Source organism: Curtobacterium subtropicum, assembly GCF_030362975.1.
Taxonomy (GTDB): domain Bacteria; phylum Actinomycetota; class Actinomycetes; order Actinomycetales; family Microbacteriaceae; genus Curtobacterium; species Curtobacterium subtropicum.
Map to the genome: position 1 here is coordinate 515,268 of NZ_JAUCMM010000001.1, position 56,449 is coordinate 571,716.

Annotated in this window: 57 protein-coding genes and 1 tRNA gene (2 of these 58 only partly in view); 22 read left to right on the plus strand and 36 right to left on the minus strand. The window is 71.6% G+C overall.

What is annotated here, in order from left to right; genetic code table 11:
• From QUG98_RS02315 to QUG98_RS02325, 3 genes are all read left to right on the plus strand, one after another.
• Positions 1-598, plus strand: partial view of an MDR family MFS transporter gene (locus QUG98_RS02315; RefSeq protein ID WP_434533407.1) — the 3' end only. The gene continues 1,610 nt to the left of window position 1, outside the view; only the last 598 of its 2,208 coding nucleotides appear in the window; its start codon lies beyond the left edge, outside the window; its stop codon occupies positions 596-598.
• A gap of 119 nt (positions 599-717) precedes the next feature.
• On the plus strand, positions 718-1,308 hold the full coding sequence (locus tag QUG98_RS02320; protein ID WP_289469012.1) for a TetR/AcrR family transcriptional regulator: 591 nt from the start codon (positions 718-720) through the stop codon (positions 1,306-1,308).
• A gap of 130 nt (positions 1,309-1,438) precedes the next feature.
• Positions 1,439-1,861 (plus strand): VOC family protein, encoded by a 423-nt coding sequence (locus tag QUG98_RS02325; protein ID WP_289469013.1) that lies wholly within the window; start codon positions 1,439-1,441, stop codon positions 1,859-1,861.
• A gap of 6 nt (positions 1,862-1,867) precedes the next feature.
• Here the strand turns inward: QUG98_RS02325 and QUG98_RS02330 are convergent, their stop codons facing one another.
• The gene (locus tag QUG98_RS02330; protein ID WP_289469014.1) at positions 1,868-2,152 is read right to left on the minus strand and encodes a hypothetical protein; all 285 of its coding nucleotides are present in this window, start codon (positions 2,150-2,152) and stop codon (positions 1,868-1,870) included.
• 65 nt (positions 2,153-2,217) lie between these two features.
• Here QUG98_RS02330 and QUG98_RS02335 point away from each other — a divergent pair, with 65 nt between their 5' ends.
• Positions 2,218-2,526 (plus strand): hypothetical protein, encoded by a 309-nt coding sequence (locus QUG98_RS02335; protein ID WP_289469015.1) that lies wholly within the window; start codon positions 2,218-2,220, stop codon positions 2,524-2,526.
• A gap of 54 nt (positions 2,527-2,580) precedes the next feature.
• On the opposite strand, the gene QUG98_RS02340 is transcribed toward QUG98_RS02335, so the two are convergent.
• Positions 2,581-3,393 carry a glycoside hydrolase family 16 protein gene (locus QUG98_RS02340; RefSeq protein ID WP_289469016.1) on the minus strand — a complete coding sequence of 271 codons (813 nt, stop codon included), beginning with the start codon at positions 3,391-3,393 and terminating at the stop codon, positions 2,581-2,583.
• Between the two features lie 218 nt (positions 3,394-3,611).
• On the opposite strand from QUG98_RS02340, the gene QUG98_RS02345 reads away from it, so the two are divergent.
• On the plus strand, positions 3,612-4,490 hold the full coding sequence (locus QUG98_RS02345) for a DUF808 domain-containing protein (protein ID WP_289469017.1): 879 nt from the start codon (positions 3,612-3,614) through the stop codon (positions 4,488-4,490).
• 41 nt (positions 4,491-4,531) lie between these two features.
• Here the strand turns inward: QUG98_RS02345 and QUG98_RS02350 are convergent, their stop codons facing one another.
• The 5 genes from QUG98_RS02350 to QUG98_RS02370 all read right to left on the minus strand — a co-directional run bounded on the left by QUG98_RS02350 (position 4,532) and on the right by QUG98_RS02370 (position 13,433).
• Complete coding sequence (locus tag QUG98_RS02350; RefSeq protein ID WP_289469018.1) at positions 4,532-4,750, minus strand: hypothetical protein; 219 nt, start codon at positions 4,748-4,750, stop codon at positions 4,532-4,534.
• Between the two features lie 131 nt (positions 4,751-4,881).
• Positions 4,882-6,831, minus strand: coding sequence for a potassium transporter Kup (locus QUG98_RS02355; protein ID WP_289469019.1), 1,950 nt, complete (start codon positions 6,829-6,831; stop codon positions 4,882-4,884).
• 433 nt (positions 6,832-7,264) lie between these two features.
• Positions 7,265-7,969 carry a 5'-methylthioadenosine/S-adenosylhomocysteine nucleosidase gene (gene mtnN, locus QUG98_RS02360; RefSeq protein WP_289469020.1) on the minus strand — a complete coding sequence of 235 codons (705 nt, stop codon included), beginning with the start codon at positions 7,967-7,969 and terminating at the stop codon, positions 7,265-7,267.
• Positions 7,970-8,003: 34 nt separating this feature from the next.
• The gene (locus tag QUG98_RS02365) at positions 8,004-9,527 is read right to left on the minus strand and encodes a discoidin domain-containing protein (RefSeq protein ID WP_289469021.1); all 1,524 of its coding nucleotides are present in this window, start codon (positions 9,525-9,527) and stop codon (positions 8,004-8,006) included.
• A 111-nt stretch (positions 9,528-9,638) separates the two neighbouring features.
• Positions 9,639-13,433: a glycosyl hydrolase gene (locus tag QUG98_RS02370; RefSeq protein ID WP_289469022.1), complete on the minus strand. Its 3,795-nt coding sequence runs from the start codon at positions 13,431-13,433 to the stop codon at positions 9,639-9,641.
• A 203-nt stretch (positions 13,434-13,636) separates the two neighbouring features.
• On the opposite strand from QUG98_RS02370, the gene QUG98_RS02375 reads away from it, so the two are divergent.
• Positions 13,637-14,494 carry a formate/nitrite transporter family protein gene (locus tag QUG98_RS02375; protein WP_289469023.1) on the plus strand — a complete coding sequence of 286 codons (858 nt, stop codon included), beginning with the start codon at positions 13,637-13,639 and terminating at the stop codon, positions 14,492-14,494.
• Positions 14,495-14,564: 70 nt separating this feature from the next.
• Here QUG98_RS02375 and QUG98_RS02380 read toward each other — a convergent pair whose 3' ends face one another.
• From QUG98_RS02380 to QUG98_RS02405, 6 genes are all read right to left on the minus strand, one after another.
• Positions 14,565-16,124: a glycoside hydrolase family 32 protein gene (locus tag QUG98_RS02380; RefSeq protein WP_289469024.1), complete on the minus strand. Its 1,560-nt coding sequence runs from the start codon at positions 16,122-16,124 to the stop codon at positions 14,565-14,567.
• Positions 16,121-17,065: a carbohydrate ABC transporter permease gene (locus tag QUG98_RS02385; RefSeq protein WP_289469025.1), complete on the minus strand. Its 945-nt coding sequence runs from the start codon at positions 17,063-17,065 to the stop codon at positions 16,121-16,123. Before QUG98_RS02385 ends, QUG98_RS02380 begins: the two co-directional genes overlap by 4 nt.
• A complete protein-coding gene (locus tag QUG98_RS02390; RefSeq protein WP_058748928.1) occupies positions 17,062-18,054 on the minus strand; it encodes a carbohydrate ABC transporter permease in 993 nt (330 codons plus the stop codon). The genes QUG98_RS02385 and QUG98_RS02390 overlap by 4 nt, the downstream gene beginning before the upstream one ends.
• A 109-nt stretch (positions 18,055-18,163) precedes the next feature.
• Positions 18,164-19,486, minus strand: coding sequence for an ABC transporter substrate-binding protein (locus tag QUG98_RS02395; protein WP_289469026.1), 1,323 nt, complete (start codon positions 19,484-19,486; stop codon positions 18,164-18,166).
• Between the two features lie 89 nt (positions 19,487-19,575).
• Positions 19,576-20,640, minus strand: a complete 1,065-nt coding sequence (locus tag QUG98_RS02400) for a LacI family DNA-binding transcriptional regulator (RefSeq protein WP_289469027.1) — start codon at positions 20,638-20,640, stop codon at positions 19,576-19,578.
• Positions 20,641-20,750: 110 nt separating this feature from the next.
• Positions 20,751-21,053 carry a hypothetical protein gene (locus QUG98_RS02405; RefSeq protein ID WP_289469028.1) on the minus strand — a complete coding sequence of 101 codons (303 nt, stop codon included), beginning with the start codon at positions 21,051-21,053 and terminating at the stop codon, positions 20,751-20,753.
• Positions 21,054-21,156: 103 nt separating this feature from the next.
• Between QUG98_RS02405 and QUG98_RS02410 the strand changes: the two genes are divergently transcribed.
• The gene (locus QUG98_RS02410) at positions 21,157-21,666 is read left to right on the plus strand and encodes a BLUF domain-containing protein (RefSeq protein WP_289469029.1); all 510 of its coding nucleotides are present in this window, start codon (positions 21,157-21,159) and stop codon (positions 21,664-21,666) included.
• A 199-nt stretch (positions 21,667-21,865) separates the two neighbouring features.
• On the opposite strand, the gene QUG98_RS02415 is transcribed toward QUG98_RS02410, so the two are convergent.
• Positions 21,866-22,546, minus strand: coding sequence for a response regulator (locus tag QUG98_RS02415; protein WP_289469030.1), 681 nt, complete (start codon positions 22,544-22,546; stop codon positions 21,866-21,868).
• Entirely contained in the window at positions 22,543-24,204 is a 1,662-nt protein-coding gene (locus QUG98_RS02420; RefSeq protein WP_289469031.1) for a sensor histidine kinase, read from the minus strand. The genes QUG98_RS02415 and QUG98_RS02420 overlap by 4 nt, the downstream gene beginning before the upstream one ends.
• Before the next feature lie 188 nt (positions 24,205-24,392).
• On the opposite strand from QUG98_RS02420, the gene QUG98_RS02425 reads away from it, so the two are divergent.
• The 3 genes from QUG98_RS02425 (at position 24,393) to QUG98_RS02435 (ending at position 29,300) form a co-directional block, all read left to right on the plus strand.
• Positions 24,393-25,811 (plus strand): cation:dicarboxylate symporter family transporter, encoded by a 1,419-nt coding sequence (locus QUG98_RS02425; protein WP_289469032.1) that lies wholly within the window; start codon positions 24,393-24,395, stop codon positions 25,809-25,811.
• A 70-nt stretch (positions 25,812-25,881) separates the two neighbouring features.
• Positions 25,882-27,771: a phosphoenolpyruvate carboxykinase (GTP) gene (locus QUG98_RS02430; RefSeq protein ID WP_289469033.1), complete on the plus strand. Its 1,890-nt coding sequence runs from the start codon at positions 25,882-25,884 to the stop codon at positions 27,769-27,771.
• On the plus strand, positions 27,771-29,300 hold the full coding sequence (locus tag QUG98_RS02435; protein WP_289469034.1) for a glyceraldehyde-3-phosphate dehydrogenase: 1,530 nt from the start codon (positions 27,771-27,773) through the stop codon (positions 29,298-29,300). The genes QUG98_RS02430 and QUG98_RS02435 overlap by 1 nt, the downstream gene beginning before the upstream one ends.
• Here QUG98_RS02435 and QUG98_RS02440 read toward each other — a convergent pair.
• Positions 29,275-29,556 (minus strand): winged helix-turn-helix transcriptional regulator, encoded by a 282-nt coding sequence (locus QUG98_RS02440; RefSeq protein WP_289469035.1) that lies wholly within the window; start codon positions 29,554-29,556, stop codon positions 29,275-29,277. The two genes, QUG98_RS02435 and QUG98_RS02440, sit on opposite strands and share 26 nt — an antisense overlap.
• A 33-nt stretch (positions 29,557-29,589) precedes the next feature.
• Here QUG98_RS02440 and QUG98_RS02445 point away from each other — a divergent pair, with 33 nt between their 5' ends.
• On the plus strand, positions 29,590-30,618 hold the full coding sequence (locus tag QUG98_RS02445; protein ID WP_289469036.1) for a zinc-binding alcohol dehydrogenase family protein: 1,029 nt from the start codon (positions 29,590-29,592) through the stop codon (positions 30,616-30,618).
• 157 nt (positions 30,619-30,775) lie between these two features.
• Here the strand turns inward: QUG98_RS02445 and QUG98_RS02450 are convergent, their stop codons facing one another.
• Positions 30,776-31,639: a helix-turn-helix transcriptional regulator gene (locus QUG98_RS02450; protein WP_289469037.1), complete on the minus strand. Its 864-nt coding sequence runs from the start codon at positions 31,637-31,639 to the stop codon at positions 30,776-30,778.
• A gap of 133 nt (positions 31,640-31,772) precedes the next feature.
• Here QUG98_RS02450 and QUG98_RS02455 point away from each other — a divergent pair, with 133 nt between their 5' ends.
• Positions 31,773-32,549 (plus strand): SDR family oxidoreductase, encoded by a 777-nt coding sequence (locus tag QUG98_RS02455; RefSeq protein WP_289469038.1) that lies wholly within the window; start codon positions 31,773-31,775, stop codon positions 32,547-32,549.
• Positions 32,550-32,614: 65 nt separating this feature from the next.
• On the opposite strand, the gene QUG98_RS02460 is transcribed toward QUG98_RS02455, so the two are convergent.
• Genes QUG98_RS02460 through QUG98_RS02470 form a run of 3 tightly spaced genes read right to left on the minus strand, consistent with a single transcriptional unit; the run spans position 32,615 to position 35,749 of the window.
• Entirely contained in the window at positions 32,615-33,379 is a 765-nt protein-coding gene (locus tag QUG98_RS02460; RefSeq protein ID WP_289469039.1) for a DeoR/GlpR family DNA-binding transcription regulator, read from the minus strand.
• Positions 33,380-33,413: 34 nt separating this feature from the next.
• Positions 33,414-34,436 carry a 4-hydroxythreonine-4-phosphate dehydrogenase PdxA gene (gene pdxA / locus QUG98_RS02465; protein WP_289469040.1) on the minus strand — a complete coding sequence of 341 codons (1,023 nt, stop codon included), beginning with the start codon at positions 34,434-34,436 and terminating at the stop codon, positions 33,414-33,416.
• Positions 34,433-35,749, minus strand: coding sequence for a four-carbon acid sugar kinase family protein (locus QUG98_RS02470; RefSeq protein WP_289469041.1), 1,317 nt, complete (start codon positions 35,747-35,749; stop codon positions 34,433-34,435). Before QUG98_RS02470 ends, pdxA begins: the two co-directional genes overlap by 4 nt.
• Positions 35,750-35,914: 165 nt before the next feature.
• Here QUG98_RS02470 and QUG98_RS02475 point away from each other — a divergent pair, with 165 nt between their 5' ends.
• Positions 35,915-36,886, plus strand: a complete 972-nt coding sequence (locus QUG98_RS02475; protein WP_289469042.1) for an aldo/keto reductase — start codon at positions 35,915-35,917, stop codon at positions 36,884-36,886.
• An 82-nt stretch (positions 36,887-36,968) separates the two neighbouring features.
• Here QUG98_RS02475 and dapA read toward each other — a convergent pair whose 3' ends face one another.
• The 5 genes from dapA to QUG98_RS02500 form a co-directional block, all read right to left on the minus strand.
• Entirely contained in the window at positions 36,969-37,865 is an 897-nt protein-coding gene (dapA, locus tag QUG98_RS02480) for a 4-hydroxy-tetrahydrodipicolinate synthase (protein WP_289469043.1), read from the minus strand.
• A 46-nt stretch (positions 37,866-37,911) separates the two neighbouring features.
• Entirely contained in the window at positions 37,912-38,268 is a 357-nt protein-coding gene (locus QUG98_RS02485; protein WP_289469044.1) for a VOC family protein, read from the minus strand.
• Between the two features lie 47 nt (positions 38,269-38,315).
• A complete protein-coding gene (locus QUG98_RS02490) occupies positions 38,316-39,752 on the minus strand; it encodes an SLC13 family permease (protein ID WP_289469045.1) in 1,437 nt (478 codons plus the stop codon).
• A complete protein-coding gene (locus QUG98_RS02495) occupies positions 39,749-40,987 on the minus strand; it encodes a sialidase family protein (RefSeq protein ID WP_289469046.1) in 1,239 nt (412 codons plus the stop codon). Before QUG98_RS02495 ends, QUG98_RS02490 begins: the two co-directional genes overlap by 4 nt.
• A gap of 327 nt (positions 40,988-41,314) precedes the next feature.
• Positions 41,315-41,386, minus strand: a tRNA-Gln gene (locus tag QUG98_RS02500).
• A 94-nt stretch (positions 41,387-41,480) separates the two neighbouring features.
• Here QUG98_RS02500 and QUG98_RS02505 point away from each other — a divergent pair.
• Entirely contained in the window at positions 41,481-41,975 is a 495-nt protein-coding gene (locus QUG98_RS02505; RefSeq protein WP_289469047.1) for a MarR family winged helix-turn-helix transcriptional regulator, read from the plus strand.
• Positions 41,976-42,003: 28 nt separating this feature from the next.
• Here QUG98_RS02505 and QUG98_RS02510 read toward each other — a convergent pair whose 3' ends face one another.
• The 5 genes from QUG98_RS02510 to QUG98_RS02530 all read right to left on the minus strand — a co-directional run bounded on the left by QUG98_RS02510 (position 42,004) and on the right by QUG98_RS02530 (position 46,937).
• Entirely contained in the window at positions 42,004-43,851 is a 1,848-nt protein-coding gene (locus QUG98_RS02510) for an ABC-F family ATP-binding cassette domain-containing protein (RefSeq protein ID WP_289469048.1), read from the minus strand.
• Between the two features lie 341 nt (positions 43,852-44,192).
• The gene (locus QUG98_RS02515; protein ID WP_289469049.1) at positions 44,193-44,636 is read right to left on the minus strand and encodes a molybdenum cofactor biosynthesis protein MoaE; all 444 of its coding nucleotides are present in this window, start codon (positions 44,634-44,636) and stop codon (positions 44,193-44,195) included.
• On the minus strand, positions 44,633-45,145 hold the full coding sequence (locus tag QUG98_RS02520; protein WP_289469050.1) for a MogA/MoaB family molybdenum cofactor biosynthesis protein: 513 nt from the start codon (positions 45,143-45,145) through the stop codon (positions 44,633-44,635). Before QUG98_RS02520 ends, QUG98_RS02515 begins: the two co-directional genes overlap by 4 nt.
• Complete coding sequence (gene moaC, locus QUG98_RS02525) at positions 45,142-45,642, minus strand: cyclic pyranopterin monophosphate synthase MoaC (RefSeq protein ID WP_289469051.1); 501 nt, start codon at positions 45,640-45,642, stop codon at positions 45,142-45,144. The genes QUG98_RS02520 and moaC overlap by 4 nt, the downstream gene beginning before the upstream one ends.
• A complete protein-coding gene (locus QUG98_RS02530; RefSeq protein ID WP_289469052.1) occupies positions 45,639-46,937 on the minus strand; it encodes a molybdopterin molybdotransferase MoeA in 1,299 nt (432 codons plus the stop codon). Before QUG98_RS02530 ends, moaC begins: the two co-directional genes overlap by 4 nt.
• A 117-nt stretch (positions 46,938-47,054) precedes the next feature.
• On the opposite strand from QUG98_RS02530, the gene QUG98_RS02535 reads away from it, so the two are divergent.
• The 6 genes from QUG98_RS02535 (at position 47,055) to QUG98_RS02560 (ending at position 51,823) form a co-directional block, all read left to right on the plus strand.
• Positions 47,055-47,930, plus strand: coding sequence for an MTAP family purine nucleoside phosphorylase (locus QUG98_RS02535; protein ID WP_289469053.1), 876 nt, complete (start codon positions 47,055-47,057; stop codon positions 47,928-47,930).
• The gene (locus QUG98_RS02540; RefSeq protein ID WP_289469054.1) at positions 47,927-49,000 is read left to right on the plus strand and encodes an NAD-dependent epimerase/dehydratase family protein; all 1,074 of its coding nucleotides are present in this window, start codon (positions 47,927-47,929) and stop codon (positions 48,998-49,000) included. The genes QUG98_RS02535 and QUG98_RS02540 overlap by 4 nt, the downstream gene beginning before the upstream one ends.
• 409 nt (positions 49,001-49,409) lie before the next feature.
• Positions 49,410-50,153, plus strand: a complete 744-nt coding sequence (locus QUG98_RS02545) for a glycosyltransferase family 2 protein (RefSeq protein WP_289469055.1) — start codon at positions 49,410-49,412, stop codon at positions 50,151-50,153.
• Entirely contained in the window at positions 50,150-50,800 is a 651-nt protein-coding gene (locus QUG98_RS02550) for a TIGR04282 family arsenosugar biosynthesis glycosyltransferase (protein WP_289469056.1), read from the plus strand. Before QUG98_RS02545 ends, QUG98_RS02550 begins: the two co-directional genes overlap by 4 nt.
• A complete protein-coding gene (locus tag QUG98_RS02555; RefSeq protein ID WP_289469057.1) occupies positions 50,797-51,459 on the plus strand; it encodes a methyltransferase domain-containing protein in 663 nt (220 codons plus the stop codon). The genes QUG98_RS02550 and QUG98_RS02555 overlap by 4 nt, the downstream gene beginning before the upstream one ends.
• A gap of 118 nt (positions 51,460-51,577) precedes the next feature.
• Positions 51,578-51,823, plus strand: a complete 246-nt coding sequence (locus QUG98_RS02560; RefSeq protein WP_289469058.1) for a hypothetical protein — start codon at positions 51,578-51,580, stop codon at positions 51,821-51,823.
• A gap of 612 nt (positions 51,824-52,435) precedes the next feature.
• On the opposite strand, the gene QUG98_RS02565 is transcribed toward QUG98_RS02560, so the two are convergent.
• Both QUG98_RS02565 and QUG98_RS02570 read right to left on the minus strand, forming a co-directional pair.
• Entirely contained in the window at positions 52,436-53,038 is a 603-nt protein-coding gene (locus QUG98_RS02565) for a contact-dependent growth inhibition system immunity protein (RefSeq protein ID WP_289469059.1), read from the minus strand.
• Positions 53,038-53,409, minus strand: a complete 372-nt coding sequence (locus tag QUG98_RS02570) for a hypothetical protein (protein ID WP_289469060.1) — start codon at positions 53,407-53,409, stop codon at positions 53,038-53,040. Before QUG98_RS02570 ends, QUG98_RS02565 begins: the two co-directional genes overlap by 1 nt.
• Positions 53,410-53,510: 101 nt before the next feature.
• On the opposite strand from QUG98_RS02570, the gene QUG98_RS02575 reads away from it, so the two are divergent.
• Both QUG98_RS02575 and QUG98_RS02580 read left to right on the plus strand, forming a co-directional pair.
• Positions 53,511-53,741 carry a methyltransferase domain-containing protein gene (locus QUG98_RS02575; RefSeq protein WP_289469061.1) on the plus strand — a complete coding sequence of 77 codons (231 nt, stop codon included), beginning with the start codon at positions 53,511-53,513 and terminating at the stop codon, positions 53,739-53,741.
• A 12-nt stretch (positions 53,742-53,753) separates the two neighbouring features.
• Positions 53,754-54,041 (plus strand): hypothetical protein, encoded by a 288-nt coding sequence (locus QUG98_RS02580; protein ID WP_289469062.1) that lies wholly within the window; start codon positions 53,754-53,756, stop codon positions 54,039-54,041.
• A 505-nt stretch (positions 54,042-54,546) separates the two neighbouring features.
• Here the strand turns inward: QUG98_RS02580 and QUG98_RS02585 are convergent.
• From QUG98_RS02585 to QUG98_RS02600, 4 genes are all read right to left on the minus strand, one after another.
• Positions 54,547-54,864, minus strand: coding sequence for a contact-dependent growth inhibition system immunity protein (locus tag QUG98_RS02585; RefSeq protein ID WP_289469063.1), 318 nt, complete (start codon positions 54,862-54,864; stop codon positions 54,547-54,549).
• Positions 54,865-54,939: 75 nt separating this feature from the next.
• On the minus strand, positions 54,940-55,218 hold the full coding sequence (locus QUG98_RS02590; RefSeq protein ID WP_289469064.1) for a hypothetical protein: 279 nt from the start codon (positions 55,216-55,218) through the stop codon (positions 54,940-54,942).
• A gap of 259 nt (positions 55,219-55,477) precedes the next feature.
• Entirely contained in the window at positions 55,478-55,789 is a 312-nt protein-coding gene (locus QUG98_RS02595) for a contact-dependent growth inhibition system immunity protein (protein WP_289469065.1), read from the minus strand.
• A 5-nt stretch (positions 55,790-55,794) separates the two neighbouring features.
• Positions 55,795-56,449, minus strand: partial view of an RNase A-like domain-containing protein gene (locus QUG98_RS02600; protein ID WP_289469066.1) — the 3' end only. It continues 1,112 nt past the right edge of the window; the window shows 655 of its 1,767 coding nt (coding positions 1,113-1,767); its start codon lies off the right edge, out of view; it ends in the stop codon at positions 55,795-55,797.

Genomic DNA, 56,449 nt, shown 5'->3' on the forward strand with positions numbered 1-56,449 from the left:
GCAGCAGCAGGTCGCCGCGGGCACCATGCCCGCAGCAGCCGCCCAGGGCGTCATCGACCAGCAGGTCGCTGCGGCCACCCCGGCCGCCGAGTCCACTGCCCTCGAAGCAGTGGCGGAGCAGGCCCACGCCAGCGTGCAGGACGGCACCGTGACCGTCGACTGGTCGAACGCCTCGCAGCGCGCGTACTGGGTCGACGAGCTCACGCCGGCGCTCGCGGAGAAGATCGACGACGGCGCCAGCTCGGACTCCGCGGCGACGAGCACGAACGACACGTCGTTCCTCACGGGTGCCGACAGCCGTCTGACCCGGCCGTTCATGGCGGGCTTCAACGCCTCGTCCGTGACGATCTACTGGGTCGGACTCGGGGTGATCCTGCTCGCCTTCGTGCTCACGTGGTTCTTCCGGGTGCCGCCGCTCCGCCAGCGCTCGGCGCTGCAGGAGCAGCACGACGCCGCCAACGGGTCGTCGTCGGACGACGAGGACGGTTCCGCGCCCTCGGCCGAGGCCGACCTCGAGGCCCGCGCCGGACTCGCCGCAGCCGAGGCCGGATCGTTCACCGGGCCGATGACCGGCTCCACGCCGACCCAGCGTCGGTGACCCCCGGCCGCCTGCACCCCACGCCGGGGTGCGGGCGGCCTCCCCGCGTCGGGCACGTCCGACGCAGACGACCCGGCCCCCGGTGGACACGGTGGCCGCCCAGCACCACAGGAGTGCACGTGAGCACCACAGCAGCCCCGGAGCCGGCCACCGCGCCGTGCACGCTGCGCGAGCGGAAGAAGCAGCAGACCCGGCAGGCGCTCCACGACGCCGCCCTCACGCTCGTGTCCGAGCACGGCCTCGACGGCGTCACCGTCGAGCAGATCTGCAGCGACGCCGACGTCTCCCCGCGGACGTTCTTCAACTACTTCACGTCGAAGGCGCACGCCGCGCTCGGCCTCGACACCGTCGAGGTGCCGGAGTGGGCAGCGACGCGCTTCGCCGAGGCGGACGGTCGGCTCGTCGACGACCTGTGCGTCCTGATCGCCGCGACCGTCCCGCTCTCCCAGGACCGCCGCCGGATGAAGGAGCTCCTCGTGCTCCGCCCGGAGATGGCGCCGATGGTGATGCAGTGGATGGCCGAGTCGCGGCAGTCACTCCTGGCGACGGTGTCGTCGCGCACCGACGAGCAGACCGCGCGCACGGCCGTCGGCCTCGTGCTGTCGGCGCTGTCCGAGGTCGCGCACCGGGACACGGTCGGCGACAGCGACGAGCTCGCGGCGAAGCTCCGGACCGTCGTCGCCGAGATGGGCGCGATCGCCGCGGGCTGACTCCAGCCCTCCTCGACTCAAGACACCGCCGGGCGCTCGAGACGCCGCCGCTCTCGACGGCGTCTCCCCGATCCGGAGGCGTCTCGGCGTTCGAAGGACATCCCGGCTGGTCCGGCGGTAGCGTCGACGCATGGACGGCACCGCCCTGACCCCGTACCTCCTGCTCGCCGGCACCGCTCGCACGGCGCTCGCCCGCTGGCAGCAGGTCTTCGGTGGCGAGGTCCGGATCGCCTCGTACGAGGACGCCGGGCGCGAGGACGGTCCGCCGGCGGCCGTGGCGCACGGCGAACTCGTCGGTCCCGTCCGGCTCTTCGCCGCCGACGCCGGGCCCGACGACGCCCCGTTCGCGGCCTCCGGCCTGCTGCTCGCGCTGCTCGGGACCGCCGCCCCCAGGGTGCTCCGCCGCTGGTTCACCGACCTGGCGACGGACGGGACGGTCGTCGACGACCTGCAGGAACGGCCGTGGGGCGACTGGGACGGCTCCGTGCGCGACGCGTTCGGCGTCACCTGGCTGATCGGCTTCGAACGCTCCGCACTCGACCCCCAGGGTTGAGCCGGCTCAGCCCGCCGCGGGCCGGTCGGAGCCGAGCGGCAGCAGCGGCGCCCAGAAGGCGTCTCCCCCGTCGGCGACCACGGCGTCGGACTCGAAGCGGAACCCGTACTCCCGCACGAAGTCGAGTGCTGCGGCCTGCTCGTCCTCGGCGTCGTCGGACGCCGCGTCGACCAGGTACACGCCGTGCCCCATGCGCACGCCGGAGTCGCTGATCACGGTCAGGTCCCACCGGCCCTCCTCCGCACGCTCGATGCGGACGACGGCAGCCTGTGCAGCGGTGAAGTCAGCCATGCAGCGGAGCCTACGGACCACCACCGGGGCGCGTTCAGGGTGGGGCGCGCCGTTAGCCTGACCGCATGGACACCCCGCAGCCGTCCGGTACGACGAAGCGCCGGATCACCCTCGACCTCGACCGACCGCTGCTGACGTGGGGCGCCCGACCGACGGTGACGATCGACGGCGTCGGTCACCCCGCCCAGTGGGGCACCGGCACCTGGGCGGTCGCCGACGACGGCTCCACCCGGATCGGGGTCTCCTGCTTCAACCGCCTGTGGCGCTTCGGCGCCGCCAGCAGCACGGTCGGCGACGCCGACCGGTTCGCCTACCGCAGTGGGCTGCTGCCGCTCGGTGCGGGTCGGCTGACCGCCCGACACACCACGGAGTGAGCCGGGAGGCCCGGTGCCGGTGCGCGGGTCAGCTCACCGGCACCGCGCCTCCCGTCAGTCGTAGATCGCGATCCAGTCGACGCTCACGTGCCCGGAGGCGGTCGCCGGCACCCGTGCGCCCGTGTCGGTCTCGGCCTGCAACGTGACCCGCATCGGCTGCGTCGGCACGGCCTTCGTCGTCGACGCGACGAGCACGTCGTCCCAGTAGAAGCGGACGACGCCGGCGTCCCACTCCGTCGTGGCGACGTGCCAGCTGCTCGTGTCGGTCGGCGCGAAGGTCTCGCGCTCCGGCTGGAACGTCATGGCGCCGTTCCGCAGGCTGCCCGGGATCGCCGACGCCGGACGGGGAGGCGCACCGAGGGTGGCCTCCGGCCAGTCGATCTCCCCCTGGTTCCAGTCGTCACTCGACGGCCAGAGGATCACGCTGAACTTGTAGCCCGGGGTCGTCGTGGTCTTGTAGCGGATCGACACCCGGCCCGTACGGTGCGGTGCGTACCCGTCGGGCATCACCGCCGCCGAGAGCGGCTGCCCGCGGTCGGACCGGAGCCAGAAGTCGAGCACGCCGCCGTGCACGCTCAACACCTTCGACGGCGTGTAACGACCCTGCCCGCTCGTGTCGGAGAACCCGTCGTACAGGCCGATGCGCGGGTACTTCATGCGGAAGGTGCCGGCGGGCGCGGACCGGAAGAAGTCCTGCACGGCGGTCTGCTTCCAGGTCCGTCCGTTCGACACGACGTTGCCCGACGGCGCGATGGTCGTGCCGCTCGACGTGTCGGCGGCGGATGCGGGGTCGGGGGTCGAGACGCCGGCGACCGCGCCGGCGGCGAGGACGGCGACGGTGAGGGCCGCGACGATCGAGGACTGCATGGGGCGCTCCTGCCTGGGGGCGACGACGTGGGTGGCGTCGATGCACCATGGTGGTGGTGCTCGGTGTGCCCAGCTGTGTCGGCTCGGGAAGGGCTGCCGTCAGTGAACCCACCCCGGGCTGTCAGGGAACCCGCGGTGATGTCCCCCGATCACGCGGGCAGAACGGTCTGCCCCTGACCGGTCCGGCCGCCGGGAACCGCTCCAGTAGGGTGAGCGGCATGTCAGTCGGGTTGCTCGCCGTGGTGGACGACATCCTCTCCGCGGCCCTCAAGGCCAGCGCGAAGACCGCAGGGGTCGTGATCGACGACGCGGCGGTCACGCCGCAGTACGTCCAGGGGCTGCAACCGGCCCGCGAGCTCCCGGTCGTCGGACGCATCGCGCTCGGCAGCCTGTTCAACAAGTTCGTCATCATCATCCCGCTGGCGCTGCTGCTGTCGGCGTTCGCCCCGTGGGTGCTCCCGTGGCTGCTCGTCATCGGTGGGACGTACCTCTGCTTCGAAGGGGCCGAGAAGGTCACCGAGTGGTTCGGCGTGCACCACGAGACCACGGGCGACGCGCAGCCCACCACGGAGCCCAAGCTCGTCTTCGGCGCGGTCCGCACCGACCTCATCCTGAGCACCGAGATCATGCTCATCGCCCTGTCGAGCCTGGACACGGGGCTCGCCTTCTGGCCGAAGGTCGGCGCCCTCGCACTCATCGGGCTCGGGATGACGGCCCTGGTCTACGGCGCCGTCGCACTGCTGGTGAAGGTCGACGACATCGGTCTGCAGATGATGAAGAACGACTCGCGACGGACCCGTCGAGCGGGAGCGCGGATCGTGCGCGCGATGCCGACGGTCTTCCGCGTCATCAGCATCGTGGGGACGGTCGCGATGCTCTGGGTCGGTGGGCACCTGGTGATCGCGAACCTGGCGGAGACGCTCTGGGCCGGACCGGAGCACCTGCTGCAGGCGATCGAGCACGCGGTCGAGGCCGCGGGTCCGGTCGTCACGTGGATCGTCGACACCGCCGTGTCGGCAGTGTTCGGGCTCGTGCTCGGCATGGTCGTGGTCGGCGTCGTCCTCGGCATCGGCCGGCTGCGCGGTCGCACCCACTGATCGCGAGACCGACGCGCGTCCGTCCCGCGACGCCGGCGGACTCAGGCGTCCGGGTCGGTGGTCGCCGTCCAGAGGTACCAGGCCTCGAGCTGCGCCTGAGCACTGCCCAGTGCGCTGTGGGAGCCGCGGACCGTGCCGTCCTGCGAGACAAGTTCGTACTGTCGGTCGTGCGTGATCCGCGCGATCGGGCGACCGTCCGCCCAGGCCGACCAGGAGTCATCGCGGTCCTGATGCCAGGTGAGGTCGTTCCGGTGTGCCATGATGGGCGGCTTCCGCTCGGTGCCGCAGGAGCCCGGTTGGCGGAACGACCCGTCGGACGCTACGCCGTCCACCTGGACGGTGTGCAGCGCCGATGGCGCTCGGAGCTCGACGGCCCTGGGCGCGACCGCGGTCAGAGCTCGACGTCGCTGCCCATCGTCACGGTGCGCTGGGCCGGCAGGCCGAACCGGGCGGCGGGATCGGCTGCGTTGTGCGCCAGGCCGACGAAGAGCTTCTTGCGCCACCGCGCCATGCCCCGGTTGCCCGGCTGCGGCCGGAGGGCGCCGCGCGAGATGAAGTACGACGCCTTCGCGATCTCGTCCGGGTCGATGTCGAGCACCTCGGCCAGACAGGCGGCATGGAGGGCGCGCGGCAGGTCCTGGTCGTCGGAGAACCCGAACTTCACGGTGATGTGGTCGATGCCGTCGTCCTCGTAGCCGAGGTCGTCACGGAAGAACGCCTTCGCGTGCGGCACGTGCGGCACGTTCGCGGTGAGCACCGAGACGATGAGCACGGTCCGGTGCACCACGTGGTTGTGCTCGACGTTCGCCCGGAGGGCCAGCGGGGTCGTCTCCTTGTTCGGGTGCGGGAAGATCGCGATCCCCTCGACCCGCGGGATGTGCTTCGTGTTGATGCGCTCGATGAAGCCGGCGAGCGACCCCTCGCGTTCCTTGCGTTCCTCCTGCACGAGCTGCCGTCCACGGCGCCACGTGGTCATCAGCGTGATCACCGCGAGGGCGATGAGCAGCGGGACCCAACCGCCGTGCACGATCTTCGACAGGTTGCCGGCGAGGAAGGTCAGCTCGAGACCGCCGAAGACCACGGCGGCCAACACGAGCTTCCACGTCGCCCAGTGCCAGAGCGGCTTGACGACCAGGAGCAGCAGCAGCGTGTCCACGACCAGCGCGCCGGTGACCGACACCCCGTACGCCGTCGCCAGGCTCGCCGACGACCGGAAGGCGAGCATGATCGCCAGCACACCGATGAAGAGCAGCAGGTTGACCGCCGGCAGGTAGATCTGGCCGCCCTCTTCACGCGAGGTCTGCCGGATCGTGAGCGGTGGCAGCAACCCGAGCTGGATCGCCTGGCGCGTGAGCGAGAAGGCACCGGAGATGACGGCCTGGCTCGCGATCACCGTGGCCATCGTCGCGAGCACCACGACCGGGATCTGCAGGGCATCGGGGAAGAGCAGGAAGAACGGGTCCTTCGCCGCCGAGGGGTCCTCGAGCACGAGCGACGCCTGCCCCAGGTAGTTGAGCACGAGCGCCGGGAACACGACGAAGAACCAGGCGCGCAGGATCGCCGGCCGACCGAAGTGGCCCATGTCCGCGTACAGCGCCTCGGCCCCGGTGATGACGAGCACGACAGCGCCCATCGCCACGAAGGTGATGTACGGGTGGGCGACGAGGAAGGCGATCGCCCACGTCGGCGACAGCCCCTGCAGGACACCGGGGTGCGCCACGATGTGCGGCACGCCGGCGACCGCGATGACGACGAACCAGAGCAGCATCACCGGCCCGAACAGGTTGCCGACCTTGCCGGTGCCGAACCGCTGCACCAGGAACAGCAGCACCAGGATGACCGCCGCGATCGGCACGATGAGGTGGTCGAGCGACGGTGCCGCGGTCGACAGCCCCTCGACCGCGGAGAGGACGGACACGGCCGGCGTGATCACGGAGTCGCCGTAGAACAGCGAGACGCCGATGATGCCGATGACCAGGAAGACCGTCGCTCCCCCGCGACGCTTCGCGTACAGGCGCCGGGCCAGGGCCGCGAGCGCCATCACCCCGCCCTCGCCGTCGTTGTCGGCACGCATGAGCACGAGCACGTACTTGATCGACACGACGATCGTGACGCTCCAGAACATGATCGAGATGACGCCGTACACGTCCTCCTGGTTCGCCTTGACGATGCCGCCGTCGATGGTGAACACCGTGCGGAGGGCGTAGAGGGGGCTCGTGCCGATGTCCCCGAACACGACGCCCAGCGCGGCGAGCGCCAGGGCGGCGACGCCCTTGGCGGGGCCGTGGGCGCCGTCGTCGACCGCGTCGGTCGTCGGCGACTGGGAGCGGGTCTCGGTCACGCTCGTCTCTTCCGTCGGGGTCGTCCGGGCGACGACCGCGGATCATCCTTGCACCGCTCGCACTCCGGCGTTCACGGCGGACACCCATCCGTGCACGACTGTGCGGAGACCGGCTGGTGTGGAGGACACGTACCCCGCCCCCTCGACGTGTACAGGAACCGCGTCCTACCGTTCGGGGCGACGCGAGCGCGGACGTCCCGCGCACGGAAGGAGTGCACCATGAACCTCGACGGGTTCGAGCCGGCCCAGCTGATCGTCTTCGTGATCGCGGTCGTCCTGGTGTTCGGCGGCCTGATCGCCAGCCGACGGCGTCGCTGAGCCGCGCCGGTCTGCGGGACCGGCGCGACAGAACGAGACCGGCGACCAGCGGACGGGAGGCGCGGGACCGACGGGTGCCGCGCCTCCCGTCCGCCGGTCGGTACCGGCCGTCGCCTCAGGCCGCCAGGTCGAGCAGCACGTCGTGTGCCACGCGCGCAGCACGCGCCGACGCATCGTCGAGGTGCTCGCGGAACTCGTCGCCGTCGGGCGCACACAGGTCGCTGATCCCCCGGATCGACAGGAACGGCATGGCGTGCACGTGTGCGAACTGGGCGATCGCGGCCGACTCCATGTCCACTGCAGCGACCGCCGGGAAGACCTCGCGCAGGGTCCGGGCGCGGCCCTCGGTCACGAAGACCTCGCTCGACCCGATGGTCGCCGACCGGATGCGGTACGGGGTCTGCGCGGCCGCCGCGCGGGCGAGCATCCGCGAGTCGGGTGCGTACTGCGGCGGCATCCCCGGGACCTGCCCGAGCGCGTAGCCGAAGGCCGTCGCGTCCGCGTTGATGTTGACGTAGTGCTCACCGACGACGACGTCGCCGATCTGGACGCCGCGCATCAGGCCCCCGGCGGTGCCGACGCTGAGCACGGGGACGGCACCGAAGTCGTGGTAGCAGTGCGCGACGGCCGCCGTGGCGTTCGTGAACCCGATGCCGCTGCGTCGCAGGGCGACCACCGAGCCGTCCACGTCGAGCAGGTGGTGTTCGTCGTGTCCGCCGACCGGGCCGTCGTCGATGACCACGCCCCCGAGCAGGGCGGCGACGGCGGACAGTTCCTCGGTCATCGCGGCGATGACGACGGCGACGGGCGTTGCTTGCACCGACCGATCCTCGCACGGCGCGGTCCCACCGCCGTCACCGGACCTCGAACGTCCAGAGCGAGTAGCCGTACGGCGTCGCCCGGTCGACACCCTGCAGACGGAGCTGTCGCCAGCTGCCGGACAGCGGGACCCGGTCGGTGCCGCCGTCGCCGTCCGTGACCGTCGCGATCGTCGTCCACTCGCCGGTCGTCCCGTCCCGTCCCTCGATGCGGTAGGCGCGGCCGTACGCGGCCTCCCACCGGATCGTCGCCTCGTGCACCTCGTGCCGCGCGCCGAGGTCGACGTCGAGCCGGGCGTCGTCCCGGTGCTCGCTCGCCCATCGCGTGCCCGGGTCCCCGTCGACGGCGTTGCGCGCCGGGACCCCCGCCGACTCGTCGCCGGATGACGACACCACGGCGCGGCGGGCGAGGTCCGGCGTCGGTGCGCCCTCGGTGGAGAACACCCGGAACGACCACACGGAGACGCCGTACTGCGTGGTGCGCGTGTCGGCGACCAGGCGCACGAAGCGGGCGCGGACGCCGTCGAGGGCGTGCGTCTCGGTCCCACCCCTGCCATCGGTCGTCGTCGCGACCGTACGCCACGGGTCCGATGCCCGGTCGCGCACCTCGACGTGGTCGGACGCGGCCGCTGCCGCCTCCCAGGCGACCTCGACGCGGTCGAGCGGCAGCACCGAACCGAGGTCGACGGCGAGCCACTCCCCGTCGCGGGCGGTGCTCGACCACCGGGTCGTGTCGTCGTCGTCGACCGCCGCGTCGCCGGACAGGTCGCCGCGCTCGTCCGACGAGGTCGTCACCGGCTTGCCGACGGCGACGTCGCGGGACACGACCGGTGCGACACCCTGGTCGAGCGTCCTGAGGACGGCCTGCCCGGTCGCGCCTCCACGGGTGGCGTGCACCGTCGTCGTCACGCCGCCCCGGTCAGGGACCGTCGCCGTGCCCGAGGCGCTCACCGTCGTGCCCTCGTCGGCGGTCCAGGTGGGCCGGGCACCACCGGTCAGCAGTCCGCCGTACCCGTCGGCGTCGAAGCCGTACGCCGCGAGCCGGACGGACGAGCCGGGCAGCACCGTGGCACTGCGCGGGGCGACCAGCAGGTCACGGACGTCCACGTCGGACGCGGTCGGTGTTCCGGTCACCTGCACGTCCCACACCGAGTAGCCGTACTGGGTGAGCCGGTCGGTCAGGTGCAGCCGCACGAAGCGGCCGGTCGCTCCGACCGGCACGGTGTCGACCGAGGCGTCCGTGTTCGTCACGGTGCGGACGTCCCGCCAGGGGCCGTCGTCCGTGTCGGACACCTGCACGACGTACCGTGCCGCGGCAGCGTTCTCCCACGTGACCCGGACCTCCTCGACGTCCCGCACGGAACCGAGGTCGAGCGTCAGGTCCACCGTGTCGACGCCGTGCGCACTCTCCCACCGGGTGGCGGGGTCCCCGTCGACGGCCTTCGCCGCGGTGTTGCCCCCGTCCGTCGAGCTCGCCACGGCGGAGGTCCCGCTGACGACGGGCACCGACGCGATCGACGACACGACGGCAGCACCCTCGACGTCACCGACGGTCGCCACGACCCAGCCCGCGCCTGGGGCCGAGGTGGTGAGCGTCCCGTCGCCGGTGACCGTGCCGGGTGCAGTGGTGCTCCAGGTGACGACGGTGGGCAGCGGCGCGGGGTCGCCGTACTAGTCGTGCCCGGTCGCCGAGAAGATCGTCTGCTCGCCGACCACGACGCGCGTGACGTCGGGCGTCACCGTGATGCCGGTGAGCAGCGGCGCCGGTGCGACGCGGAGCTCGTACGAGTCGGAGACCGTGCCGACGGTCGCGGTGACGGACACCTCGTCCGCTGCCGCTCCCGCGTGCAGGGTGCCGTCCTGGTCGATCGTCCCCGCACTGGTCGACCACCGCACGTCGTCGAGCGGCATCGTCGCGCCGTACTGGTCGTGGCCGGTCGCGGTGAACACGGTCGTGCTGCCCGGGGTGACCGTCCGCGGGTCGCCCTCGGTCCCGACGACGACCTCCGCCAGCCGGGCGTCGAGGTGCGACGTGATCTGCGTCCGGGCGGGTACCGCGATCTGCCCGATGACCCGCTGGCCCTCGAAGACGTCGTACGTGCGCTGGACGTCGTCGATGTTGTCGATCACGTAGGAGTACGTGCCGTCGGCAGCGCGGAACACCTGGCTCAGCGGGTCGGACGTGTGGCGGTCGGTGACCTCGTGCCCGACGGTGCGGTTCGACATCGCCTGGTGGTAGACCATCCCGGCCATCGAGCGGCCGGTCACGGCCGGGTCCTGGTCGGCCCAGAGGGCGGCGTGCACGTCGGCGTACGTGTCCGGGTCGTACTGCGCGAGGAACCCGAGGACGACGTTGCCGAGCGCGTCGCCCATCTCGCTGAACACCGCGGCTGCGTGGGCCGTGTCGGCACCCGGACGGTGGTCGGTCAGGTCGACGCCGTACAGCCGGTCGATCGTGGCGGGGTCCGCCCGGTAGTCGGTGACGAGGAACGGCAGGAGCGGTGACTGCGTCGGCCAGTCCCCCGGCTGCCGGTCCGCCGTCGGGCCGTCGAGCTGCGCGGGCACGAGTGCCGCCGGCAGGGTCTCGGGCGTCCAGTACCGAGCCGGGAACACGACGGAGCCGTCCTCGTCGACCGAGACGTACAGCGAGTCCGTCGACCGGTCGTACAGCGGGTTGGACGCGGTCCTCGCCGTCACGTAGCCCGGGTGGTTCCGCTCGACGGCGCGGATCGCGTCCTGCAGCTCGCCGATGGCGGCGACCCGGTCCTGCGTGATCACGACGTCCCCGTAGGTCCCGACGCCCCACCACTTCTTCGTGAGCATCTGCACGTGCCCGGCGTTGCCGCTCACGACGCCGTCCTGCCCGACGACCTCGCCCCGTGCGGCCATCATCTGCCGCATGAGGGCCCTCGAGAAGTCCGGGTCCCACCCGAAGTACGTGAACCACGGCGCGGTCGGCATCCACTGGATCCCGTAGATCCACGCGGGGTCGCCGGAGAAGTACGTCGCCTCGGCCTGGCCGGAGTCGAACAGGATGCCCGCCTGGCCCGCGTCGTAGGCCTCGGGGAACGCACCGTTCCCGTCGTACGAAGCCGACGCCGGGTTGCCGTGGGCGTTCTGGTAGTAGTCGCGCACGGCTGCACGCTCGGTGACGTACTGCACCGCACCCGCTGCCTGCATGTCGCGGTCGCCCAGCACGGTGCCGAGCAGGAACAGCCCGGCCTCGGACTGGATCGCCTCGGACGACGACTCCTGGTTGTTGCCGCCCGGCGAGGAGACACCGCCGGCGTTCGAGTGCCCGCTCCACACCCCGAAGGTGCGGAAGTGCGGGAAGCGCTCGTCGTCCCGGTCCCAGTTCGCGTACTGCTTCGCGACCAGGGTCGCCATCTCGCCGTACCGCTGGGCCCACTCCGGATCGGCCCGACCGAGCAGTGCGGTCGCGAGCGTGAAGTAGCCGTAGTGGAAGTGGTTGTCGTTGAACTGTGCGGACCCGTACGAGTCGCCGAAGCCGATCAGGGCCTTCCACGTCGGGTACATCGCGAAGAAGTGCTCCCGCTCGCCCTGGCTGTACGTGTACCAGTCCGTGAGCGCACGCTCGAGGGTCGCCCGCATCCGGTCGGCGTCCTCGGTGTCGCCGATCTGGTCCGCGACGCTCATGTACGCGCCGAGCTGCTGCAGGTCCTTACCACCCCAGTAGGTGTCGCCGCCGTAGGTCGTCTTCTCGGCGTACTCCGACAGGTACTGCCGCATGACGTCCTCGCGGTACGGGTCGTCGCCCGTGCTCGTCGGCTCGGCGCCGATCGGGGTCAGCCCGCTGAAGGCGTACCGCAGCGTCCAGCCGTCGTGCCCCACGGTCGTCTTCATCGTGCCCCGCGGTGTGGCGTAGGTCGCACCGGTGAAGTCGAGGTCGTGCGTCGCTTCCGCGTACTGGTGCTGCAACCACCCCTGGACGGTGTCGTGGTCCGTGCCCTGCAGCACGTCGGTCTGCAGCGACCACCGCTGCTCGACCTGTCCCGCCGCGGGGTCGTACGAGTAGTCCATCCGGGTGTCCCGCGGCACGGCGAAGGCAGTCCGGTGCAGGTCGTCGAGCGTCAGTCCCTGCTCGGGCACGGCGCTGAGCACGAGGAAGGGGGTGCCCGCGGACGCCTCGAGCGTGGTGCCGGAGCGGGTGAACGTCGTGCCTGCGGGTGCGTGCACGCCGAACACGTGCCCGTCCTGCCGGACCTCGAACCGGTCCGTCGTGATCACGCCGGTGAGTTCGGCACCGGCACCGTCGGTGAGCACGGCACCGTCCTGCAGCGTGATCCGTGGGGTCATGCCGTGGAACTCGAACCACTCGTACGGCGACCCCTGCACGCTCGTCACGTCCATGTACTGGCCACCCGGGCCCGCCTGCGGCATCCGCCAGCTGACGTTCCAGTCGCCCCAACGCAGGGCGTCGGCCCGGTCGGCGGAGAACGCCGTGGTGAACCGCTGCGCGACGCCGTCCGGGGCGTCGGTGAGCAGCACCTGGTCGACCAGGACGTGCGCCCACCCGGCGCGGAGCGAGTCGACGACCCGGAGCTGCGCCGTCTCGCCGCGGTACGGGCTCACGTCCCACGACGCCCACCGCAGCTCCTCGCTGTCCGCGCCGATGGCCTCTGCGACGACCTCGCCGTCGACGAGCAGCTGCACCGCCTCGGCACCGGGGTGCCGACCGCCGCCGACCAGGAAGGCCAGGGTCGACCGGTCGACGGTGAACTCCGGCGAGGTGAGCGTGCCGGTCGCGCCGTCGCCGTCACGGCCGGTGAACGAGTCGAGGAACCCGCGGCCGAGCCAGCCCGACACCGCGCTCTGTCCGGGAGCGGTGCCGGAGGCGGTCCCAGCGAAGGCGTCCCCGGTCGTGGTCCACCCGTCGGGCAGGCCGTCCTCGAAGTCGGCGAGCACCCGGTCCGTCGCGTCGGGCGTCGGGTCGACCGTGCCGCCGACGGTGACCGGGGCGTCGAGGCGCATCGCGGTGCCGTCGGCGTTCCAGGACCTCGGGTAGGTCACCTTCGTCCCCTGCGCACTGTTCGACGAGACGAACGGGTACGCCCACATGTCGCCGGAGTACCTGCTGACGAGCAGGTCGGTCCACCACTGGTTCGTGGGGACGGGCTTCCCCTGCTGCGACGGGTCGATGTACAGGTGCTGATCGACGGTCTTCCGCACGTCGGCGATGGACGCGATCTCGGCCGGCGGCGTCGGCGCGTAGGACCCGTCGCCGACGCGCACGCCGTCGACGCTCGCCACGGCCGGGTCGGCAGCGGTCGCCGCGGGCCGCTCCGCCGGCGGGTGTGCCGGATCGGCGGTACCCGACCCGGCGGCCGAGGTGGCCGCGGTGTCCGGCGGCGGGGTGGCCGCGGCAGCGGGATCCGCGGTGACGACGGGCGCGAGCGAGAGCGCGCCGAGCAGGAGCGTGACGACGACGGTGCGGACCAGGTGCACGGAGGGGTCCCTTCCGGGGCGGAGGTTCGGCGGCGGTGCGTGCGTCGGGTCGCACGGACCCCTGTCGGCCGCCTCGACCTCGACGTCAGCAGAAGTGAGGATCCGTCCCGGAAGCGTGGTGGTGCGTGGCCTCCGTCCGCGGGCGCCGAGCCCGGATGCGCACCCTGCCGCCGCCCGGGTCCGGCGGGGCTACGGTCGGACCGGTGACGGACGAACGACGCCGCGAGGTCGGCGACAGCGACGCCCCGGTCGAGGACGAGATCGAGGAGTCCTTCGACGCGGTGGTCGACGAGGGCGCCGAACGGCTGCAGCGCACGACCCGGGTCGTCCTGGCGACGGGCTTCGCCGGCGGCCTGGAGATCGGTCTCGGCGTGATGGGCTACCTCGCCGTGCTGCACGAGACCGACAGCCACCTGCTCGCGGGCATCGCCTTCAGCATCGGGCTCGTGGCGCTGTACCTGGCGCACAGCGAGCTCTTCACGGAGAACTTCCTGATGCCGATCGTGGCGCTCGTCGCCCGCGAGGGCACGGTCCGGCAGCTCGTCCGGCTCTGGCTCGGCACGCTGGTCAGCAACCTCGCCGGCGGCTGGGTCGTGATGTGGCTCGTCGTACAGGCGTTCCCGCAGTGGCACACGGTGCTCGAGGAGTCCGCCCGGCACTACGTCGACGCGCCCTTCGGGCTGCAGACCGCGGTGCTCGCCGTGCTCGGTGGCAGCACCATCACCCTGGTGACGCGGATGCAGCAGGGCACCAGCTCGGACCCGGCGAAGCTCGTCGCGGCAGTCGCCGGCGGGTTCCTGCTGGCCGGTCTGCAACTCTTCCACTCGATCCTGGACTCGCTGCTGGTCTTCGGCGCGATCCAGGCCGGTGCGGCGATCACCTACGGCCAGTGGGCCGCCTGGTTCGGCTACGTGCTCCTGTTCAACGTCCTCGGCGGGGTCGTGCTCGTGACCTCGCTGCGGATCATCCGGTCGGCGGACCTGCTGCGCGGGCGGCGGCGCGAGGCGCCGGACGCACCGGACCGAGGGGCCGACGAGCAGGAGCGGGGCACCACGCGCTGACCGGCACGGACGACGGACGGGAGGCCCGTGGCGGCGCCGCCACGGGCCTCCCGTCCGTCGTCGGGTCGCCTCAGTCGGCCGTCGACCCGGCCGCTGGATGCTCCACCGGCGCCGTGTCGTCGGGTCCGACCGACGCCGTCACGGCGACCGCGTGCGGGCCGGGGTCCACCAGCAGGCGGCGCCTGCCGTCGGTCGCCGACCCGGCGAGCAGCGCCGTCATCGAGCCGGTCCCGCCGCCGGACGAGACCTCGACCGAGGACTCGTCGAACCAGAGGGTGAGCGCCACGCGGTCGCCGTCGGGTCGGACCGTCGCGGCGACGTGCCGCTCGAACGCCGCGGGGAGCCCGTCAGCGGCGGGCCGGTCGAGTCGGAGCGAGGCGCCCGCGGCGTCGTACCGGAGCCCGAGCCGTCGGCGGCCGTCGGCGTCGTCGACGTCGAGCCGCACCGTCCCCTCCGCCGCGCGCAGCGTGATCGCGACCTCGACACGGACCACGCCGGGCAGGTCGTGCTCGCTGGCCGCGTCGCTCGCTCGTCGGAGCACCGTCTCCGCAGCGCCGTCCGGCCCGACGATCCGCTGCACCAGCTCGAGCCGCCCGCCCCGCTCGGTGAGCCCGAGGACCCGCGCGGCCGTCATCGCGCCGCGCCACGGCCGGGTCGGCAGCTCCTTCGCGTAGTCCCAGTTGCCCATCCAGGCGACGAGGATCCGGTCCGGGCCCTCGGTGCCCGAGAAGGTGACGCCGGCGTACGCGTCCGGACCGTGGTCGAGCCACCGGTACGTCGCGAGCTCCTCGGTGGTCTGCTGCCGCCACGAGCCGTCCGACAGCCGGGTCTCGGCCGGCAGCGGCTCCTCGGGGACGAACCGCTCGCCGTCGAACTGCCCGAGCACGACGTGCGTGCCGGAACCACCCGCGACCCCGCCGGGGTTGAGGCTGATCAGCAGCACCCAGACCACGCGGTCCGGGTCGCCGTCGACGGTCAGCGGGAACAGGTCCGGGCACTCCCACACCCCACCGACCGGGCCGGCCGGGCCGTAGGTCGACACGAGCGTCCACGAGCGCAGGTCGGTCGAGCGGTGCACGAGCACCTGGCGGTCCTGCGCCTCGACCGCGACCATGATCCAGCAGGGACCGTCGGCGCCCTCGTACCGGAACACCTTCGGGTCGCGGAAGTCGGCGGACCCGCGACGCAGCACCGGGTTGCCCGGGTGCTTCCGCCACCGGTACCCGCCGTCCGTGCTGGACGCCAGGGCCTGTGACTGCTCGGTCTCGGCCGCCTGGGTCCAGATCGCGACCAGGGGCGGGTGCCCGGCCGACCCGAGTCCGCTCGTGTCCTCCGCATCGAGGACGACGGAGCCCGAGAACACCTGGCCGTCGTCGTCGGCCTCGAGCGCGACCTCGTGCTCGGTCCAGGTCAGCAGGTCGGTGCTCGACGCGTGCCCCCAGCCGACCGTGCCGTGGTCGATGCCGTTCGGGTTGTGCTGGAAGTACAGGTGCCACCGGCCGTCGTGACGGACGAGCCCGTTCGGGTCGTTCATCCAGTTCCGGGCGGGTGTGAAGTGCCACCGGGGACGGCGGATCGTGGCGCCGTCCGCTGCCGACTCCGTGTGCTCGGCCTCCGCCACCGTGCTCACTTGACGGACCCGGCGGTCAGGCCGCGGACGAAGAAGCGCTGGAGCGACAGGAACACCACGAGGGGCACGATCAGCACGATGAACGACCCGGCCGCGACCAGGTTCCAGCCCGATCCGTACTGTCCCAGCAGGCCGAGCAGCCCCTGCTGCAGCACGGGGTTCGTGTTGCCGATGAAGATGTACGCCACGAGGTAGTCGTTCCACACCCAGAGGAACTGGAAGATCGCGAACGACGCCAGGGCCGGCACGGACATCGGGACCGCGAGCCGCCAGAAGATCTGGAAGTGCGACGCCCCGTCGACGCGGGCTGCCTCGATCAGCGCGACCGGCAGCGTCGACATGTAGTTCCGCAGGATGTAGATGCACAGCGGCAGCGCGAACGCCGAGTGCACGATCCAGGCCGCGGGGAAGGTCCCGGTGATCTGCAGTCCGGTCGCCTCCGTGATCGACTTGTAGAGCTGCAGGACCGGGATGAGCGAGATCTGCACCGGCACCACGAGCAGGCCGACGATGACCGCGAAGTAGAACTCCTTGAACCGGAACTGCAGGAACGTGAACGCGTAGGCCGCGAACGCCGAGATCATCAGCGGCAGGATCGTGGCCGGCACCGCGACCGCGACGCTGTTCAGGAACTCGGCCGCCAGGCTCTGCCCGGTGCCGGAGGTCGCCCCCGTCAGGGCGTTCGAGTAGTTGTCGAGGGTCCACTCGGTGCCGAACAGGTTGCCGAAGACGGTCCACCACCCGGTGCTCTGGGCGGCGGTCGTGGTGCGGAAGCTCGTGACGAGCAGGCCGATCGCGGGCACCATCCAGAGCACCGCGATGATGCCCATCACGATGCTGAGCAGGACACGGGGACGCTGCTCGGCGCTGGTCTTCGTGACCCGCTCGCGCTTCGTCGCGACGAGCTTCGGTGCGCCGGCAACCGGGACGATCTCGGTCATCGGAGGGCCTCCTGTTCACGGTAGGTCCGCACCTGGTACACGATGACCGGCACCACGGCGAGGATGAGGATGACGACCACGGCGGACGCCTTCCCGGGGTTGTTGAACGCGAAGAACTGGGAGTAGAACTCGACACCGAGCACGTTCGTGTCGAACTGCCCGTTGGTCATCGCGAAGACGATGTCGAAGATCTTCATCACCGTGATGAGCACCGTGATGCCGACGGCGATGATCGTCGTGCGGATCTGGGGCGCGATCACCCGGAAGAACGCCTGGCGCTCGCTCGCGCCGTCGATGCGTGCCGCCTCGATCGTCTCCTCGGGCACGGCCTTGATCGCCGCGGACAGCAGGACCATCGCGTAGCCGGCGTTGAGCCAGATCACGACCGCCATGAGCAGGAAGCTGTTCATGCGCAGGAAGTCGTTCTGCAGCCACGGGATCGGGTTCTGGTGCGTGATCGCGGTCCAGATGCCGTTGAGCAGGCCGACCTGCGGCTGGCCCGGGGCGTTGTACGCGTACACGAACGACCACATCGACGCGGCGGCGATGAAGCTCACCGACATCGGCAGGAAGATCAGGGACTTGAAGGTCTTCTCGCGCTTCGGGCCGAGGCGGTCCGCCAGGGTGGCCACGAGCAGGCCGATCACGACCACCACCGCGGGGACGACGATGATCCACAGCAGGTTGTTGAGCAGGGTCGACAGGAACGACGGCGTCGAGAAGAGCGACACGTAGTTGTCGAGCCCACCGAAGGACGTCAGGCCGTACTGGTCGGTCTTCTGCAGGCTCTGGATGACGGTCTGCACCGTCGGGACGACCAGGAAGACGAGCAGGAGGAGCAGGACCGGGCCGATGAACACGTAGGGCAGCAGGCGACCGTGCCACTTGCCGTGCGTCTTCGAGACCAGGAAGTTGAGCCCGAGGTAGATCAGGAACGAGACGGCCAGTCCGCCGATGACGGAGACGAGGACGCTGAGGACTTGCTGCACGAGGGGTCACCTCACTTCGTTGTCGGGGTGTGCTGTCGCGGCGTGCAGGCGCCGAGGGCCGTGGGGGGGGCCCGGGGGCCCCCCCCCCCCCCCCCACGGCGAGGGGGTGTTACTGGGACGGCCAGGAGTCGTCGATGGCCTTGAGGGTCTGGTCGAGGGACTGCTGTCCCGCCGTCCAGGCCGTCAGGTTCGTCCACTCGGTCCCGGCACCCACGGCACCGGGCATCTGGTCGGAGGCGTCGAAGCCGAAGACCTTCGAGTCCTTCACGGCCTGCTGGGCGACCTTCTGGAACGGGCTGGTGTACTCCGAGGCCGGGAAGTCGTTGTGCGGCGAGAGCGCGGCGGACCAGTTCTTGGCGTAGCCGTTCGTGCCGAACTCCTTGCCGACCAGGTAGTCCACGACCTTCTTGGTGTCGTCGTCCTTCTTGAACGCGGCGACCAGGTCACCACCGCCGAGCGTGCCGGACGTCGCTGCGCCCTCCGGGGTCGGGAGCGGGAAGGCGTTCACGTTCGTCGTGTCGCCCTTCGCGATCTGCTCCTGGATCGTCTGCGGGAAGTTGCCCGTGATGAACGTGCCCTGGCGCATCATGTAGCACTGACCGGCCGACTTGCCGCCGTCGACGAACAGGTTGTTGCCCGCCGCGCCGAAGTCGGTCGACGCCATGGCCTTGCCGCCGCCGTTGACCGCGCCGTCGGCGAAGATCATCGACTCGACCTTGCCCGCGGCCTTCTTGACCAGCGGCGAGTCGAACTTCACCTTGTGGGTGATCCAGTCGTCGTACTTCTCGAGGCCGCCGTAGCGGAGCACGTACTCCTCGAGCCAGTCCGTCATCGGCCACCCGTTCGACCCCTGCGACGCGATGCCGACGCACCACGGGTAGCCGGAGCCGTCCTGGATGATCTTGTCCTGCAGCGCCGTGAGCTCGGCGTCCGTCTTCGGGACCTCGTACCCCTTCGCCTTGAACGCGGCCGGGTCGTACCAGACCAGCGACTTCACGTTGATGTTGTAGGGCAGGCCGTAGGTCTTGCCGTTCACCTTCGCGATGTCGGCGAGACCGTTCGCCTCGTCCGCCGTGACGCTCTTGACGTCGATCAGGTCGTCGAGCGGCTGGATGCCCTGGCTGATGAGCGACTTCAGCACACCGGGCTGGGGGAAGATCGCGATGTCGGGGGCCTGACCGCCCTTCACCTGGGTGACGATCGACGTCTGGAAGCTGTCGCTGCCCGAGTACTTGACCGTGATGCCCTGGCTCTTGGCCCACGTGTCCAGGTCCTTCTGGAACGCCGTGGCCTGTGCACCGGTGAACCCACCGGAGATCGTGACGGTGCCGCCCGACGACGACCCGGATCCGCCGGCACTGCAGCCGGTCAGCGTCAAGCCGGTCCCGACCGCGAGCGCGGCGGCGACGGCGATGCCCTTACGAAGCCTCATTACTTCGACCTTTCACTCGCACAAACCCAAATCGTTTTGTGTCGAGGAAGAGCATCACACAGGGCGCAACCGCTCGCCACGGGCGGAGGTCACGAACGAGTAACGGTTGCCGATCCGATCGAGTCGCGGACGACGAGCTCACCGCGGAGCCGTTCGACCCCGGCACGCGGTGTCGGCGGCGCGGGCAGCGCCCCGGTCTGCTCGAGCGCGCGACGGACGGCGGCGCGCCCCATCTGCTCGTGGGGAAGCGCCACGGTGGTCAGGCCCGGGCGCAGGGCGGCGGCGACGAGCTGCAGGTCGTCGATGCCGACGACCGACAGGTCCCGACCGATGCGCATCCCCCGCTCCTCGGCGACCTGGTACACGCCCATCGCCATCTGGTCGTTGAAGGCGAACACCGCGGTCGGCCGCTCGGCGTCGTGCCCGTCGGCCGTGCCCGGCGGCACCGGCCCGAACAGCTCCGTCGCCGCCCGGTGACCGGCCGCGGCATCCGCGACCTCGCCGCCCGCGCGGACGACCACGGGGGTGCCGCCGGCCGCGACCAGGGTCCGCTCGTACCCCTCGACGCGGCCCGTCACGGCGGGACCGGCACCCTCGACCGTCAGGTGCGCGATCCGGCGGTGACCGGCGTCGAGCAACGCCCGGACCGCCGTCGCGGCGATGTCCTGCTCGTCGGGCACCACGGACGGTACCGGGGCCGCCGGGTCGAAGGCGTCGAGCAGCACGGTCCGGGCCGGGTCGAGCGACCGCGGCAGGCGGATGACCCGGTTCGACGCCGAGGCGAACACCACCGCGTCGACCTGGCGCTGGATCAGGGCGTCGATGCGCGGGTCGTCGAACTCCCCCGCTGCGATGTCGACGATCATCAGGACGTGGTCGTGCGCGGCGGCCTCGGCCTGTGCACCGACGATGATCTTGCCGGCGTACGGGGTCGACGCGATCTCCTCGGACACGAAGCCCAGCACCGCTCGCCGATCGGTCCGCATGGCGCGGGCGATCGGGTTCGGGGCGTACCCGAGCCGCTCCACCGCCTCCTCGACGCGCAGGCGCGTCCGGGCGCTCACGGTGCCCTTGCCGCTCAGGGCGTGCGACACCGTCGTGATGGACACCCCTGCCTCGGCCGCCACGTCGCGGATGCTCGTCGATCGCGCCACGTGGTCTCCTGCCCTCTGCCGGTCCGGCTCGTCGGCCCGACGGGAACCGCCCGCGGACCGCACGTGCTGAGCCTAGTCACGCACTCGGCGGACGCGGGGTCCTCGACGGGCTACCGCTGCGCGGGCGCTCCCACGGCGAGCGCCGATGCCAGGGTCGCGATCAGACCGAGGCGGGCGAAGTACGGCCGGGCGCCCACGGGGAGCAGCGCGATCAGGGCGAAGGCGTTCGCTGCCGTGTCCGCGAGCCGGTCCTGCTCGGACGCCGACAGCCGTACCCCGGCCGCGACGAGGGTCGCCCAGCCGACGATCTCCGCACTCGGCAGCTCCGGGTCGCAGACGCTGGCTCGGTCCACACCGTCGGGCAGCGGGGCGCCGCGGTGTGCCGACAGGACCGCCTCGAGCTCTTCTCGCATCGGTCCACCGTAGAGAGCGGCTCGTCGCCGGTCCCAGGGAACCGGGGGACGCCGCGGTCCGGTCGCCGGGTCGACTCTCGGGCCGCCCGGGTTGAGTGGGGGCGTGCAGCCACCTCCCGAACCGACGCAGACCCCGGCGGACGGCTCCCTGCTGTCCCTCGTCTACGCCAGCCGTGCGGTCGTCGGCTTCGGCCTCGACGACCTCGACGAGCTGCTGGTCCACGCCCGCAGCGCGAACGCCCGCGCCGGGGTGACCGGCCTGCTGCTGTTCCGCGACCACCGGTTCCTGCAGCTGCTCGAGGGGCCGTCGGCGGCGGTGCGCGAGAAGATGGCGTACATCGCCGAGGACCCTCGACACGACCAGGTCACCGTGCTGCTCGAGGAGCAGGTCTCCTCGCGGCAGTTCCCCGACTGGTCGATGGGCTACGCAGCCGAGGCGACCCTGCAGCGCGCCGCGGTGCCCGGGCACCGCACGACCTTCGACGACCTCGACTTCCTGCCGGACGACCACGGCGGGGCGCCCGACCTGGCGACGGTGCGCGAGCTGCTGCAGTGGTTCCGGCAGGACCGCGACGGCAGCGGCGCGGACACCGGCACGGCCCGCGCGCACTGACCTCCTCGTCCGCGTGAGACGACGACGGACGGGAGGCACGGCACCGGCCCGCACCGCGCCTCCCGTCCGGCGCCGCCCGCGACCGCAGCGTGTCCCGTCGACCCGCGCCGTGCCTCCCGTCCGCCCCGGCGCGGGTCAGCAGCTCAGCGCTCACCGCTCACCGCTCACCGCTCACCGCTCACCGCTCACCGCTCACCGCTCACCGCAACCAGCGGTACTCGTACTCCGGACGGCCCTGCCCGCGGTGCCGGACGTCCTTGCCGACCTGCCCGGAGGCGGCCAGGTGCTCGAGGTACCGCCGCGCGGTCACCCGCGACAGCCCCGTCGCCTCGGCGACCTCGGAGGCCGACCCGCCGTCCGGCCGCTCGAGCAGTGCGTCGCGGACCAGACCGAGCGTCTCCGGAGCGATGCCCTTCTCGTGGTCGGTCGGTGCGATCGGGCGCAGCGTCCCGAGCCGCTGGTCGATGTCGGCCTGCGTGAGTGCCCGACGGTCCTCGAACCCGCGCCGGAACTCGCGGTACGACGTCATCCGGTCGGCGAACGACCGGAAGCTGAACGGCTTGACGAGGTACTGCACGACCCCGAGGGCGATCGCGTTCCGCACCGCGCGGACGTCGTGCGCGGCGGTGACGGCGATGACGTCCACGGCGGAACCGGCGCTGCGCAGGGCGCGGACCAGCTGCAGGCCGTGGGCGTCCGGCAGGTTGAGGTCGAGCAGCACGAGGTCCGGTCGCTCCGCGGCGACCGTCGCGAGCATCTCCCGCCCGGTGCCGACGGTACCGACCACCGTGAAGCCGTCGAGGCGCGCGACGTAGGCGGCGTGCGCCTCGGCGGTCAGGGGTTCGTCCTCGACGACGAGGACCCGGATGGGCGCGGTCACGTCGCCACGCTCCGGGCGGTCAGGTGCACCGTGAAGGTGCTGCCGTCCGGCCCGGTCGTGACGTCCACGGTGCCGCCGGTGCGAGCGAGGGTGGCGCGGACGAGGTCGAGGCCGATGCCCCGCCCCTCCGGCCCGGCCGGCTTCGTCGACCAACCACGCTGGTAGACGGCGTCGACGTCGGCGATGCCGGGTCCGTCGTCGCGGACGACGAGCCGGACGTGTCCGTCGACCGCGGTGACGATGACCTCGACACGGCCACGGTCTGCGCCGGGCCGGGGCCGGGCGACCGCGTCGACGGCGTTGTCGACGAGGTTGCCGAGCACGGTGATGACGTCGCCGGGGGCCGCCGGGACGGAGTCGAGCAGGCCGCTCGTGTCGGCGACGAGGTCGACCCCGCGCTCGGCTGCCTGCGCGCGCTTGGCGGCGAGGAGGGCGTCGAGCACCTCGGGTGCGGTCCGGGCGGGGTCGTCGGTGCGGTCCGCCGCGTCGGGCTGATCGACGTCGCCATGCCGGTCGACCTCGCTGTGCCGGTCGACCTCGCTGTGCCGCTCGATCTCGTCGGAGGCGAAGCGGATCGCCTCGTCGACCCGGCCGAGCTCCATGAGCGCGACCACCGCGTGCAGTCGGTTGGCGAACTCGTGCGTCTGCGAGCGGAGCGCGTCGGTGAGCGTCCGGGTGGCGGCCAGCTCCCCCGACAGGTGCAGCAGGTCCGTCTGGTCACGGATCGTCGCGACGGTGCCGATGGGTCTCGTCGACCCGCGCGGGAACGCCATCTCCTGGTTCACGACGAGCACCCGGTCGCTCGTCGCGTACGTCTCGTCGACGGCCCGGTCGCCCGATGCGAGCAGGGTGCGCAGGGCGTCCGGCACGTCGAGCGCCGCGAGCGGGATCGGTTCCTGGCGTTCCGCCGGTACGGGCAGGTGCAGCAGTTCCGCGGCGCGGTCGTTGTGCAGCACCACGGCGCCGGACCGGTCGACCACCACGAGTCCCTCGTGCACCGAGTGGAGCACGCCCTCGTAGGACGCGAAGACGCGGGCGAGCTCCTCCGGCCCCCGCCCGGCCGTCACGCGACCGAGGTAGCGGCTCAGCAGCCACGAGAAGAGCGCGGCCACGGCGACGACCGCCAGGGCGAGCAGGACGACCGAGGTGAGCCGGGGCACCAGGGCGGTCGAGATGTTCGCCACGGTGACGCCCGCGGCGACGAGTCCGACCACCCGCCCGTCGGCGTCGGTGATCGGGGTCACGGCCCGCACCGACGGACCGAGCGTCCCGGAGAACGTCTCGGTGAAGGTCCGACCCTCGAGCGCCGGCTGGACGGTGCCCCGGAACGGCCTGCCGATCTCGGAGCGATCGGGGTGGGTCCACCGGGTGCGGTCGGGCGCCATGATCGTGATGAAGTCCGTGTGGGTGCGCCGCATCAGGTCGAGGGCGTACGGCTCGAGCTGCTCCGAGGGGTCGGCGGTGTCGACCTGCTGGAGCACGAACGGGTTGCGGGCGATGGACACCGCGACCGCGGTGGACTTCTCAGCCGCGTCCGCCTCGAGGTCGGCCCGCGCGGACGCCCAGCTCCAGGCGCCCCCGACGGCGACCCCGACCACGACGAACAGCAGCTGCAGCGCGAAGAGTCGCGCGGCGATGCTCCACCGACGGGGTACCACTGTGCTGCCTCCTCGCTCCGTTGCGGGACGTCCATCCTCGCGTACGAGTGCCCCTCCGCGCAGCACGCCGTGAACGTTGTGAACACAAGTCGATCCGGTGGGCCGGTCCGAGCGAGGGTGTGTGGCGTTCCCCCGAGGACGAGCCGACCGGAGCGACGCCGCCCCGGTCCTGACGACAAGGAAGTCTCATGGCATCGACGCACCCGACCACCGCCCGCCGCCGGCGCCGCGGTCTGGATCGCTCGCACTGGCTCTACATCGCGGTCATCGTGGCCGTGCTCGCCGGCATCGTGGTCGGCCTCACGGCCCCCGACTTCGCCGTCGGTCTCAAGCCGATCGGCGACGGCTTCATCGCCCTGATCAAGATGATGATCGCCCCGGTGATCTTCTGCACGATCGTGCTCGGCGTCGGCTCCATCGCCAAGGCTGCGACGGTCGGCAAGGTCGGCGGCCTGGCGCTCGGCTACTTCATCGCGATGTCGACCTTCGCGTTGGCGATCGGCCTCGTCGTCGGCAACCTCATCCACCCGGGCGACCACCTCGACATGTCGAAGGCCACGTACGAGCTGCCGGCCGGCACCGAGGAGAACGCGTCGTCGACCTCCGGGTTCCTGCTCGGCATCATCCCCGCGACCCTCGTGTCGTCGCTGACGAGCGGCAGCATCCTGCAGACCCTGTTCGTGGCGCTGCTCGTCGGCTTCGCCCTGCAGGCGATGGGCGAGAAGGGCGCGCCGATCCTCACCGGCATCCGGCACCTGCAGGCCCTGGTCTTCCGCATCCTCGCGATGGTGATGTGGGTCGCCCCGGTCGGCGCGTTCGGTGCCATCGCCGCGGTCGTCGGCGCCACCGGCGTCGCCGCACTCGTCGCCCTGGGGACCCTGATGGTCGCCTTCTACATCACCTGCATCGTGTTCGTCGTCGGCGTCCTCGGGGTCCTGCTCCGGGTCGTGACCGGCGTCAACATCTTCAAGCTCATGAAGTACCTCGGCCGCGAGTACCTGCTCATCGTGTCGACGTCCTCCAGCGAGGTCAGCCTGCCGCGCCTCATCGCCAAGATGGAGCACCTCGGCATCTCGAAGCCCGTCGTCGGTGTCACCGTGCCGACCGGGTACTCGTTCAACCTCGACGGCACCGCGATCTACCTGACGATGTCCTCGCTCTTCATCGCGAACGCCCTCGGCACCCCGCTGAACGTCCCCGAGCAGATCTCGCTCCTGGTCTTCATGATCATCGCCTCGAAGGGCGCTGCCGGGGTCACCGGCGCCGGGCTGGCCACCCTCGCCGGCGGTCTGCAGGCGCACCGTCCGGACCTGGTGAACGGCGTCGGACTGATCGTCGGCATCGACCGGTTCATGTCCGAGGCCCGCGCGCTGACGAACTTCACCGGCAACGCGGTCGCCACCGTGCTGGTCGGGACGTGGACGAAGCAGATCGACAAGCAGCAGGTCGAGCGGGTGCTCTCCGGTGCGGCTCCGTTCGACGAGCGGACGATGTCCGCCGACGACCACGGCACCCCGGCCACGCCGGCGTCGGAGGAGCAGGAGCGCATCTCGACCGAGGCCGTCCGCACCATCGTCGAGCCCGACCGCTCGACCGCCCGCCGCTAGCCGCTCCGGCCCGCCCTGCCCCGTCACGCCACGCCACGCCACGCCACGCCACGCCACGAGGAGATCGACGATGATCACGAACCCCAACCACACGAGTCCCACCCCGCACACCGTGCCCGGCTCACCCCGCGTCGCCCTGGAGGCGTGGGTCGCCCGGATCGCGTCCCTCACCCGCCCCGACCGGGTCGTCTGGTGCGACGGCTCGGCCGACGAGACCGCCCGCCTGACCCGGCAGCTCGTCGACGAGGGCAAGCTGGTCGCCCTCGACCAGGAGCGCCGACCGAACAGCTTCCTCGCCCGCTCGGACCCCGACGACGTCGCCCGGGTCGAGGGACGCACCTTCACCTGCTCCCGGACCCCCGAGGACGCCGGCCCGACGAACCACTGGCGGGAGCCGTCCGCGATGCGCGCCGAGCTCGAGGAGCGCTTCGCCGGGAGCATGCGCGGCCGGACGATGTACGTCGTGCCGTTCTCGATGGGGCCGGTGGGCGGGCCGATCTCGCAGCTCGGCGTCGAGGTGACCGACTCGGCGTACGTCGTCCTGAGCATGGGCAAGACGACCCGCCTCGGGCACGGGGTGCTCCGGGCGATCGACGCCGGCGTGCCGTGGGTCGCGACCGTGCACAGCGTCGGGATGCCCCTGCGCGACGACGCCGGCACCGAGCAGCCGGACCTCGCCTGGCCGTGCAACCCGACGAAGTACATCGTGCAGTTCCCGGAGACCCGCGAGGTCTGGTCGTACGGCTCCGGCTACGGCGGCAACGCCCTGCTCGCCAAGAAGTGCTTCGCGCTCCGGATCGCCTCGGTGATGGGCCGTGACGAGGGGTGGCTCGCCGAGCACATGCTGCTCGTCCGGCTGACCTCGCCCGAGGGCCGCGCCTTCCACGTCGCCGCAGCGTTCCCCTCCGCCTGCGGCAAGACGAACCTCGCCATGCTCCAGCCGGAGCTGCCGGGCTGGTCCGTCGAGACCATCGGCGACGACATCGCCTGGCTCCGCCCCGGCGCGGACGGGCGGCTGCACGCGATCAACCCCGAGGCGGGCCTGTTCGGTGTCGCGCCCGGCACCGGCCACGACACGAACCCCGTCGCGGTCGAGACCATCGCGGCGGACACGATCTTCACGAACGTGGCGCTGACCGACGACGGCGACGTCTGGTGGGAGGGACTCACGCCCGAGCCACCCGCGCACCTGGTCGACTGGACCGGCGCCGACTGGACGCCCGACAGCCCGACGCCCGCGGCGCACCCGAACGCCCGCTTCACCGTGTCGCTCGACCGCGTCCCGACGCTCGCCGACGGGTGGGAGCACAGCGTCCCCGTCGACGCCGTCGTGTTCGGCGGTCGCCGCTCGACGAACGTGCCGCTCGTGGCACAGGCACCGACCTGGGCCGAGGGCGTGTTCATGGGCGCGACGGTGTCGTCCGAGCAGACCGCCGCGGCCGAGGGCACGGTCGGGGAGCTCCGCCGCGACCCCTTCGCGATGCTGCCGTTCTGCGGGTACGACATGGCGGACCACTGGTCGCACTGGCTCGACACCGGTGCACGCCTCGGTGCCGGAGCACCCGCGGTGTTCCAGGTCAACTGGTTCCGCAAGGACGCGGACGGCGGCTTCCTGTGGCCGGGCTTCCGCGAGAACGCCCGCGTGCTCGAGTGGATCGCCCGCCGGGTCGAGGGCAGCGTGCCGGCGGTCGAGAGCCCGGTCGGCCTGCTCCCCGACCTCGGCGACCTGGACGTGCGCGGCCTGGACCTGCCGGAGGCACGGCTCGACGCGCTCTTCGCCGTCGAGCCCGGGCCGTGGCTCGAGGAGTGCGACCTGACCGAGGAGTTCCTCGCCGGGTTCGGCGACCGCACGCCCCCGGTGTTCACCGCGATCCTCGACGAGCGCCGCGCAGCCCTGCACGCCGAGACACCCGAGTCCGCGCCCGAGTCCGAGTCCGAGTCCGTCCGGCAGGCGGCCTGATGGCCGCCGTCGTCCCGACCACGACCGGGGTGTCCACCGCCGCAGAGCGCGCGGACCTGCAGCGCGCGTGGGACGAGAAGCTCGCGGCCGCCGAGGCGATGGTGCCGCTCATCGGACGGCTCTACCGGCGGGACGACGTCGTGCCGTCCGTGCACGGCCGTCCCCTGGTGGGACAGTCCCCGATCGGGATCGTCAAGGCGCACCGCTCGAGCCGCCGGGTCGACGAGACCGAACTGCCGGTGACGACGAGCCTGGCGATCCTGACCGAGCTCGACACGATGGCGCTGTCGTCGGTGTCGGTGGACCTCGGCGACCTCGCGGCCCGCCACCGACGCGACCGCCTCGGCAGCAGCCTGCGCGAATTCCTGGCCGACGAGTTCTTCCTGCACCGGGGCACGGCGGACGGACCGCACCGCGACGCTCCGCGCGACGTCGTCCTCTACGGGTTCGGGCGGATCGGTCGGATGCTCGCCCGGATCCTGCTCGAACGCGCTGGGGCGCACGCCCCGCTCGCCCTGCGCGCCGTCGTCGTCCGGCGCCGGGGGCCCGACGACCTGGTCAAGCGCGCGAGCCTGCTCCGACGGGACTCGATCCACGGCCCCTTCGCCGGCACCGTCACGGTCGACACCGAGCACGACACGATCACCGCGAACGGCACCCTGGTGCAGTTCATCTCGGCGGACTCCCCCGGCGCCGTGGACTACCGCGCACACGGCATCGAGGACGCGATCGTCGTCGACACCACCGGTCGCTGGCGCGATGCCGAGGGGCTCGGGCAGCACCTCCTCGCCCCGGGCGCGGCCCGCGTGCTGCTCACCGCGCCCGCGAAGGGCGACGTGCCGAACGTGGTGCACGGCATCAACCACGACGGCATCGGCGACGACCCGGTCGTGAGTGCCGCCTCGTGCACGACGAACGCGATCGTCCCCGTGCTGAAGGTCGTGTCCGACGCCTACGGCATCGTCCACGGGCACGTCGAGACCGTGCACTCCGCCACGAACGACCAGAACCTGGTCGACAACTACCACCCCGCCGACCGACGCGGGCGGGCGGCGGGCCTGAACATGGTGATCACCGCGACCGGTGCCGCGAAGGCCGCCGAGAAGGCCCTGCCCGAGCTCCGCGGCCGGCTCACCGGCAACGCCGTCCGCGTCCCCACGCCGAACGTCTCCCTCGCGGTCCTCCACCTGACGCTCGGTCGACCGGTCGGACGCGACGAGCTGAACGGGGTGTTGCGGGAGTCCTCGCTCACCTCGGTGCTCCGGCGGCAGATCGACTACGTGGAGTCGCCCGAGATCGTCTCGACGGACCTGCTCGGCAGCCGACGAGCGGGGATCGTGGACGGGCTCGCGACCATCGCGGACGGGTCCGAGCACGTGGTGCTGTACGTCTGGTACGACAACGAGTCCGGGTACAGCCGGCAGGTCCACCGTGTCCTGCAGGAGATGGCCCGGGCCGCTCACCGGCCTCGGACCGAGGGGGTGGCAGCGCCTGGTCGACCCCTCAGTGCCGTGGGACGTTCTCGTTGACCCAGTCGCGCAGGTGCGCCAGCGGGACCGCGGCGCCCCGGCCGAGCGGCGTCAGCGCGTACTCCACCCGCGGTGGCACCTCGGCGAACACGGTCCGACGCACCAGCCCGGCGCCCTCCAACCGCTTCAGCGATGCGGACAGCACCTTCGGGCTGACCCCCTGCAGGTGACGCCGGAGTTCGCCGAAGCGCAGCGGACCACCCTCGAGCACGCCGATCGCGAGCGCCGTCCACTTGTTCGCGAGGAGGTCGAGCATCGCCCGGCACGTGCGGGGGTGCACAGTGGTCGGGTGACCACCACGAACGAGATCCGAGCGATCGCACAGACCGCAGCCCGCCCCGTCGACGACCCGCACAGCCTGGTGCCCACCACGATCCCCGAGCCGGTCCCCGGCGCGCACGACCTGCTCGTCGAGGTGCGTGCTGTCTCCGTGAACCCGGTCGACGTGAAGCTCCGTGGTGGCGCGGAGCCCGACGGCGGCCTCCGGGTGCTCGGCTTCGACGCCTCCGGCACCGTCCGCGCCGTCGGTGCGGCGGTCACACGCTTTACTCCGGGGGACGAGGTCTCCTACGCGGGTGCGATCGACCGACCGGGCAGCAACGCCGAACTGCAGCTCGTCGACGAGCGCATCGTCGGCCGGAAGCCGTCGACGATGACACACACGGAGGCCGCCGCGCTCCCGCTCACCGCGATCACGGCATGGGAGAGCCTGTTCGACAAGCTCCGGATCACGCCGGACGCAACCGGGACGCTGCTCGTCGTCGGCGGTGCGGGCGGTGTCGGATCGATCGCGATCCAGCTCGTCCGGGCCCTGCTGCCCGGCATCCGGGTGGTCGCCACCGCGTCCCGCCCGGAGAGCGAGACGTGGGTGCGCGACCTCGGTGCCCACGAGGTCGTCGACCACCACGGCGACCTCGCCGCGCAGGTGCTCGCAATCGCTCCGGACGGCATCGAGTGGATCCTGACGACGAACTCCTCCGGTCAGCTCCCGGTGTACGAGCGCATCCTCCGCACGTTCGGACAGATCGTGGCGATCGACGACCCCGAACAGGTCGACGTCGTCGCGTTGAAGTCGAAGGCGCTCACGTGGCACTGGGAGTTCATGTTCGCCCGCTCACTGCACGGCGCCGCGGACCTGGTGGAACAGCACCGGATCCTCGACCGGGTCGCGGACCTCGTCGACGAGGGGCGCGTCCGCGGGACCGCCACGACCGTCCTGCGGCCGATCACGGCCGAGACCCTGCGCGAGGCCCACCGCCTGGTCGAGAGCGGACGGGTCATCGGCAAGGTCGTCGTGACGGACGAGCCGGAGGACTGAGCCGCGCGGTCCGCGCTCCTGACGGTGTCCTGGGGCCACTCGCGACCGCCGTCGGCTCGGGACCGAGCCCCCTCGATCGGTCTGGAGGCGCGGACCACCGGGCGCCGACCGGCGGCGGTGATCCGGGCCTCCCGTCCGACGCCTCGGTGCCGGTCCGTCAGCCGGCCTGCGTGTCGCGCTCGGCGCCCCGCTCCGCCCGGTCGCCGTCCGACCGCTCGAGTACGCCGAGCAGGCGGAGCTTCTCGGCGTCGGCCGACCCCTCGTCCGCGTAGTAGAGCACCAGCACGACGTCGTCGACGGCGAGCTTGTCGCGGTGCAGGCGCAGGGTGCCGACCCCGGGATGCCGGACCACGGTCGTGTTGCCGGCGAGCGGTCGGACGTCCTGCCGGGCCCAGACGCCCCGGAACCGGGCGCTCACCAGCGACAGTTCACCGACGAGCTCGATCGCCCGGGCATCGTCGACGTCGGTGCCCAGGGTGTGCCGGAACGCTGCGACCATGTCGACCACGGCGCGGTCCCAGTCCTGCTGGAACGAGCGCTCCTCGGGGTCGAGCAGGAGCGACCGCAGTCGGTTGTGACCGGGGGCCATCCGCGGTGACAGTGCCGTCGCCAGGGCGTTGGCTGCGAGGACGTCGAGGGTGCGGCTCTCGACGAAGGCGGGCACGTCCACCGCGGCGAGCAGGTGGCGCAGACGGTCCGGCACCCGATCGGTCCGACGGGTCCGGCGACGCCGGGGCCGGGGTGCGGCGAGGTCGGTGAGGTACTCGCGCTCCACGTCGTCGAGGTCGAGCACCCGGGCGAGCGCCTCGACGACCTGCTGCGAGGGGTTGCGGTCCCGGCCGCGCTCGAGACGCAGGTAGTAGTCGGCGCTGATGCCCGCGAGGAGCGCGACCTCCTCGCGTCGGAGCCCGGCGACCCGGCGGCGCGGCCCCGACGGCAGTCCGACCTGTTCCGGCGTCACGACCGCCCGCCTCGCTGCCAGGTACCGACCGAGCCGGTTGTCGTCTGCGCGCTCCTCCACGGAGCACACGGTATCCGGGCACGACGTGCGGAGCGGGGGCCCTGTCACTCCCCCGGAAGACCGCGGCCTGTCGGACCTGCCGGGCCCGGAGCGACCATCGGTGCACCACCACCGAACAGGGAGGACGATCCACATGGACATCAGCAACCGCACCGTCTTCATCGCCGGAGGCACCTCGGGGATCGGGGCCGGCCTGGCCCGCCGCTTCCGCGCCGCCGGTTCGACGGTCGTCGTCGGCGGACGGCGCGCCGCCGGTTCGACGGTCGTCGTCGGCGGACGGCGCGCGACCGGTCTCGACGACGTCGAGTCGGTCACCGTCGACGTGACGGACCCCGCGTCCGTCCTCGCGGCCCGCGACGAGGTCCTCACCGCACACCCGGACCTCGACCTCGTCGTCACGATGTCCGGTGTCATGCTCACCGAGGACCTGCGGGACCCCGCGCACGTCGCGCAGGCGGAGCAGTCCGTCGCCGTGAACCTGCTCGGCACCATCCGCGTGGTCGACGCGTTCACGCCGCACCTGCTCGCGCAGGGGCACGGGGACGTCCTCACCGTGACGTCCGGGATCGGTTTCACCCCGTTCCCGCTGATGCCGACGTACGGTGCGACGAAGGCGGCGGTGCACTCGTACACCGAGTCGCTCCGCGCGCACCTCGCGGGCACCGGTGTCGGCGTCAGCGAACTCGTCCCGCCGGCCGTCGCGACCGCGGGTCAGGAGCAGCTCAACCCGAACGCGCTGCCCCTCGATGCGTTCCTCGACGAGGTGGTCGGCCTGCTCTCCCAGGACCCGACGCCGCACGAGGTCGTGGTCGAGCGGGCCCGACCCCTCCGCTGGTCCGAGCGGGACGGCACGTACGACGAGATGCTCGCGCAGCGGTCGCAGGCACTGGCGTCGCTGCCGGGCCGCTGAACGGCCGAGCCGCTGGGTGGTCGAGCCGCTGAGCTGCCGGGCCGCAGGCCGCTGAGTAGGGCTGGTCAGGCCGCGACGACGGTCACGTCCGCTGCCGTGAAGCGCTCGACGAGGTCCGGTGCGATGCCGTCGTCCGTGATCAGGGTCCACCCACCACCGAGCCGGGTCCACGCGTGGAACTCGGACTGCTTGAGCTTCGAGGAGTCAGCGAGGACGTACACCGCCGTCGCACGACGAGCGATGAGTTCCTTCAGTCGGATCTGACCGAGGTCCGCTTCGCAGATGCCGCGTTCCGGCGACACCGCGTCGGCACCGAGGTAGGCGGCATCGAAGGTCAGGTACTCGAGCGCCGCCTCCGTCAGTGGCCCGACGAACCCGTTGCTCAGCGACCGGTACTCACCGCCGAGCATGACGAGTCGGACGTCGTCGCGGTCGGCCATGTCCGTGACGACCCCGACGCTGGTGGTGGTGACGGTGAGCTCGGCGTCGACCGGCAGAGCATGCGCGAAGGCCGCGACGGTCGACCCGTTGTCGAGGAAGAGCGACGTTCCGGGTGCCACTGTCTCGGCTGCACGTCGGGCGATGTCGCGCTTCGCGTCAAAGTGCTCACCGAGCCGCTGCCGCAGCGATGCCTCGGGGTGGGCGGCCACGGCCATCGCGCCACCGAACGTCCGGGTGAGCTTCCGCTGTTCCTGCAGGGTCGCGAGGTCGCGTCGGATGGTGGACGCCGTGACGCCGAACCGCTCGGAGAGCTCGTCGACGCTCGCGAGTCCGACCGTCGTCGCGAGCGTGACGATCGCGTCACGTCGAGCTCTCGCCGAGATCGACACGGGCACCTTCCGGACAGCGGGGACTCAGGACCTGTCAGGCGCTCCGGGCCGGACTCGGCACGCTCGAGGTCGGCGCGAGTTCGGCGGCCTGGCGGAGCGCCTCGATCATGCTAGCGACATCGGCTTTCCCGGTGCCGGCGATGTCGAAGGCCGTGCCGTGGTCGACCGAGGTGCGGATGACCGGGAGCCCCACGGTGATGTTCACCCCGGCCTCGATCCCGAGGACCTTCACGGGGCCGTGCCCCTGGTCGTGGTACATCGCGACGACCAGGTCGTAGTCCCCGCGGCCGGCGAGGAAGAACAGCGTGTCGGCCGGCAGCGGTCCGACGGCGTCGATCCCGTCAGCGCGTGCAGCCTCGACGCCCGGAGCGATCTTCGCTGCCTCCTCGCCGTAGCCGAACAGGCCGTTCTCGCCGGCGTGCGGGTTGATCGCCGCGACGCCGATCCTCGGGCGCGCGTTCCCCGCACGCACCAGGGCCTCGTTGCCCCGCCGGATCGTCCGCTCGACGAGTCCCGGTTCGATGCGTGCCACGGCGTCGATGAGCCCGAGGTGGGTGGTCACGTGGACGACCTTCAGCTTCGCCGTCGAGAGCATCATCGAGACCTCGTCGACGCCCATGAGCTCCGCGAGCATCTCGGTGTGGCCCGGGAAGACGTGTCCGCCGGCGTGCAGGGCCTCCTTGTTCAGCGGCGCGGTGCAGATCGCCTGGACCTTTCCGGCCATGGCCGCATCGCAGGCGACGCGGATGTACTGGAACGCAGCGTCGCCGGCGACGGGCGAGAGCCGTCCCCACGGCAGGTCCTCCGGGAGGAGCCCGAGGTCCACCACGTCGACGACACCGTCCTGGTGCCCGGCGTCGGCCACGTCCTCGACGACGTTGAACGTGACGTCGACGCCACGGATCGCGGCGGCCTGGCGCAGGCGGCCGAGGTCGCCGATGACGACCGGGCGGCAGACGGCGCGGACGTCCGGGGAGACCACGGCCTCGACGACGACCTCGGGGCCGACACCGGCCCCGTCGCCCATCGTGACGGCGACAACAGGAGTGGCGTTCATCTCAGTACTGCCTTTCGGTTCGCGCGGTCGACGGCCGCTTCGACACGGCTCGCGGCCGCGGACGGATCATCTTGGACGGCCTGGAGGAACGTGGCCGCGTCGAGCAGGTTGGTGGCCGTCCCGAAACTGCCGGGTCGCGTGACGACACGACGGCCGTCGTCTGCGCGGGACACGATGCAGCCGGGTTCGACGGCGCCCTCGGGCACGATCGTCGCGATCTCGAGGCGGCTCAGCACCGAGCGTGCCGTCTCGCCGCCGGTCAGCACCAGCGCGGACCGTCCGCTGATGGCGGCGGCCACGATGCCGAGGCCGTCGGCGAGCCGACGAGCGAGCTGCGGGATCGGTTCGTGCCGGTCCGCGACGCAGATCGCCACGGATCCGTCCCGCAACGCCGACCGCGCGGCGGTGATGGCGGGGTGGTCGATGTCGTCGACCTCGCGACGGTCGACCGCGCGGAGCAGGACGTCACGTGGCACCGGGACCACCGGGACACCGTTCGCGGCGAGCACCTCGAGCTGCCCGGATGCCTCCGCACTGGCCGTGCCCACCACGAGCAGCACCGGCTGGCGTGTCCCGGCGAGCGCCGCCGGACCGAGGGGCGCGGGCGCGACCATCGACGGCGCGGTCGGATCGGACGGGCGCGCTCCGCGGAGCCGGCCGACGGCTGCGGCGATCCCACCCGAACCGACGACCGTGCAGTCGGTCTGGTCGAGGGCGAACGCGATCCGGTCGAGGTCGTCGTCCGAGTCGGCATCGAGGACGGGGACGTCGCCGGCGTCGAGTGCCCGGACGACCGCGTCGCGGACGGCATCCGCGTCGGCGCGGACGACCGCGAGTGGGACGGAACGGGCCCGCGGTCCGATCGCAGCGAGCGGGCCGGCGACGACCCGCGCCTCCAGTCCGTGCAGACCGGCATCGGCGACCGGACCGCCGTGGACGAGCAGCTGGCCCTCGACGACCGTCCGTCGGAGGGCCGGGAGCGCTGTGGCGACGACCACGCGGGCCCCGGCGTCGGTGAGCCCGGCGACGACGTCCCCGACGCCGCCGCGCAGCAGCGAGTCGGTCTTCACGAGCTCGACGGGCGCCCCGGCGGCGCGCATCTGCAGTGCTGCCCGTGCGAAGGCGGCGCGCCGCGCCGACGGGTCGAGCGCTCGGGTGTCGCAGTCGAGGACGACGTCGGACGCGGAGCGCGCGACGTGTCCGAGCGCGCCGGTGAGCGTGAGGGCGACGGTGGCGGGGTCGGGACCGAGGACCGCGGCGACCTCGGCGGCGCCGGACAGGTCGTCGGCGATCGCGGCGAGGCGCTTGGACATCGGACCCCTCCTCGGGCTCGGTGGATGGTGCGGTCGATGGAACGACGACGTGCACGAAACACGCTAGACGACTTGCGCGAAACACGCAATAGTGTTGAGCGCACCGGAACCGGACGCGCGACACGACGCCGAGTGGCCGGACGGTGCCCGACCGAGAGGAACCCAGTGCGCGACATCGACATTCGAGGTCACCGCCTCGCCCCCGCCGTCCTCGGCACCATGACGTTCGGCGACAGCGTCGACGAACGGACCGCTGGCGAGGTGGTCGACCTGTTCCTCGCGGCCGGAGGAACCGGCATCGACACCGCGAACGGGTACGCCGGGGGCCGCAGCGAGGAGATCCTCGGGTCGGTCCTCGCCGGACGCCGCGACGACGTCGTGCTCGCGACGAAGGTCGGCATCCCGAACCCCGACGCGGAGGGCGCTGCTCCCCTGTCTGCCGTGGCGATCGACCGGTGCGTCCGAGCCAGCCTCCGCCGGTTGGGGACGAGCCACGTCGACGTGCTCTACCTCCACCAGCCCGACCGCTCCACCTCCGTCGAGGAGACACTCACCGCCGTGCAGGCGCTCGTGGACTCGGGCGCGGTCCGCACCTGGGGCGTCTCGAACTTCTCCGCGTGGCAGATCGCGGAACTGCGGCACGCGGCCGAGCGGCTCGGTCTCGGTGCACCGGTCCTCGGGCAGCAGGTCTACAGCGTGATCGCGACCCGGATCGACGACGAGTACGCCGAGTACGCCAGGAGCACCGGCCTCGCGACGGTCGTCTACAACCCGCTCGGCGGCGGTCTCCTCACCGGGAAGCACCGTGCGGACGAGCAGCCGTCGGAGGGACGGTTCGGGTCCTCGCCCCTGGCTGGCATGTACCGCACGCGGTACTGGAACGACGACGTCTTCGCCGTAGTGGAGCAGCTCCGGACGATCGCCGAGGGCGCTGGCATCCCGATGGCGGAGCTCGCACTGCGGTGGACGATCGGCCGACCCGTCGTCGACGCGGTCCTGATCGGGGGGTCGCGGATCACGAACATCGCAGCCAACCTCGAGGCGCTGGCGGCGGGCGCACTCCCGGGGGACGTGCAGCAGGCCGTCGACGACGTCGCGGCCTCGCTCCGTGGTCCGATGCCGGCGTACAACCGCTGACGCGACCGTGCGAAGGACGGGAGGCCCGGTGCCCGTTGGCACCGGGCCTCCCCTCCTTCCGTGGTCGCGGTGGTGCGGCGCCTCAGCCCAGGCCGGCCGCCTGGTCGGCGCGCACGGTCTCGGCGATCTTCGCCAGCGCGGCGTCACCGAGCAGATTGAAGGGTGCGCGGCAGGGTCCGACGGCCTCGCCGGCGGCGTTCGTCGCCGCCTTGACGATCGTGTTCGGGTTGCCGAGCGCGAAGAGGTTGCGCAGCGACCGGATCGAGGCCTGCGCCGCGCGGGCGCCCTCGAGGTCACCCTCAGCCCACCGCCGGTAGATGTCCACCATGGTGCGCGGGTAGACGTTGGCGACGGCCGTGATGCCGCCCGCGCCGCCGGCTTGCAGGGTCGGCAGGACCAGCGAATCGGTCCCGGCGAGCACCGCGAAGTGCTCGGGGTCGGTCAGCTCGATGACCTGCAGGATCGCGTCGAAGTTGCCCGAGGAGTCCTTCACACCGGCGATGGTGTCGAGCTCCGCCAGCCGGGCGACGGTCGCGGGGGTGATGGTGTTCCCGGTCCGCGCGGGGATGTTGTAGATGAGGACGGGGATGTCGACGGCCTCGGCGACCGTGGCGAAGTGCCGGTACAGCTCGTCCTGCGATGCGGCCGCGAAGTACGGCGTGATGACCGAGAGCACGTCCGCGCCCGCCGCCTGCATGCGCTGGGCGATGCGCACCGTCTCCTTCGTCCCGACGGCACCGGCGCCGCCGTAGACGGGCACCCGGCCCTCGGTGGCGTCGACGACCGCCTCGAGCACGGCGAGTCGTTCGTCCTCGGTCTGCTGGAAGAACTCGCCGTTGGTGCCGAGGCAGAAGACGCCGTCGGCGCCCGCCCGGACGGCGCGGTCGGTGTGCACGCGCATCTGGTCGAGATTGAGCGACTCGTCGTCGTGGAAGGGGGTGACGAGTGCGTGGATGCTGCCGCGGATCGTGGTGGTCACTTCGGGTGCTCCTTGTCGGCGTGGTGGCCAGGGGGCGGATGGTGGGTCAGGGTCGGGGTTGCTGCATCACGTGCACGGCGAAGCCGCCGAACTCCCCCGCGAGGTAGATGTTCTGCAACCGTCCGTCGTCGAAGTGGGCGGCCGTCTCCTCGTCGAAGGCGAAGCCCTTCGCGGTGAGTTCCTCGACCGCCGCCCCGAGGTCGGCCGTCGACATCCCGATGTGACCGTGCGTCCCGAGGTACTGCGACCGCACGCACTCGAAGAAGGTGCCGGCGAACTCCGACTTCTTCCCCCCGCGCGGGTCGAGGTTGAACATCAGGCAGAACAGGTCGCAGAGTTCCTGCGCGGCTGCTGCGTCGGGGTTGTTGATGCCCACGTGGGCGAGCTCGAAGGTGTTCTTCACGGGAGGCCGCGCTTCCTGTTCGGGGTGGCGTTCACGGTCGGGCTCGATCACATCGGGAAGAGCAGGAGGGCACCGGCGGTCAGTGCCAGCAGGCGGATGAAGTACATCGGGATCGTGAACTTCCAGAACTGCAGGAGCGAGTACTTGCCGACGCCCATCACCATCGCGGGGAGCCCGTCGATGGGGAGGAAGTGTCCGTTCCACCCGGAGATGACGATGGCGACCGCCGCCGCCGCGGGGTTGAGCCCAAGGCTGACGCACGTCGCGATCGCCAGGGGAGCGAAGACGTAGACCGTGCCGATCGTCGACCCCGTGAGGGTCGCGAGGACACTCGTCAGGACGCAGAACGCGAACACCAGCAGGAAGGGGCTGACGTTGCCGCCGAGCAGACCGGCGACGGACTCGCCGACCAGCTTCGTGAGCCCGGTCGCGCCGAGCGCCTCGGCGATGCCGATGACGCCGGCGGACATGATGATGATCGGCTGGCTGATGGCGTCGCGGATCTCGGTGAAGTCCAGGACCTTCATCACCAGGAGGAGCGCCACGGAGAGCCCCGTGATCGCGTAGCCCGCGTCACCGATGTAGCTGTACGAGATCATGCCGGCGATCGCCAGGACGAAGCAGGCGTAGGTTGCCAGCTGCTTCCGACGATCCAGCGTCGGCGCGGTCACCGTCGCCGTCGCGCTCGACGAGGCGATCGCGGTGGCGTTCGCCTCGGCGGCGTGGGGGCCCGGTGCCGCAGGGTCGCTCGACGGGTCGTGGTGGGCTCCGGGGCGGTCGGACCCTGCGCCGGTCGGACGAGCACCGGCCAGGGCCGGCTCCTGCGCATCCGTCGTGCTCGCGGTGCCAGCCGCTTCGTCGGTGATCGCATGGTCGGGCAGCAGACGGTACGCGATGAGGCACCAGACGAGGAATCCGAGACTGAGCACGAGGTTGACGATCGAGAACCGGACGAGGTCGATGTTCTCCCGGACGCCGGCCGCCTCGAGCACCGCGACGACGATGCCGTACTGCAGCGCCACGTTGAACGGCAGCATCGGGTGGTTCGCGGCGAACCCGGCCGGCATGAGGACCTTCGACGGTGGCAGCTTCTTGTTGTACGCGAGCGTCGACAGCAGGCCGATGACCAGCACGTAGTAGGCCGTGGATCCCGTGCCGAAGATGCTGCAGCCCACCATGACGAACACGACGATGAGGACGTAGGCCCGGAACCCGCCCTTCGTCCCGAGTCTCGTGATCATCCGTTTGAAGCCCGAGACGAGGTCGGTCTTCTGCAGCGCAGCGATCACCGCCATGAAGGAGGCGAGCATGATGATGGTCGCGTTGGCGAAACCGCTGAAGGCCACGTTGATCGGCACGACGCCGAACACCACCATCAGCAGGCAGGCGATCAACGGCGGGACGCCGAACGGCAGGCGGTCGATCATGATCAGCACGATCATGAAGACGGTGATCGCGAGTGCGAAGACCATGGGGAGGGTCATGCTCGCTGCTCCTTCGCAGGGAGGTCCGGACCGGCAGAGGCGGACGGCGTCGAGACGATCTCGGCGAGGACGTCAGCAGGGAGGTACACGTGCTTGATCGACTTGCGGTGCCAGGTGTACGCGACGTGAAGTCCCCCGGCCGGGTCGGGGAGCACCGAGGGGTAGGACAGCTCGCGGTTGCGTGACTCGCGGCTGTTGTTCGAGAGGCAGTACCCGTCACCGTTCTCGATGTCGTAGGCGGTCGGCCAGGACCGCCCGTCCGGGCTCGAGACCACGAGCGTCATCGGCGCGCGCGGCGCACCCCAGAACGCGCTGGGTCCGTCGGCGTCGAGCGCGGGCTCGGCGACTCGCGGACCGCTGTCGGCTGCGAGGCCCTCGTCGTCGATCTCGTCGTACAGGGAGACACGGCGGCTCGTCGCGTCGTCCTTGCTCGAGTGGTTCATCACCATCGCGATCCGACCGTCGTCGAGGGAACGCGCCTGGATCGAGGAGTTGTTGTTCGGCAGGTCGAGCGGACGGCACGGCGCCCACGTCATCCCGCCGTCCGTCGACGTCGACTCGTACACGTGGTCCGCCCAGCGGGAGCGGAAGCACGCCCAGAGCACCCCGTCCTCGCGCGGCACGATGTTCATGTGCACGCACCCGGTCGACTCGGGCACGGCGACCTCGGACCAGGTCTGCCCGCCGTCGTCCGAGTACCAGACCGAAGCCGTGTCGTCGTTGCCGACCCACTTCTCACCGGCGACCGTCCGGCAGTTGAACACGGGGAGCAGGATCCGACCGCTCTCGAGCACGACGGGTGCCTGGCGCACGAAGACGCCGACCGGCGCATCGTGACCGAGCAACGGCGCCGGGTCACCCCAGGTCTCGCCGCCGTCGTGGGAGACACGTCGTCGCACCTCGGACGTGTCCTGGTTCCCGGCGATCTGTGCGGTGTACAGCAACCAGACGGCGCCGTCGGGCGCGACGAAGAGGATCGGGTTCTGCTCGGAACGCGCACTGTCGAAGCTCAGCTGCACCGGCTCGAGCCAGCGATCCGTGCCGGCGGGGAGGCGTGACAGGTGGATCGAGATGTCGGAGACGCCCTCCTGGGTACCGCCGAACCACACGCAGGCGAGGTCTCCCCCGGGCAGGAACGCGAGGTTGGCCGCGTGGCACTGCACCGTGGGGGTCGGGAGGAGCGCTTGTGCGCCCCCGTCGGACCGGGCTCGCAACAGCCCGTCGAAGTCACTCATGCGGGGTCCTCCAGTCGACGTTGACGGTGGGCACCGGTGGATCGGTGCTGAGCGCTCATCCTGACAGAACTGCTCGAAGTGCGCAATGGCCATGCGCGTCATGCGCACTCTCCGGCCGTTGTGCGCGAGTGCATGCGCCGTTGTCGCTCGAAGTACGCGATCATCGCAACGCCGACGGGCCAGCACCGCCCGGCCACGGCCGCGAGCCGCGGTGAGCAAACGCAGCGCATCACCGGTCGCCGTCGGGACTCTCGAGCAGGCGACGGGGCACAGCGCGACGCTCACCGAGGAGGGAGGCTGCCCGGCGTCGGCCGGAACGACGCCGCGCTCCGCCTCCAGGATTCGAACCCGGACCTAACGGCACCAAAGGCCGTCGTGCTGCCGTTACACCAAGGCGGAACACACCGGGCGGGGTGGAGCCCGTCCGGTGCCCGTCCATCCTCCCACGGCCCGGACGCTGGCCGCGCGCGGCGGCTTCGGCCAAGATGGAGGGATGCCGCAGCAGGACGAGGTCGACCGGATCGTCGCGGCGTGGGGTCGCGAGCGGGGCGACCTGGACTTCGGGCCCCTCGAGGTCCTGTCCCGGGTCGACCGGCTCGCCCGACACCTGGACCGTGCACGACGGGCCGCGTTCGACGCGAGCGACGTCGAACCGTGGGAGTTCGACGTGCTGTCGGCGCTGCGGCGTGCGGGCGAACCGTACGAGCTCAGCCCGAAGTCGCTGCTCCAGCAGACCCTGGTGTCCAGCGGGACGATGACGAACCGGGTCGACCGGCTCGCGGCACGCGGGCTGGTCAGCCGCCGCACCGACCCGCGCGACGGCCGCGGCATCCTCGTCTCGTTGACCACGAGCGGCCGGGCGGCGGTCGATGCGGCGATCGCGGACCTGCTCCGGGCCGAGCGCGGGATCCTGTCCGGGGTGTCCGACGACGAGCAGGCACAGCTGTCCGCGCTGCTCCGACGACTCATCCTCGGCCTCGGCGACTGACGCCCACCGCGGAGCGACGATCGCCGGACTACACCCCGAGCTGCTCCGCCACCTCGAGCCACCGCTCCTCGAGCTGCTCGACCTCGGCGTCGAGGGTGCCGAGCTGCGTCTGCAGCGCCCCGAGCCCCGCGTAGTCGGACTGGTCGTGCGCCGCGAACGCATCGAGCAGCTTCTGCCGGTCCTGCCCCGCCTTCGCGATCTTCCGGTCGAGCGCCGACATCTCCTTCTCCGCCGCGCGCCGGTCCGCACCGGTCAGGCCGGGTGCGGCAGGGGCACTCGACCCGGCCGCCGCGCCGCCGGTGCCGCCCGCCGGAGCCGTGTCGGGCCTCCCGGCCGAGGCGGCGGCAGCCGCAGCCGCCGTCTGCGGGACGGATCCGGACGCACGCAGCCGCATGTACTCGTCGACACCGCCGGGCAGGTGGCGCAGGTGCCCACCGAGGACCGCGTACTGCTGGTCGGTGACGCGCTCGAGCAGGTACCGGTCGTGGGAGACGACGAGCAGGGTGCCCGGCCAGGTGTCGAGCAGGTCCTCCATCGCGGCGAGCATGTCGGTGTCGAGGTCGTTCGTCGGCTCGTCCAGGATCAGCACGTTGGGCTCGTCGAGCAGGATGAGCATGAGCTGCAGACGGCGCTTCTGCCCACCGGACAGGTCCTTGACCGGCGTCGAGAGCTGCTCCGAGGTGAAGCCGAGGCGTTCGAGCAGCTGCGAGGGCGTCATCTCCTTGCCGTCGGCGACGTAGCTCGTCTTCTTGCGGGCGACGACCTCGCGGACGCGGTCGTCGGCGAACTGCTGCAGGTCGGCCAGCTGCTGGTCGAGCACCGCGACCTGCACCGTCTTGCCGGTCTTGACACGGCCCTCGGAGGGCTGGAGCTTCCCGGACACCAGGTTGAGGAGGGTCGACTTGCCGGCGCCGTTCGGCCCGAGGATGCCGGTGCGCTCCCCCGGCGCGATGCGCCACTCGACATCACGCAGGATCACGTCGTCGCCGAACGAGACCCCCACGTCGAGCAGGTCGACGACGTCCTTGCCGAGCCTGGCGGTCGCCATCTGCGACAGGGCGACCGTGTCGCGGATCGGCGGCACGTCGTCGATCAGGGCGTTCGCCGCGTCGATGCGGAACTTCGGCTTGCTGGTCCGCGCCGGCGCACCGCGACGGAGCCACGCGAGCTCCTTGCGGGCGAGGTTCTGCCGGCGCTGCTCGCTGGCCGCGGCCTGCCGGTCGCGTTCGACACGCTGCAGGATGTACGCCGCGTAGCCGCCCTCGAAGGGCTCGACGACACCGTCGTGCACCTCCCACGTGTCGGTCGACACCGCGTCGAGGAACCACCGGTCGTGCGTCACGACGACCATGCCGCCCTGGTTCGACGACCATCGGCGGTTGATGTGGTCGGCGAGCCACTGGATGCCCTCGACGTCGAGGTGGTTCGTCGGCTCGTCGAGGAACAGCACGTCCCAGTCGCCGACGAGCAGCTTCGCGAGCGCGATGCGCCGCCGCTGCCCACCGGACAGGTCGTCGACCGTGGCGTCCCACGGGATGTCCGACACGAGGCCGCCGATGATGTCGCGGATCTTCGGGTCGCCGGCCCACTCGTGCTCGGCGAGCTCACCGACGACGATGCTGCCGACGGTCGCCCCGGCGGGCAGGACGTCGCGCTGGTCGAGGTAGCCGACGGTCAGGCCGCGGCGGTGGGTGACGCGACCGGCGTCCGGCTCGAGGCGCTGGGCCAGCAGGGCGAGCAGGGTCGACTTGCCGTCACCGTTGCGGCCGACCACGCCGATGCGGTCGCCCTCGTCGAGGCCGAGGGTGACGCTGTCGAAGACGACACGGGTGGGGAACTCGAGATGCAGGTTCTCGGCGCCGAGGAGATGAGCCACCCGTCAAGGGTAGGCGGCGCGGGCGGGTGTGCGCGCCGCGGGGCGGTGGCGCGGGCGGGGCGGCGGCGCGGGGCGGTGGCGCGGGCGGGGCGGCGGCGCGGCCGGTGCGCGGCGCGGGCCGCCGGTGTCGAACCAGGGATCCGACATCGAACCAAGGCGGGCGGCTGGTTCGATGTCGAGACCGTGGTTCGATCCGCGAGCGCACACGATGCTGCCGACCAGGGGCAGGAAGATGCAGATCAGGTGCCGGGCCACGCCCTGAACGGGTGGCGGGGTCACGATCGGGCGTCGGTCTCCTGCGCGGTCCTACAGGTACCCACCGGACGAGCGTGCTCAGCGGGTCACAGGGCGGCGACCCACTCGTCGGTGCCGTCGGTGAACTCCTGGCGCTTCCAGATCGGCGTCCGCTCCTTGACCAGGTCGACCAGCGCGGCGCAGGCGGCGAAGGCCTCCGCCCGGTGCGGCGACGACACCGCGGCGGCGAGCGCCACGTCCCCGATGCCGAGTGCGCCGACGCGGTGCAGCACGGCGATCCGGACCTCGGGGTGGTCGGCTGCGATCGACCGGGCCACTTCGGCGATGACGTCACCGGCGCTCGGGTGTCGTTCGTAGTCGAGCGCGGTGACGCCCTTGCCCTCGTCGTGGTCGCGCACGACCCCGGCGAAGGTGACCACGGCGCCGTCACGGTCGGTGGCGACGGCCACGGAGACCTCGTCGACGGTGATCACCCGGTCCACGACGTCGGCGACGACGACCCGCGCGTCGGTCCCCGGCGCCCCGCTCACGAGGCGCTCCGGGGCGCGTGTCCTGCGCCGTGCAGCTGCGCGAGCACGTGGTCGAGCACCCCGTCGAGCACCGCGAGCCCGTCGGCGACGCCGCCCCGCGACCCCGGCAGGGTCAGCACGACCGCCCGGCCGCCGGCGATGCCCGCGACCCCGCGGGTCAGCAGCGCGGTCGGCCCCGCACCGGCGAGCCCGCGACGACGGATCTCCTCGACGATGCCGGGGAGCTCGAGGTCGATCAGGGGGCCGACGGCCTCGGGCGTGCGGTCCGTCGGCGTGACACCGGTGCCACCGGTGGTGACCACGACCTTCGCGCCCGCGAGCAGCTCGGCCGAGACGGTGTCGGCGATGGGCCCGCCGTCGGGCACGATCGTCGGCTCGGCGACGGTGAACCCGCGCTCGCGCAGCCACGACGCGATGACCGGCCCGGTGCGGTCCAGCGCCGCGTCGGCCGAGGCCTGGGTGGAGACGACCACCACGCCGGCTCGACCCCTGGTGGGTTCGGACGTCATCGGTTGCTCCAGTCCCCCGAGCGCCCGCCGTGCTTCTCGAGCACCCGGACGTCGGTGATCACGGCCGTGCGGTCGACGGCCTTCACCATGTCGTACACGGTCAGGGCCGCCACGCTCGCACCGGTCAGCGCTTCCATCTCGACGCCCGTGCGCGAGGTCGTGCGGACCGAGACCTCGACCCGGACCCGGTCGCCGTCGCCGGTGATGTCGACCTCGACGCCGGCGATCGGCAGCGGGTGGCAGAGCGGCACCAGGTCCGAGGTCTTCTTGACCGCCATGATCGCCGCGATGCGGGCGGTGCCGATCACCTCGCCCTTGGGCAACGACCCGTCGACGATCCGCTCGACGACGTCGGCGCGGGTCACCAGCGTCGCGGTGGCCGTGGCGGACCGGGCGGTGACGTCCTTGTCGGACACGTCGACCATGTGCGCGGAGCCGTCCGAGCGGACGTGCGAGAGCTCGGCGTCGCGCACGCCGTTCGGGTGGTCGTCGGTCATCGGAGGCTCCAGACGGTCAGCGGGTCCCCCGGTGCGACGGTGTCGGTGCCGAGGGGGACGTGGACGAGGTGGGTGGCGGCGGCGAGGTGCCCGAGCAGGTGCGAGCTCGGTCCGCCCACGAAGTGCACGCGTCCGTCGGCGACGCGGCCGCGGCGGACCTGGTGCTTGCCGACCGGTGATTCCGCCGACTCTGCGGCCGGCAGCTCGGCGGTCGGGCGGTCCGGCGCGCCGACCGCGGCGGCGAGCACCGGGCGCAGGAACACCTCGAACGACACGAGCGCCGACACGGGGTTGCCGGGGAACGCGACGACCGGCACCCGCCGACCGGCGAGCTCGACGCGTCCGAGGGCCTGGGGTCCGCCGGGCTGCATCGCGACCGGGGTGACGACGAGGCCACGCGGCTCGAGCACCTGGCGCACGACCTCGTACGCCCCGGCACTGATCCCACCGGTGGTCAGGACGAGGTCCGCCCAGCCACCGACCGCCGACTCGAGCCCAGGCAGGAACGCTTCGGCCGCATCGCTCAGCCGGACTCCGCGTGCCTCGGCACCGACCTCGGCCAGGGCCGCGCGGAGCGCCACGCCGTTCGCGTCACGGATGACCGCACCCGCGCCGTCCAGCCCGTCGTCCCGAGCACCACCGTCGTCCCGAGCACCGCCGTCGTCCTGAGCACCGCCGTCGTCCCGAGCGCCGCCGTCGGCGAGCTCACTGCCCGTCGACACGACGAGCACCCGGACCGGGCGCACCACGGAGACCGCGCCGACGCCCGCCGACGCCAGGGCACCGAGGAGCGCGGGGGTCACCGGATCACCGGCGCGGGCGAGTCCTGCGCCGCGGGCGACGTCGCTGCCGACCCGCCGGACGAACACACCGGCGGTCGTGCCGTCCGGGACGGCGAGCACATCGAGGTCGAGCGCCGCGGGGAACGCGCCCGGCAGGGTCGCCTCGACCGGCACGACGGCGTCCGCGCCGTCGGGGATCCGCGCCCCGGTCATGATCGGCGCAGCGGTGCCCGGCTCGAGCGGTACCGGCACGGCACCGGCCGGGATCGGGTCGACCACGCGGACGACGTCGCCGGCCTCCGTCGACCGCACGGCGAACCCGTCCATCTGGCTGTTGTCGAACACCGGCAGCGGCACGGGGGCCGTCACCCCGTGCGCGAGCACGCGGTACCCGCGGCCCGTGCCGACACCGTCGGCCAGGGCGTCGAGCGCGACGGTCTCCGCACCCCGCTCGGCGAGCACGGGTGCGAGGAGCGCGGCGACCTCGTCGCGGTGCTGACCGATCGTGCGCACGTGTGCCTCCGAACATCGTGGGGTCGCCCCGTTCCCGGTCGGAGCCGGAGGGGCGTCAGTAGCGTATCCAGGGCGCACCACGCGCCGAGGACATCCGGAGGACCTGTGGAGGACCACGTGACCACGACCGCACCTGTGGACGGAACGACGGCTCGCATCGGGGTGATCGGGGGCTCCGGCCTCTACCGCCTGTTCGAGGAGGGCACCGCCGACGAGATCACCGTGGACACGCCCTACGGCCCGACGTCGAGCCCGATCACGGTCGGCACGATGGCCGGCAAGCGCGTCGCGTTCCTGACCCGCCACGGCCGCGAGCACTCGGTCGCGCCGCACCTGATCAACCACCGCGCGAACGTCTGGGCGCTCCGGTCCCTCGGTGTCCGGGCGATCGTGTCGTCGAGCGCGGTCGGCGGCCTGCACCCGGACTACGCCCCCGGCACGTTCGTCGTGACCGATCAGCTCATCGACCGCACCTGGGGCCGGAAGGACACCTTCTTCGAGGACCAGGTGCAGCACCTGTCCTTCGCCGACCCGTTCGACCCGGTGCTCCGCCGCGCCGCGATCGACGCCGTCGCCGCACTCGACGTGCCCTTCAGGCCGACCGGCACGTGCGTCGTCATCCAGGGTCCGCGCTTCTCGACCCGCGCGGAGTCGATCTGGATGCGCGAAGCCGGCGGGCACACGATCAACATGACGATGACGCCCGAGGTGCCGCTCGCGGCCGAGCTCGGCATCGGCACTGTCAACCTGTCCTTCGTCACCGACGCCGACGCCGGCCTGGCCCCCGCGGCGGACGAGACCGCGACCGACGGCACCGCAGCGGACGCAGACGCCCCCGTCACCCACGGCGCCGTCATGGAACGCCTGGCCCGCGCGAACGAGGTCATCGTCCGCGCCATCGGCGACGTGGTCGCCGCACTGCCCGACGACTACACCCCGCGCGAGCTCGTCCCCGCCGCCGCCAGCGAGAGCATCCTCGGGGTGACCGCGTGAGCCGCCTGCTCGTCACCGGTGGCGCGGGCTTCATCGGCTCCGCGATCGTCCGTCGCGCCCGCGCCGAGGGCCACGAGGTCCGCATCCTCGACTCCCTGCGCGACGACGTGCACGGCGACCCCGCCGAGGTCCTCCGCGCCCACGAGCAGCAGGGCCTGTCCTTCGTGCACGGCGACGTCCGCGACCGCGTCGCGCTCGAGGCCGCGCTCGACGGCATCGACGTCGTCTGCCACCAGGCGGCGAAGGTCGGCCTCGGCGTCGACTTCCAGGACGCGCCGGACTACGTCTCGTCGAACGACGCCGGGACCGCGCACGTCCTCGCGGGCATGGACCGGCACGGCATAGGTCGCCTCGTCGTCGCGAGCTCGATGGTGGTCTACGGCGAGGGCGCCTACGAGACCGCCGACGGCGAACCGATGCGACCACCGGCGCGCCGACGCGAGGACCTCGACGCCGGACACTTCGACCCGATCGGTCCCGACGGCCGCCCCCTCGTTCCCGGGCTGATCGACGAGTCGGCGGCCCTCGATCCACGCAACGTGTACGCGCAGACGAAGGTCGCGCAGGAGCACCTGGCCTCGTCGTGGGCCCGCGCGACCGGCGGCACCGCGATCGCCCTGCGCTACCACAACGTCTACGGGCCCGGGATGCCGTCGAACACCCCCTACGCCGGGGTCGCGTCGCTGTTCCGCTCGGCACTCGCCCGCGGCGAGGCGCCCCGCGTGTTCGAGGACGGCCGGCAGCGTCGCGACTTCGTGCACGTGGACGACGTCGCCGGTGCGAACGCCGCGTCGATCGCCGCGACCGCCGAGCTGCCGGCGGAGACCTTCCGGGCGTTCAACGTGGGCTCCGGGGTCGTGCACACCATCGGCGACATGGCGTCGGCGATCGCCGGTCCCGACGGCCCGCAGCCGGTCGTCACCGGTGAGTACCGGCTGGGCGACGTCCGCCACGTCACGGCGTCGTCCGACCGGATCCGGTCCGAGCTGGGCTGGCAGGCGCAGGTCGACTTCGAGCAGGGGATGCGCGACTTCGCGACGTCCCCCCTCCGCGCGGCCGTGCAGCGCTGACGCGGCGTCCGCCGGACGCCGCCACCTGAGACTCGTCTCAGGCGACACGGCTCGCGCCCCCGGGCGCGAGCCGTGTCGGTCGAACCGGGACTCGCCCACTCCGACCAGGGTGCGGACGGACGAGACTCGCCCACCCCGACCAGGGTGCGGACGGACGAGCACAGCACCACCCACCCGCGCGGGCGGCCCGCCGACCGCACCCGCGCCTCCCGGCCGACCCCCGATCACGGGTCAGGTCGTCCGATCGCCGCGCTCGACACGCTCGGGGGACAGGAATCCTGTACCCCGGGACGTGTCATCGTGTTACGTCGTGAGCATGGACCGAACCCCACCCGCCGGCGACCAGCCCGACGAGGACGCGACGCGCGCGACCGGAGACCGGCCCAGTCGCCAGGGCGATCCGCACCGAATGGACCACATGACCGTCGACGTGATCCTGCCCTGCCTCGACGAGGCAGACGCGCTCCCGCGCGTCATCGGTCGCCTGCCCGAGGGGTACCGCGCCATCGTCGTCGACAACGGCTCGACCGACGGATCGGCCGACGTCGCCCGCGCCCACGGTGCGACCGTCGTCACCGAACCGGTCAAGGGCTTCGGCTCGGCCTGCGCCGCCGGTGTCGCCGCCGCGACCGCCGAGTACGTCGCGTTCTGCGACGCCGACGCGTCCATGGACCCCGCCGAACTGCCCGACCTCGTGGCCCGCGTGGCGGACGGGCAGACCGACCTCGCGCTCGGACGCCGCGTCCCCACCACGCGCGGGGCCTGGGCACCGCACGCCCGCTTCGCCAACCGCGTGCTCGCCGTCCTGATGCGCCGCGCCACCGGCTACCGCCTCCGCGACCTCGGTCCGATGCGCGTCATGCGCCGCGCCGACCTGGTGGCCCTCGACCTGCAGGACCGCCGCAGCGGCTACCCGCTCGAGATGGTCCTGGCCGCGCACGCGGCCGGCTGGCGGGTCGACGAGTCCGACATCGGCTACGCCCAGCGCGTCGGCGACAGCAAGGTCACCGGCACGCTCCGCGGCACGGTCAACGCCGTCCGCGACATGTCCCGCCTGCTGCGCGAGTACGGCCGGGAGGCACGCCCCCGCGTCGTCGCGCCCGGTCCGGCCCGCGACGTGGCCGGGTCCACCACGGAAGGAGCACGCTCATGACGGACGTCACGGTGGTCGTCGTGGCCAAGGAGTGCCTGCCCGGCAAGGTCAAGACCCGGCTGACGCCGGCGCTGACCCCGGAGGGCGCCGCCCGCGTCGCCTCTGCCGCGCTGGCCGACACGATCGAGACGGTGCGTGCCCTGCCCGCCTCGCGTCGCGTGCTGCTCTACGACGGCGTCGTGCTGCCCGAGGGCACCGACGACTTCGAGGTCCTGCACCAGGTCGGCGGCGGGCTCGACGAGCGTCTCGGGGCGATGTTCGACGCGATGACCGGACCGACGCTGCTCGTCGGCATGGACACCCCGCAGGCGTCGCCTGAGCACCTCGTGCCCGTCTTCGAGGACCCGGAGCGTGACGCGTGGTTCGGCCCCGCGGACGACGGTGGCTTCTGGTCGCTGTACCTCCGCGAGCCCGACGGCGACCTGCTCCGCGGCGTCCCGATGTCGCAGGACGACACCGGTGCCGTGCAGCTGGCACGTCTGACCGATGCTGGGCTGTCGGTCGGGACCCTGCCGGGGCTGCTCGACGTCGACACCGTGGCGGACGCCGAACAGGTCGCCGCCCTCGCGCCGAACTCGCGGTTCGCCAGGGCCTTCGCCGCCGAGCGCGACTCCACCATGACCACGACGACCGGAGGTGCCCGATGACGATGCACGACACCGTCACCTTCGGTGCCGGCGGCGGCGAGCCGTACGCCCGCGCCCTGCAGAACGACGGCCACCTGCGCCTGACCGACCCGGACCGACCCGACGTCGAGGTCACGATGGACGTCGGGCGTTGGAGCGCCGCAGCCGACCGCGTCGACCGTTCCCTGCTCGAGGGCGCGGACGGACCGGTCATCGACATCGGGTGCGGTCCCGGCCGCATGCTCGTCGCTGCCCGGGCGCTGGGCATCCCCTCGCTCGGCGTGGACGTCTCCGCCGAGGCCGTCGCCATCGCCCGACGCTCCGGCGGCACCGCGGTGCAGGGCTCGGTGTTCGACACGATCCCCGACGAGGGCCGCTGGGACACCGCACTCGTCATCGACGGCAACATCGGGATCGGCGGCGACCCCGTCGCGCTCCTGGCCCGCTGCGGCGAGATCGTCCGCGACGGCGGCCGCGTGGTCGTCGAGACCCACGTCGACCGCACCGCCGACCGTGCGTTCACCGCGCACGTCGTCGACGTGGACGGCAACCGGAGCGAGGGCTTCCCGTGGGCCGAGGTCGGCGTCGACGCGCTGCTCCGGCACGCGACCGTGGCCGGGCTGCAGGCGCGGCAGAGCTGGACCACCGACGGACGGACGTTCTGCGAGCTCGTGGCGTGATCCACCTCGTTGTCTTGCATCATTCAAGACAACGAGGTACCGTCGTGCGTACAGCCGACGGCGCCCTGGTCGTCGGTCCGGCGACTCCGGGACCTCGGCACGACGACGAGGAGCACCCGTGCAGAACCGACAGAACCCCCTCGGCGGCGCCTACGTCTCCGGCCTCGAGCAGCGCGACGAGCTCGGCGCCTACGCGGTCGAGGCCGCATGGCGCCCGGTCGGCAGCTACACCGGTACCGGTGTGGGCCGTGCGCTCGGCCGGTTCGTGGACACCCAGTTCCGCCGCCCCGGCACCGCGACGGCCTCGACGCGGACCGTGACCGGATCGGTGCGGACGGCGACCGGGTCGTTCCGGACCGCCTGAGGCACCACTCCCCCAGACCGCGAGCGGTCGCCCACCCCGAGACGTCCCCCGCGTTCCCTGTGTGGGCGGCCGCTCGCTGCGTGCTCACCCGTCTGCACTCACCGGTCGAGTCGTGGCCCCCGTGCGTCACGCTCCGTCACCGGATGCTGGATGAGCTGCGGCGACCACTCGTCAGGATGACGCCGCGCCCACTCGAGTGTGCCCAGGAACCGAGCCTGCGTGGACGGTGCGCATCCCCAGAGCCATCCCCGCGGCTCGTCGTTGTTTCCCGGTGTCCGGGTTGATGATGTCTCGCGATGCAACGTGCCCACCGGCTGCATCGACCCCCTGCACGCCGCCCGTCCTGACGAATCAGTCAGGATCAGATCTCGGGCCGAGAAGACCGGACTCCGGGTACGCCGCTTCGTACGCACCGACCTCCTCATTGAACAGCTGCGTTCCCGGGCCGGAAGCGCCGGCGCAGCGGCTTCACCAACCCACGGTTCGTCCACGCTTCGAACCGTGCTTTCGCAGCGCTGATCGCGGCGTCCGGGCACGAGCGGATTGTTCGTGCATCGACGGAGAACCGGGCTGATCCTGTGCGGAGCGTCCGTCGGCGAATCACATCGTCGGTCATGGCGCTCCGCCGTTGCCGAGTTGTCGTTCGACCCGAGCCGCCACGTTGCGCAACCACGCTCGGTCGTCGAGTCCGTCGTCCGCCGGAACGTAGTTGCAGTCGAGTTCAGTCAGGCGTCCACCGAGTGCCGACTCGTCCGGGAGGATCTGGTCCAGGTCGCGGACGTCTTCGAGGAGCGCACGCTGTTCGTCGGAGGAAGTGTGAGCAAGGTGGTCCTCGAGCGCTGCATCCGCCGAATACGGCTCGTCCGCCCAGTCCTGATGGAAGCAGGTCCCGACGAAGTCATCGAACCCGTGGAAGTTGCGCGCCGTGATGCTCGCGACCGCGGGGTACGCCGTGAACACCGTGTAGCCCGAGGGACTGTCCGCCGATAGGACGAGCACGGCGCGCACGGCTTCGAGGTCCTGCGGCTCCACGAAGGGGTTCCCCCGGCCGGTCACGCCGCCGGGGACGGCGTACACCCGCAGCGGGCGTGGAGCACCCCCCGCGACCCAACGCCTGATGCGCTCGTGGTTGTAGTCGAGCGCGTAGCCCACCGCTTCGTTCGCGCGCTCGACGCTCGGGAAGTAGGACTCGCCCGTCCGTACAGTGCGTGCCATCAGAGGACCTCACCGGTCTGCCCACGCTCGACCGGATCGCCATTTCGGACATTGCGGGCAGCACGGTCTCGAAGTCCGATGAGCCAGGTACGGGAGGTTTGGCCAGTCTCGGCGAGGGGATCGAGGCCCGAATCTATGTACGTGAAGAAGTCGTCAACCGACGAGTCGGTCCGCAGCGCATTCAAGAGGTAGTCGAGCTCTGTTCGCAGCACCTCGTTGTCGCGCAGCGGAGCATCATCGAGGTCCTGCACGAGGACCGATTCCGCATCTGGCCAGTCGAGCCGCCAATCGAGGTTGAACTCCACGCCGAGCAACGAGGTCGTTCTCGGAGCGCGACGGGTCACCTCACGGTAGAAGTCTTCGTCATCCATTGATCGTCTCTCGCGGGTAACTAGTCAGGATCGAGTACGGGGGATTTCCGCTGGGTTCGAACTTCAGGACAACCCGTACAACGGACCATCTTGGATCGGCGGTGTCCGCCCTCGACGACTCTCCGGCCGATGACCTGATCTGCTGGCCAGCGGACGGCCCCGTCATCGACATCGGCTGCGGCCCGGGGCGGATTCTCGTCGCGGCGCAGGCCCTCGGCATCCCGGCGCTCGGCGTCGACGTGTCCGTCGAGGCCGTCGCGATCGCGCGACGCTCCGGCGGCACCGCCGTGCAGGGGTCGGCCTTCGACCCGATCCCCGACGGGGGGCGGTGAGACACCGCACTGGTGATCGACGGCAACATCGGCATCGGCGGCGACCCCGTCGCACTGCTCGCCCGCTGCGCGGAGATCGTCCGCGATGGCGGTCGCGTCGTCGTCGAGACCCACGTCGACCGCTCCGCCGACCGGACCTTCACCGCGCACGTGGCGGACGGCGACGGCAACCGCAGGGGGGGCTTCCCCTGGGCCGAGGTGGGTGTCGACGCGCTGCTCGAGCACGCGGCGACGGCGGGACTGCGGGGCCGCCGGAGCTGGACGGCCGAGGGTCGGACGTTCTGCGAGCTCGTCGCGTGATGCGGCCCCGTTTTCTTGCATCATTCCTGGCGCCTCGTCGGCAGCTACACCGGCACCAGAATCGGCCGCGCCCTCGGGCGCTTCGTGGACACGCAGTTCCGGCGTCCGAGCACGTCGACAGCCTCGACGCGCACTGTAACCGGGTTGCTGTGTACGGCGACCGGGTCATTCCGGACCGCCTGAGCCGCCACTCCCCCAGACCGCGAGCGGTCGCCCACGCCGGGACGTCCCCCCACGTCCCCGGTGCGGGCGGCCGCTCGCTCGGCGCTCACCGGTCGAGTCGCGGCCCCCACGAGTGGCGCTCCGCCACCGGATGCTGGACGATCCGCGGCGACCACTGGTTCGTCGTTGTGCGGGAACTCCCACATGACGAACCGATGAGCGACCGCATCCCACGTCGGGACCGCTGGCGCGACCTCGTGAGCGATCTCGTCGAGGTGAGCGAGCAGTTCACTCCGCAAGGCCGCGAGCCGTGCCTGACGACGGTGCGATCGAACAACGACACTCATGGCTGTGCCCGCAGTCTCTGCACTACAGCGAGCAGCCACTCTCGGCTGCTCACACCGAGGTCCGAGCGCGGGCGGCGACCCGTCCCACTCGCACGGAAGACGTCGTCGACCTCGTCCTCCGAACGATTCGCGACGAACGCCTCGATCTGCGCGGCACGCGCCAGACGCGCGTGCCGCGGCTCGCCGTCAAGGAGATCTTCGTAGACCTCCTCGACGCAGTCGTGCTCTTCCCGCCAGTCCTGGTTGAAGATCGCGCCGAGGAGGTTGCGGACGAGCGGGTACTCGCGCAACTCAGTTTGATCGCCCAAGGTCATCCCTTCGTCTTCGGTGCCGCCAAGGTGCAGCTCGTGTACTTGCTCGTAGCAGGGCGGTCCTGCCGTCGCTTCCGATCACGAGGCGAACCCCCGCACGACTCCGCGGGCAGCTTCGAGCCAGGCGCGGACATCGCCACCGAAATCGCGTCGGAAGTCGATGTCGACATTGAAGGAGAGGAAGAAGCCTTCGACATCCTCCGTCGTCGGAAGAGCCGCAAGGAGTCCATCGATCTCGCACACGATCGCTTCTCGCTCGGCCAGCGGGCGGTATGCAAAGGCAAGTTCCAACGTCTCGTCCGCCGAACGGTCCTCGTACCAACCCTGGTAGAAGAGGCCTCCGATGATGTTGACCATCCGCGGAGCGCTGCGAGCCAAGGTTTGACTGTCCACTACTTCACCGTTCTGACCGGACAGGTGCTGAGGACACGGACGCCAGCCGAGACGCCCGGCATACCGCGACCATGCCGAGCGCGCGAATCTCGGGACACTCACCGTATCCGGCCGGATCATCGAACCACACGGTTCGGTCGACGACCCGAGTTCCGCCCTCCAGCCGTACTCACGGTGGCGTTGGGTCGATCAGAAATCGGCGTCTCCACCGGCACCCGATGATTCACTCATCAGTGATGTCAAGTGCGTTGATGCGTTCTACAAGATGGTCTACCCAACCGAGAGCACTCAGCTGGGCATCGATTTCCGGCCGAAACCCACTGCCCATCGATTCCAACAAGTCCACCACGTCGGCCTCCGAACAGGTCTCCCTAATTCGAAGGAGTTCGTAGAGCAGTGCGCTGCGAGTTGCCGGATAATTGTCGAGGGCTTCCGACAGGACCTCGTCAACTGAAGACCACTCGTCCCTCCAGTCTTGATTGAAGGCGCCGCCCATGAGCGAATCAAAGGCGGGGTACCGGGGCGATGTTTCCATGCAATTCACTTCGTCTCGATCTGCGGGAAGGCTGTCTGCACGCGGTAGCCAGCCTCGAAACTCGGGTCGAACTTCAGCACGACGCGCACCTCGCGACTGTCGTAGAAACCGTTCTTTGGCGACCATCCTCGGCCGATGACATCCTGTCCGCGCCAGGTGACAGGCTTACCGGTGTTCGCGCTTGTCCTCCCGTCGCGAACGTCCTGGAGCCATCGTTGAATGTCCTCGTGCCGATAATCAAGCGTCCGCTCGATGATCCGATCGACATCGGGCACCGACCCTGTGAAGGCACTGTTCGTCTGCGGCGGATCGCCCCGAGAGCTGAGGAAGTCATCCAGGCGCTTCCCTGTCCAGCCACTTCGAACGTGCTTTGTCTCTGTGTGAGGCCCGTACTCGCCAGGCTCAGCCTCGATGCCCCTGATCCCGCCGTGATCCGTGAAGCCCGACGACTCGACACCATGTCGATCGAACTCAGGATGTTTCAGCTGATAAGCCTCGACCTTGTCGTCCCAAATCTGCTTGAAGGCTGCGTCGTCGAAGGGATCACCCCCGACTTCGTGGTCACGCGCCCACTGCGCAAAACTGTCGTCGAATCGCTCGGCCAGCGCATCGAGATGCTCTCGTGCAACGCCTCGTGCCGACCACTCCTCGACGGACCTC

Coding starts and splice junctions, on each gene's coding strand:
- QUG98_RS02325 (WP_289469013.1), top strand. CDS start 1,439: ATGGACGGCACCGCCCTGACCCCGTACCTCCTGCTCGCCGGCACCGCT.
- QUG98_RS02330 (WP_289469014.1), bottom strand. CDS start 2,152: ATGGCTGACTTCACCGCTGCACAGGCTGCCGTCGTCCGCATCGAGCGT.
- QUG98_RS02335 (WP_289469015.1), top strand. CDS start 2,218: ATGGACACCCCGCAGCCGTCCGGTACGACGAAGCGCCGGATCACCCTC.
- QUG98_RS02340 (WP_289469016.1), bottom strand. CDS start 3,393: ATGCAGTCCTCGATCGTCGCGGCCCTCACCGTCGCCGTCCTCGCCGCC.
- QUG98_RS02345 (WP_289469017.1), top strand. CDS start 3,612: ATGTCAGTCGGGTTGCTCGCCGTGGTGGACGACATCCTCTCCGCGGCC.
- QUG98_RS02350 (WP_289469018.1), bottom strand. CDS start 4,750: ATGGCACACCGGAACGACCTCACCTGGCATCAGGACCGCGATGACTCC.
- QUG98_RS02385 (WP_289469025.1), bottom strand. CDS start 17,065: ATGACCGAGATCGTCCCGGTTGCCGGCGCACCGAAGCTCGTCGCGACG.
- QUG98_RS02395 (WP_289469026.1), bottom strand. CDS start 19,486: ATGAGGCTTCGTAAGGGCATCGCCGTCGCCGCCGCGCTCGCGGTCGGG.
- QUG98_RS02405 (WP_289469028.1), bottom strand. CDS start 21,053: ATGCGAGAAGAGCTCGAGGCGGTCCTGTCGGCACACCGCGGCGCCCCG.
- QUG98_RS02425 (WP_289469032.1), top strand. CDS start 24,393: ATGGCATCGACGCACCCGACCACCGCCCGCCGCCGGCGCCGCGGTCTG.
- QUG98_RS02430 (WP_289469033.1), top strand. CDS start 25,882: ATGATCACGAACCCCAACCACACGAGTCCCACCCCGCACACCGTGCCC.
- QUG98_RS02435 (WP_289469034.1), top strand. CDS start 27,771: ATGGCCGCCGTCGTCCCGACCACGACCGGGGTGTCCACCGCCGCAGAG.
- QUG98_RS02440 (WP_289469035.1), bottom strand. CDS start 29,556: ATGCTCGACCTCCTCGCGAACAAGTGGACGGCGCTCGCGATCGGCGTG.
- QUG98_RS02455 (WP_289469038.1), top strand. CDS start 31,773: ATGGACATCAGCAACCGCACCGTCTTCATCGCCGGAGGCACCTCGGGG.
- pdxA (WP_289469040.1), bottom strand. CDS start 34,436: ATGAACGCCACTCCTGTTGTCGCCGTCACGATGGGCGACGGGGCCGGT.
- QUG98_RS02470 (WP_289469041.1), bottom strand. CDS start 35,749: ATGTCCAAGCGCCTCGCCGCGATCGCCGACGACCTGTCCGGCGCCGCC.
- QUG98_RS02490 (WP_289469045.1), bottom strand. CDS start 39,752: ATGACCCTCCCCATGGTCTTCGCACTCGCGATCACCGTCTTCATGATC.
- QUG98_RS02495 (WP_289469046.1), bottom strand. CDS start 40,987: ATGAGTGACTTCGACGGGCTGTTGCGAGCCCGGTCCGACGGGGGCGCA.
- QUG98_RS02505 (WP_289469047.1), top strand. CDS start 41,481: ATGCCGCAGCAGGACGAGGTCGACCGGATCGTCGCGGCGTGGGGTCGC.
- QUG98_RS02520 (WP_289469050.1), bottom strand. CDS start 45,145: ATGACGTCCGAACCCACCAGGGGTCGAGCCGGCGTGGTGGTCGTCTCC.
- moaC (WP_289469051.1), bottom strand. CDS start 45,642: ATGACCGACGACCACCCGAACGGCGTGCGCGACGCCGAGCTCTCGCAC.
- QUG98_RS02545 (WP_289469055.1), top strand. CDS start 49,410: ATGGACCACATGACCGTCGACGTGATCCTGCCCTGCCTCGACGAGGCA.
- QUG98_RS02550 (WP_289469056.1), top strand. CDS start 50,150: ATGACGGACGTCACGGTGGTCGTCGTGGCCAAGGAGTGCCTGCCCGGC.
- QUG98_RS02555 (WP_289469057.1), top strand. CDS start 50,797: ATGACGATGCACGACACCGTCACCTTCGGTGCCGGCGGCGGCGAGCCG.
- QUG98_RS02565 (WP_289469059.1), bottom strand. CDS start 53,038: ATGGCACGCACTGTACGGACGGGCGAGTCCTACTTCCCGAGCGTCGAG.
- QUG98_RS02570 (WP_289469060.1), bottom strand. CDS start 53,409: ATGGATGACGAAGACTTCTACCGTGAGGTGACCCGTCGCGCTCCGAGA.
- QUG98_RS02585 (WP_289469063.1), bottom strand. CDS start 54,864: ATGACCTTGGGCGATCAAACTGAGTTGCGCGAGTACCCGCTCGTCCGC.
- QUG98_RS02590 (WP_289469064.1), bottom strand. CDS start 55,218: ATGGTCAACATCATCGGAGGCCTCTTCTACCAGGGTTGGTACGAGGAC.
- QUG98_RS02595 (WP_289469065.1), bottom strand. CDS start 55,789: ATGGAAACATCGCCCCGGTACCCCGCCTTTGATTCGCTCATGGGCGGC.